Here is a 55685-nt window from a genome sequence, read left to right on the forward strand (position 1 = left end):
GCGACGGAGGCAAGTTACCACGATCAGGCATGTCCGCGTCAGCGACGAGCACGGGTATGATTGGTATGTTGCGCTGCAGCGCCAGCTCAATCTCCGGCCGCACAACATTGTCTGGACCGCTCACGCTCTCACGATCCGCCGAAAGCCAAGTGGGGCCTATGATCACCATTAGGGCGTCTGCGTTAATGATCCTTCGTTCGGTTTCGCGAGAAAAGTCCTCACCGGGCCGCGGTGGACCATCAACAAATAACTCTAGGGAACTGGGAAGAGATGCACGAAGTCTCTCCAAGAGTAGCTTCGTCTCGGACTCCGAGTCCTTCCCCCGGTAACTGACAAAAATTCTCGTCATAATTTTTATTGCCGCTGAAATCACATCCGGCCAATTTCAGACTCACATAGCCGCAACGTATCCACAAGCAGTATTATCGGCCATGGTGCGCTTGCCCTGCCCCTTCGCAAACACGAAGTTGAGACAACACGCATGTCATAGCGCGCTACTTTTTACCCTAGTAGCCCCCTGCTAACGGCGCGCTTTCTTTGCAGCGCCAATGCTGCCTCTATGGCAGACTACTACTTCGACGGTGCGATCAAGCTCCGTTGTTGCTGACAGAGGAGGAGCCAAAGGACGGCCCTGACTCATAGGCCATCGCGAGCCGCTACCGTTTAGCTCAATGGGCTTCGAGCCGTTCAAGCGTCAAAAAGCTCTTTGTAGATTGCTCCAATCGCCCCTTTGAGCCTCCCTAAGCTTAAGACAGCCGCACTGTTCAGCTCACATTATGGATTTAACAAAAGCCTCAGGCACGAACCTGCATACGGTTGTACCCGGCATTATCATTATCCGATCATTGTAGATGTCGAAAGTGAGTACTGCCTCCGCCGTATTTTGCGTTACGTTCAGAGTGATTTCGCCCGTTAACATCGCGAGCGGCTGTCCGCCAATTTCCACTTCCGGAGCAGAAAATAGCATTCTAGCTATTTCGACGGCCTGGGCTCCTTTTATCGCGGCCGAAAACGTCCCGCTTGGACGTCTCGCTTTCAGCTCAATCGACACTACATCATTCACATCAAATTCAAAATTGGTTGGCGTGATTGCGATTCGAGACACCGATTTATACTCCTCTGCGAGAAGCCCCGGCGATTTTGGGATAGGTGGCGGCGGTTTCGGGCCTGGGAACGCAACTTGCCAAACACCCCCGGTAAATCCGATGCCATCATTTCCGCAGGTGGTTAGGCCAGTTCGAGCGCGGGCAGGTCTGTTCGTAAGATTGGCCATCCGATGGAGCAAATCCGCACCGTCGGCGTCAGCACCCGTATCACAGGAGTAGATAGTCCAAATAGCGAATCCCTTGTCTTTGAGCTTCATAAACAACGGCGCCCAATCAAATGCATTCCAAGAGTACACGTCAGTTGCCGGATTGTAAGTGGTGGCTTGGCCAGATCCGGCCTCGAACATCCCGCTATTTCCGTGAGCGCCGGTGTTGAGATTTCCGGTTTGAGTAGCTAACCGTCCAAGGTAATTGTTGATCATTTGCTCGGTTGTACTATGTCGCAAGCAGTTCCAAAAATGGGCAGCATCGCAATTCAAGGCGCCGTTATCCGGACCACTTGAAACCGAGTTATGCTCTCCGACGCCCTGACTGTGAACATCACCGCTGTTTACGATCTCGGGATAGAACAACTTCATCACACGTGCCCCCTATCCACACGGATGCCATGTTGCAGGGCCAAGTGAGAAAACTGCTATTGCCACCCTGTCGAAATAAACCGAATTTACGATCCGCTGCTTTGATTGCGTAGTGTTCACTCCACACGACGCGCCAAGGCCGCCTAGGTTGGCATTGTCGAGCCGCGCGCCATTTTGATCCAGCAGATCGATAATCGCGGCCGGATCATCCGAATAGGGGGAATAGTAATGATAATTCGGATTCCAGGAGATGACATAGAAGGAGTCCGTCGTGTTGTTTGGATTGAAAACCTTCGACAAGCTAAGTCTGAGCGTGCTTAGCTCGCATAGAACCGCTGCAGAAGTGGAGGTGATCTGCCAAGGGTCCACCGCGAATTGAAATTCGTGAGTAACAGTCCCAACATTTGGATTCGCTGATGTAAACCCGGTACGCGTTTCTACGTACCCAGGGCTCGTTCGGTTGATCTGTAACACGCTGAACGGTTGGATCGGCTTGCTCTTTTTCTCGACCATGCTTCCTCCTGCTAAGTTTGTTTCAGCTATATGCAATACGTAATAAATCACACCCTCTGTTCAACGACACCTTAGAAGCCTCTGCTTCTCATCGCTGACGCAAAGCCAGCATGCAGATTAATTGCGTCAGCTAACAGCTTCGGGCAAACCGGCGACCGCGTCGGCTGGCATGCGGTAGTACTTACGCGGATTCATTCAGATGAGCGATTTGGAGTATCTTCTACCGACGAACCAATGCTGTCTTGAAGGACCTGTGCAATCACAGTAGCGATCTCCCTTGGCGGCACCGCGCGTGTTCACCGCGGCCGCATATTTCTAGGATGAACTAGCAAGCAATCGGACGCTACCCTGTCCGGCACCCTCACATGCCGACCGGAAACTCGCTCGTAAAAGCACGACGACGGGCTAACCACGACAAGGGGCTACATAACAGCTAGAACAATTGTCGTTTCCGTCGCAATAGCAAACGGTGCGCGTGTTATCCGGCCGACAATTGGCGATCAGACACCAGTCTCCCGGTTGCACCGTGTTGCAAGGTCGTCGTTGAGCAAACCGCATCTCAGCCTCGTTTTGTACAAACGCGTCTATCCGCTTGTACCCGCGACGAATAGCTTCTGACTCAGTTTGAGCGACATCCTTATCGGCCATAAGTACCTCCCTAGCTGAGAACAAGAACTGTCGATCTTCCTACCGTCGCCCCTGGATCTGTATTGCAGTAGTGATTGAAGTTATTTGCGCCGCAAGATGGGCATCCTCAATTGCTCGCGAAGGTCGGATAGCTCTCCCCGACGCCAGCACGTCCAATGGCCCCATTGTAATAAGGAGATCGTCTGTTCTTATGCGTGTTGCTCCTAGGAATGAACCTGCAGGATTGACAGTAACTGAGACCAGCCTCCAAACCGGCGTTACATCGCCGCTTAGAGTCACAATGAACTGCACCTCATGAGAGGTCGTATCTAAAGGCCCGCCAGAGACAAAGGGATTGGAGACGGTTTGAGGTGTCGCCGCGATCAGTCCGACAGCCTCGACCCATTCTTTAAGCTTGAGATCACTTTCAATCAGGACATCACTGTGGTGAATGCAAATCTGCGGTTCTTTAGCAGGAAGCTTGTGCGTCTTGGGATCAAATAAATCGGCGAATACGAAGAAGAATCCAATTGTCACGGTACGAGTGGCGTCTGACGACAATGATGCGTCGCCAGCCAGGGAAAACGCCCCCGGCGGCGTTACTAGAACGCCAGGACTGACATTGGACTTTTCATCTACGATAATTTTGAGAGTTGCTTTAGCTCCCCAAGTGGCGAGCCAGCCAACTGGGTTAGCATTCTTTTCCTGGTACTCGACGATGACATCGTAGATCGCCTTGCCCAATTCACACTTAACCTGGTTGGCAATTCTATTGACAAAGATTCCCGTGTCGTAAGGCGTCTCAGACCGCGGATCAATTTTCGGAACAACCCAGCCACATCCGTTCAAGCTCGCAGCAACGAATGCCACGCATATTGCTCGGCATTGCAAGCCTATGATCATCTCTGCCCCCACGAAGCGCCGAGGACGCTCTGACTAGAGATCTTGTTACCTTCTCATCATGCTTTAGTTGAGACTTCTTCCAATTCAGAGTCCGAGTAAGGCTCGCAGTCAGGATTCATTGACTTATGGCCGCCATGGTTCGAGCAATTCTGACCAATATCAATAAATTGCGCGGGACATAGGCAATGCCGTTTGACTTCGGAAATAACTCGGCGCACCAGCGAACCTTCTGCCGACTAAGGTGAAGAGCGCATCTACAACTTCAAGAAGAGAATGAGTAACAACGTAGGTTTAGCTTCGCCTCGCTGTCAAGTTGCAATTATGAGTAACAGACCTTTGGTTAGGCCAAAACTATGTTTGCACCGCAGCGAGAGCGGGTTGCACCGAACTCCAGATGCGTGCGTGCGCCTTCAAATCGGGAAGATGGGCCAACTCGGCGAGCGTAATTCCCGAGATACAGGCCGCGCACTCATTCGCCCAATGAACTCAGCACTCTCGGCTTTCCCCGAGCCGGTCGGCTAGGCCGGGGGCGGAAAAGGTTGCTATTTCTCTGACAGCCGCGGGATGAGCCCACGACCATCTATGCAAAAGGAAAGGGAGAGCAGCCTTAAAGGGCTAAGTGAAGCGCAACACATCGCGCGCCCTTCTGAGGCTTGATGCATGGAAATTCGTCGCTCTGAACCGCCCCGGGTTTGCCGGAGGCTATTTGGTTTAAGTTATGCCGCCATGGCCGGTTGTTCCAGCATGGCGTAGTAGCGTTGCTCGGCTTCGGCTGGCGGGATGTTGCCGATGGGCTCCAGGAGCCGTCGGTTGTTGAACCAGTCCACCCATTCCAGGGTCGCGAACTCGACGGCCTCGAAGCTGCGCCACGGCCCGCGCCGATGGATCACCTCGGCCTTGTAGAGGCCGTTGATGGTTTCGGCGAGAGCGTTGTCATAGGAATCTCCGACACTACCAACGGAAGGCTCGACGCCAGCTTCAGCCAAGCGCTCGGTGTACTTGATAGAGACGTATTGGCTACCCCTATCGCTATGATGCACGAGCCCGCCGCGGTGGACCGGTCGGCGATCGTGCAGGGCCTGCTCCAGCGCATCGAGCACGAAGCTGGCGTGCGCCGTGCGCGAGGCCCGCCAGCCCACGATCCTGCGGGCATAGGCGTCGATGACGAAGGCGACGTAGACGAATCCGCTCCAGGTCGCGACATAGGTGAAGTCGGAGAGCCAAAGGACGTTCGGCCTTGGCGCCCTGAACTGGCGGTTGACGTGATCCAGCGGGCATGGGGCGGCCTTGTCGCTGATCGTGGTCTTAACCGGTTTGCCGCGGATAACCCCCTGCAAACCCATGTCCTGCATCAATCGCGACACCGTGCAACGAGCAACATCGAAGCCTTCTCGCTTGAGCTGCCGCCACACCTTGCGCGCGCCGTAGACGGAGAAGTTCTCATCGAAGACGCGCCGAACCTCGATCTTCAGCGCGGCGCCCTGCCTGGCTCGCGCCGACAGCTTGGCAGGATCGCGCCGCTTGGCCACATGGGCATGGTAGGTCGAGGGGGCGATCGGCAACACCTTGCAGATCGGCTCGACCCCATGCGCCCCACGATGATCGTCGATGAAGGCGATCATGGCTTGGACCGGCGGTCGAGCTCCGCCATCGCAAAATAAGCGCTTGCCTTGCGTAGGATCTCGTTGGCCTGCCGCAGCTCACGGTTCTCCCGTTCCAGGGCCTTCAGCTTCTCGGCCATCTCAGTCGGGACACCGGCCCGCTGCCCGCTGTCGATCTCGGCCTTCTTGACCCAGTCATGCAGCGTCTGCGCTGTGCAGCCGATCTTGGCCGCAATCGAGGTCACTGCCGCCCAGCGCGACGGGTGCTCGCCGGCGTGATCCAGAACCATCCGAACCGCACGGTCGCGGACTTCAGGCGAAAACTTGTTCGTGGTCTTGCTTGTCATGGCTCCATCCTCTCAGGAGTTGGAGCCTCCGGCAAACCCGGGGCGGTTCACTCCTTACACTCGATAACCTTTCGCTATTATTTTCACAGTCGTCGGGATCTGGGCAGATCAGGGGGGAGAATATAAGCGGTGGAATGCCTGTATCGCGGCGGATATCGTGCTGCAGCGGTAAGCGCAGGGCTCGCATTGATGCCGACGAACTAGCGCAGTGAGGTCGGGCTCAAAACTGATGACCTTCTCGACCGCTGCAGTATCGCGCTGCTCCGAGCCGCACTCAAGGAAGGCGCAAAACAACCGCTACATGACTTCACAGTATTCGGCCCCATTGTGTTTGCGCGCTAGGGTGTTTCTTGCGCTACTTGGCTTACTTCCCAATGTGATTTTCAAATATGAACCCTGTCCAAAAATCGAGTGCTTCCGAGAACACCTGATCGGCAGCGCGAGTATTTCCGTCGTCCACGAAATGGACGCTCCATCCAGCATCTTCTTCGCAGCTAACCACCACTTCGACCTTAGGATCGCGAAAGGTATTCACTTCGGAATGCTTAGAGGCTGTTGCGGCGTATCGACACAAATATAGCGCACGACATTTTTCCCTGCCGTGGGCCTGCAGATCGCCGAGGGAGCGAACACCGAGCGCCTTTCGTTGGTCTGCCGTCATGTCTTTGAAGACCCAGTCGCCGAGATGCCAAGCGGTGACAGCGGCATTGAAGGCGCTGTCCTTCAGTTGATCTACAAGCTCCACCATTGCGGCTAGGTCTTCTTCGTCGCGCCCAGCGACTTCTCGATAACGATCCAGTTCTCGGTGCAACTTGTCGAGCATTTCCCGACAATCCAGAAATGCGAATGTTTGCTCTCGACTTGGAAGAGGCATGCTCAAGTATCCTTTATGGGTCAGTCCAGTCCAGCATCACAGAAAGGCACAAATGCACGGCGGGCCGATTTGTTTGACAAGACTCTGCATTATCGATTGTTGGGGCAACTCGATATGTTCAAAGTCGCTGACGCTGCTGCGCCTGAGCGCGTCCGAGATGCTGGAGAGTTGCTTCATGAGAGAGACTCTAAGACGGCGAGCGCCTCGCCAACGCTTGTCACGGCCACACGGTAAAGACTTGCGCTCTCAAGCTGCGGTTCAATTCGCAATGATGAGATGCGACCGTATGTGTTTCTCTCATTGGGAAACGGAACACTCTTCGTGATCGGAGCACCGTTAGCTTCAGCAGCCGCCCTGACTCGCTCATCCTCTGGGAGCCACAGCGTTATCTGAGATATCGTTACTCTCTCGAAAGCGAAAGCCCGGCCAGTGCTAGTCCGGAAAAAACAAAGATACTGCACGGGTTCACGATACTTCTTGAACTTTGGATTTGCTGCCACCGCAGCTTCAATGGCTAGACCAAGTTCACTGGGAGACTTCATTCTATTCCTTTCGCTGTAGAGAGCGGACCAAAGAGCACAACTTTCTGAGGAACGCGAATGGCAACTTTGGAGAAAAGGTTCCATTCAGCGGAGCGCCGCGTAGCTTACGTCATTTGACGCGATGAACAGCGTGGCCGACTTGACTCGCCCTGTTTCTTAGGATTTGGACTCTACCTCTTGCCCTAGCCTCGACGAAGTGTACTAACGTGCGCGCGCTTTTTAGATCGTGCGCTTTTGCCAGACGGAACCGCCCTGTCCCGTCTGTAAGCGTAAGCGCCGATAGTGCCAGCATTACCTCGTCCGCTGAGGAACACTCGCAAGGCACCCATCCGTCGCGATCAATTAGACGCCGCTGGAATTCGGCAGTTGGCTCGCCAGCTTCGCCGCGAGAATTTCCGGCTTGAGGTGGGTGTATCGCATCAACATGCGGAGGTCCTTATGCCCACTGATCGATGCGACCTCCGCTGGATTCAGGCCCATTTCAAAGAAGCGACTTACTGCTTCGTGACGAAGATCATGGAATCGCAGGCTGTAAATACCTCCGCAGCCCGCCCGTTCGGCACGTCGTTTGCATCGCTCCCACGCAAGCCGAAAGCCGTTGGCAGAAGTCAAGAACGCTCTTTCAGAGTTGGCAGCGAGACTCCTGCGCCCCCGAAGTATTTCTCTCGCGCGCTCAGTCAAAGGGATAGTTCGCGGCATCCCTGTCTTTGTTGTCGGTATGTGTAGCACTCCGGTATCTAAGTTTACGTCTTTCCATCGAATGGCGAGTAGTTCGCCGCGTCGCATGCCTGTTTCAATGGCCAAATGGATAGCATCTATAAGCAACCTGTTCGCGACCGTTTTGCAGGCTGTCCGCAGCCCTTCAAGTTCGCCACGCTCCAGCCTACGCTCTCTCCCAGCAGGAGCTTTCGGCTTTCTTACCGAGGCAATTGGATTTTCTAAGGAGCTAAATTCCCATTCGCGTCGCGCGGTTTCAAAAACCGATCTCAGCAATCCCAGCTCTCTAATTACTGTGCCTGGGCCAACCAAGCGCAACCGATCATCCCGGTATTCGATAAAATCGCGAGTATGTATTCTTGAAATGGGAGTGTCGGACCACTTTTGCCGGAGAAAAGAATCAATACGCTTTCTCTCGGATTCGATACCTCGCTTGCCTATGGTTACGTTGTCGCGGTACCGTATCAACAGGTCCGCGACAGTTACTTTGGAGAGCGCGCGAACGTCATTAGGTATTAGAGTTCTGTCCAATTCGATCTCTACGTGCCGCGCCCATCGTTGAGCGTCGCACTTCGTCAGAAATGATTGAGTACGAGATTGGTAGCCCAATCGGCGGACTTGGACCTGCCACTTACCATTTCGTAGACGGAGACTGGCCATCGGAGACTACTCCTTGTTGTGTCGTTCCGGTCAAGATTGAGCGGCTCTTTGCCAAGGATCACCCTGGACAACGAAAGCAATGAGCTGAACCTCGATGTTAGGAGCGATAGTTGCACCTGTACGCGTTTACGTGCACGCCGAGAGCTTCGAGATGTAAGATTCAACCGTCGAACGATAAGCTTTTCGTAGAAAGCTTGCCGAAGTGCAAAGGCGCTAAATTTCCGGTTGCATATCGATCAAAGCGCTCTAGAATCGATTGATATTCATTCTGAGTGACATGGCAGGCAAGCAAGCCAAGACACTTTCGGCCGATCATATCGACGATCTCCTCCTTTTCGCCGAGCGCTCTCGCCATCCGTTACGCAACCGTTTGATCGTTCTGCTTTCGGTTAAGGCCGGTCTTCGCGCTGCAGAGATAGCCAAACTGACCTGGGATATGGTGCTCGACCCGAGCGGCGAAGTCGGCAGCACTATCGAGCTTCAAGACAAGATCGCAAAGAAGCGTAGCGGGAGATCCATTCCGCTGCACGCCGACCTGCGAGAGGCGCTCTCCGCAGTAAGGCAGTTAGGCGTAAATCAAGGGCCGGTCATTCGGTCACAGCAAGGCGGCGCAATGACGCCGCTTAGTATCGTTGTCTGGTTTCACCGCGCGTTCAAGACGCTGGATTTGAAAGGCTGCTCGTCGCATTCGGGTCGCAGAACGTTCATCACCCGCGCCGCTCGCCTAGTGCACAAGGCTGGTGGTTCCTTACGGGATGTTCAATTGCTCGCTGGACATCGCTCGATCCAGACCACGCAAGGCTACATCGATGGCGACACGGATGCACAGAGGGCTTTGATATCTCTGATCTAGAACCGCGTTCGTCCAATATACGACTGTCCCGACAGGTGGCGGCAAAGCCGACTGCCCCCGTTACGAAGCTTCGTGAAGCACGCAATCACGCCGATGCTTTCATTCGCGCGGTCTGCACGTTCGCTGGATCACTCTCGCTACTCGATGAGATCGATGACGAGTTTCGCCGCTCGGGCCTCGATCAAGCTGTCGCGTCGGGTGAAACATCGCCCATTTTTGATTGGCTCCTGACGGCGTTCAACTTTCAGGGCGTCTCGGATCAAGCGGCCCGGAGCTACATGGAAAAGCATGGGAGCGCGTCCTGGGCCAAAATGGAGGCGAGCGTCCAAGCTTGCCCCTCCTGCCCAAAGCTCCAAAGTTACTGGAACTATGAAGGCTGCCGGTACGACAAGGGCAGCTTCACCTGCGCCGAGCCCGACCACATCGATGCCTGTCCAGTACCTCGGGCACGACTGCGCAACGGGAGGCTGAATCAGACAGCGGCCTCATTCTTCCTCTTCGTCAGAGACATCGCTGGTGGTGATCTCGTCGGATGGATTGATACCCAATTGGAGACGGCCAGAGAATCCACGAACGCCGATCTCGAAGCTGCGAGGCAGGAAGCCTTAATTGGTCCCCTCCGAGGCATTTTTGGCGTCGCCGACAAGGTTCTGACCAACGCCCTGTCATGGCTTATGATAGGCGCGCGCGACCAACGACCCATCTGGTTCGAAACGGGAAAGGCCATGGTGGTTGTGGACCGGCTTGTCCATAATCACTTGTTTCGGACGGGCATAATGGAAGCTTGCGGCATTCCCCATCACTACGGCCGCGGGTGCTACGCCGAAGGCGGCTGTGCCGAGATCATCCGAAGTGCCGCAGATCGAATTGATGCACGCAGCTTTAATCCGAATTTTCCGAAAGTCTTCCCGCGTTTCGTCCAGCATGCCGTCTGGTCGTTATGTGCAGCGGACCGCTTAGACGTGTGCAACGCCAATCGGATTGACGACCAAAAGCCTTGCCAACTCAGCTACTGCCAACTGTTTCGACTCTGCGGTCGAAAACCGCTAAAAGCGACGTAAATTCAGATATTTATCGCAATTATCAATGCTTGTTCTTGGCCAATAATTAGCCTATACTGTATAAGCAAGGTCGATTCACGACTTTGCTCATTTTAGACTTGGAGATACTTCCGGGAATACTTTTGCCCACCCTTCGGGTCTGAAATGGCCGTTCCACTCGCGAATTAAGGGAGCCCTTGGCTCCCTTTCGCATTTCTAGGAGCTGCTCAATGGGCAAGAAAACTGGGAAGACCGAACCGGCAAAGGCTGATCCGGTCTACGTCATAGGAATAGACGCAAACGGTAAGCCGCGCGGCGCTCGGTTCGCCGAGCTGAAGGACAGCATCGTATCCGCGGCCATGGATCTCAAGTGCCGCGTGCTGATCAACCCACCGGAAGCAGTGTCAGCACTGGGTATGAAGCTTCCAATGGGACGAGTGTACGGAGGCGGCAAGGTCGTAAAGCTGTTCGTCCCGAATATCAGGCGTGAACTCTACGACAAGATACTGGAAGCGGCGGGGCCGCTTGCAGAGGAGCCCGCCGCCGAAAAAGCATATGCATCGGAGCAGGCATCCGAGAACACTCAGGCAAAAGGCGAGACGGATGCTGCGACGGACGACGTAAGGTGCATCTCTCCGGTAACATCGGGCTTGCCGCGCAGTTGGGAGGAAATCACCGTCGGCCACATGGTGCTGGCCCACGAGTCGCCTGACGATGGCTGGTGGGAGGCGGTGGTTATAAATCGCGAGGACGAGATTCTGACCTTGCGGTATCGCGACGCACCCAAGCTGCCGAAGTTCATCAGGCACATCAACACGGTCGCGTTGGTCAACCCCGGTCCCGGCTGATCTACCCACCTCGTCTGCAAATTGGCTCGGGCTGCGGCCCGGGCCAAGCCCCTATCCATGCGCCGGACAGATTCCGGCATTCCCCCAAACATCAGCGGAGAAAGCAACCATGTCGGTTGAACGGATTCGTGCGCTCAATGATCAACTTCGAACGACCCTCACGGGCGGCAAGGCGTTCATGACGCCCGGCATTGCCGCGCTCGGACCAGAGGCCGTTCAGCGTCTCGTGACAGCTATAGCGACGTTCGACGATTTCTGTATGGCCAACGATCCGCACGGCGAGCATGATTTCGGTATGTTCGAGTTCGAGAGTTCGTCCATAATTTTCAAAATCGAATACTTCGACACGAACTTTGAATTCGGTTCACCTGACCCAGCCGACCCCGCTGTCACTCGGCGGGTGATTACCCTCATGCTGGCCGACGAATATTAAGAGTGATTCAGTCGGGCTTGATTGCGGAGAGCCGCTTGATGGCCTCGCGAGGGTCGAACCCGATTGCTTCAGCAAAGGCTAAAAGCTCGACCACATCGACCTTTCTTTGACCTCCTTCGACCGTGGCAACGAAGGATTGATATCGACGGAGCTTCTTCGCGACCTCGGCCTGAGTCAGCCCAGCCTGCTTCCGCCTTTCGACTAGGAAGTCCTTCAGGGCTTGATGTCTTGAAGACCGGAGTGTCCGGGACATGATCGACCGCTCTAACGAGAGGGTCGATCAAATAATCCGATTTACAGATTATCTAAAAACCAGATATTTTCTGCACTGAGATCGCGACTTTAGCTCGGTTTCGAGCACCAACGCCGCCCGCAGCCCATTGATGACTTACTACTACAGCGCGGCGTTCGGGGCCAAAAATTCTAGGAAAAAACTTCAATCTCCTCCCTCGCTAGGAACAGACATGGCGATAAATGCTAAAATGACGACTGCTGTGGCTTTGGCGTGCTTCTTGGGCACACTCGTCGGGATCAATTCGCAAGCTATAGCCAACGAAAAGGTCCACTACCCTAACGTAGTATTACCGGGCGCAATGATCGATCCAGTGACCGTTCGCGCTGAAATATACCGCCCGCGTGGAAATGGCGCGTTCCCGGCGGTCATCGTGTTGCACGGGTGCGGCGGCCATGACGCTCATCACGAGCGTTGGGCTGAACGGTTGGTATCGTGGGGGTACGTCGCCGTTGTCGTCGATAGTTTTGCCTCACGTGGTTACGGCAGTATTTGCAAAGAGACCACCGCTGTCACTCCCGAGATGCGCGTCTCCGACATCTATGGAACGGCGGAGTATCTGCGGAAACTGCCAAATATTGACAAGGATCGGATGGGCCTGCTTGGCTTTTCGCATGGTGCTTGGACAATAATGAAGGCGATTCAAGAGAAGTATCAACTCAAGCTCTTCGGCATACGGACGGCGGTAGCTTACTATCCGTATTGTAATCCAAAACTTGATGTCAGGATTGACATCCCCCTGCTCGTTCTCATGGGCGAGGACGATGATTGGACTCCTGCTGCGCTATGCCACGAACTGCAGACCGACGAAGCCCTGAAGAAGGGCGCTCCAGTTGAGATGATCTTCTACCCCGGAGCGTACCATGGCTTTGACCGACCTCAGGCTGTCAGCGAAGTCAGCGGCTGGAGTGTTGGAGGCGGCGTGAAGAAACACAAGATGGGAGGCAATCCAAAAGCCGCTGAGGATTCCTTTGAGCGGACAAGAGAATACTTTGCTCGAAGGCTCGATAAAACTGCGCGATAAATCGGTCGGCCGCGAAGCGGCGCGTCGCCGCGGCAAGGATGCCCTACGTTCCGAAGGCGCTTCTCAAGCGAATGATCGCTTAATCGACGTACAAACGGCCCACGACCGCGATGTCGGCGATAGCACGCAGATTGCCAACCTCTGCCCTCGCCGCCATCTTCACAAGCCGTTTACTCGGACGACCAGCTTCGATTTGCTTAATAGCCCTATAAAGCGCTTTGGCAAACGCCCGCGCGCTATCCTCTAGAACGTATTCGCCATAATCTCCCGGTCCCCTTCGTCACCGCCCCTGATTCTTCCGTATTCCAACGTGCAACCGAACTCGCGTGCGACTCTTGAACGGCTTGCCAGAGTGCACGTGGATGTTAGCCATTTCCCCTCGAGGGGACAGATATAGTTCTCTCTCTGAAAGCCTCGTCAGCAATTCCCCCCGAACTTTCAAGCGAACGGTCCTAATAGTCTTCTAGGCCGTCAAGACACGTATGACGGCCTAGAACTATCGATCTTTAGGACGACCCCTCCTTCCAAAATCAAGACGCTGGCGGGACCCTTAAAGCTCCGCAAGCTCGTTTAGATCGTTTTCTAGCTCAAATAGTTCAGCTTCTAAGTCAAACAGCTCGTCGCCATCCCCAATGACATCTAGTAGGTCAGTGAACTGTTTGGCATAACCCGCCATACGTTCAGTGAAATCACAGATAAGAGGTAGGAGCTGAGCTATTTTTTGCATTTGCACCGGCGGCGATTGCCGCCGAAGTAAGGTTTCCTCCAACGCTTTGAGGCGGTCTTGCATCTCACGGGACGCGGAGTCAAAACCTGCTAGAAAATAGGTCATATCGACGGCCCAGCCGCAGCTATCGTCGAGTAATATAGACGCACGCTTGATTTTCTTTCTAAGGTCGCGCGGGTCCAGCGCGGTCTTCACACTCGCCTTTTTCTTTGATTCCTTTCGTTCCCGACGAACTCTTTTTTCTTTCCACATCATCTCAATCTCCAAATTGATGCGCGGCACGTGCCGCATTATTCATTTACAAGTTTGGAAATGGGCTCTGGGGAATGCCATCCGGCCAACCTGCGGTGACTTTATCGCGGATACCACGAACAATCGAAGCGCCCGATAGGCATTGAGCCACGCCCGCCGTCGGCCGTTATCGTTGGAGGCGCTTGGATAAATCGCAAGGATAGTGCGGACGACTAATTCAAAACCAGAATTGAATCTTCATCCATTCGGCCACTTTTGAACGCCTTCAGCGCATAGTCGGCCATGGTCCCGTAGCTGACCGGCGTCACGTGGATCCGCGCCAGTCGATCATTTAGATAGAACCTACTTCGGTCGCGGAAATGCTGATCGAGAGGCACCTTCAACCTCGATTGAAGACCCCACAATCTGTTCTGAATCCCACTCGGTAGGATCGCCGGGCTTGGACGGGGCAGCAAAGCGACGATGTTGAAGTGAAGGCCATCATTCGCGACAGCAAGACGGTTCGGTTCACCTTGATTCCACTTGAACACCGGCAAGTCAGGGCCCCCAACGAAGATCGGCCGGAGGTGAGCCCAGTTACGATGGTTCGGACGATGGATCATGTGCTTGGCGAGAGTCCAATGCACGCGCTCCACTTCTTGCCGCATAGTATCCATATGGTTCTGACGTGAACCCGGCAATGGGTTGAACATGAAGTTCACGAAGTATCCTTCGCGCCCCTCGTCCATCTTTTCAGCTATCATGCTTGAATATGCTTCCACTATGGCTTCTCTATAATGAAAGCCATAGGTAGGTTGATGTTGTGTCATCGTTGGTCCGTTGATGTTGTGATTTGAATGATCTATTCAGACATGACTACCCATATGAAGAGGGTGATTTCTCCATGTTGAAGTACCGCGCATCGGGACAACCACTGAGCGCGTCGGCTATGTCATTCTGAATTAGCTATTTACAAGATTGCCCGTCGGACACCGCGAGCGTACTAGCGGATCATCGAGCGCAGGTGCGGGCTGCCCTGTTCAAGATCCCATACGGCGTAGGCGGGCGTCATTCCCCTAGTAAGGTCGATCAGCCCCGGTCGCGCTTGTCAGCACAACCGCGACCTCGATCTTTCAAGCCACAGCCAGAATAGCCAACGACGGCCTAAGAGGTCCTATCTGCGCACGCCGTGCGCGGCGAGCCATCGGATCGCGACTGAGGGCTTCTCCTACGATTTCACTGGGGTACCAGTCCGCCCCCTTCAAGCTATGGCAACGCAGGCGGAGAGGACATGTCCTCTCCGCCTGCCGAGCGGCGATAGGTTTAGTTTAAAGGTCGGCGAAGTAGTCGGGATCGAACGGCTTCCCGCGTTTTGGCGCTGTATCTCTCGGATTTGGTTGTGCACCGGCAGAAGAAGCCAGTTCTGCGTCGGCAATAACCGGCTGCAGTCGCATCCAATTTTGATCGCGATTTAAAAAGAACCATTTCGGTTTTTCACGCGGCCCCTTGCGTTTCGACTCGTACCCAAGCCCCTTGAGCGTCTTTCGAACAGCACTTTTTGGGAAGCCACGCGTTGCTGCGATGCCGAACAGATGCTCCTTACGTATCTCACCCCGTCCCCGAAACACGTCGTGAACGAACTCGACGATATTCACCCGGGCTAGGAGCGGTGCGCGGCGAATCGTTTCGATGAGCCGTTCTCGGTCTACAGCGGGCAAATGACGCCATGCGTCGCGACACTCCTGTTTCCACAGAGCGAGCATTTCATCGAACGTCGTCGTCCTCTGCCGCTGTTGGGTTTGCCTCACCGCTTCCTTGGCGACCCGGCTGCCAACTGATGACTTCGCTGCGCGGTTCAGTGGAGCGCTTAGTGCTTTTGCAATCGCGGCAAATTCGGCAGCCTTTTTGAGCTGCGCATCGCGCCCGCCAGCCTCCTCGATCTTCAGAAGCGCTCTTTGGTTGTTGTCCAAACGAGCGTCTCTTGCAGCCCGCTTGGCCTCTGGCGTGATTTGGCTGATCTTGATCGCCCGATCAATGATCTTGCGGCGCGCTGCCACAGAGCGGCCAAGTACCGGCAGCTCACGAGCGGCAAGTGCAACGCCGCCCGGGGGCCGTCCAACTTTGCTTTTCTGGCCAACTTGGCCAGAAATGTTCACTTTGGCTGAAGCGAGGTTGAGATAGGCGACGAGCTTTTCCGCTTTTTGAAGAACAGTCAGCGTTTTCCGGAAAAGGTCTTCGCCCAATCGGACTAGTTTAGCCTCCGTGTCGTCGCCGTCCAAAATAGAACACCAAATCCTTTGTCTACCGGCCCTTTTGATGGCCTCAAGACGATGCGCTCCGGCAACAAGAACGAACTTTCCTTTGTTTTTGCCGCCTCGCTGGTTTGGTTCGGCACGACGAATGGCAATGGGGTGCAGCAAATCGTACAGAAGTATGGACTCCCCGATGTCAGCGACGACGTTTTCGTCCAGCTTGTCTAGTTCCTTGGGAATCAAGATGCTGGCAGTGCTGATCAATTGGTATCTACCTTCTCGATGGAGATCGCGCGTTTCATCGGCGCGCGCCGTTCCCGCAATCCGCACTCGGGAAGTAAGCTCGCGGCGGTGGCTCCTTTTTCCAAACCCCGAGAATTTCCCTTTCTCAAAAAGATCGTCTACCCATTTCTGGGTCTTCTTGTTCGGTGCCATTTCAATCTCCTCAATCGCTAACAGGTTTCCATTGGCGCGCGAAAACGAGGCCGTCGTCTTCACGCGCGGCTTGTCGCCAGCAACGACCGCCAACACATGGCCCATCTGATTGAGTTGGAAATCTACGGAGCACATGCGTAGTCGGCCGCGGCTTAGCGGTGGGACTTCCACGTGACTGGCGCTATGGCTCAGTAGAGAAAGGATGAGACTATCGGCGTCTGTCTAATTTACGCACGCTCTCCTGATAGGAAAAATAGCACTGCCCCGCTGCAAATCAATAGGGCGGCCCACGACCTTCCCGATGATCGCCGTTTGCCTCACCGTGTTTGACGATCCCCAGGTCTGAAACCGGGTGAGCGTCGTCCCACTTTCCGCTCCTTAGGACGCGCGGTAATCTGTTGTTTTGCTTGACTTTACTGCCGTTTTTAGACTAACTTAATCGCGCGTCTATACCCGACGCTGAAATCCTACTGAGTCTTAAGACCAGTCACACCCAACTTCGCCGCAACTGACGGCGACGGCTGACTGGTTATGGATTTGACTCTAGGGAATGTCGCGCCTGACGCCCCCCTCCGACTTTCAATCGCAGCAAAGTTAGCCTTTCCCGACGGCTCAATGACCGCATCTGGATTGCGGCGCGAGGCCAATCGCGGACGGCTGCGCATCGAGCGCGTCGCCGGGAAGGACTTCACCACACTCAACGAGATCAAGCGAATGAGGGAGCTATGTCGCGTCCCTGCAAGGGAGGCGGGCATTGAAAGCCCGTCACCTAACCCATGCGCATCATCAGGATCGGAGGTCACGGTTTCACCGCAAGACGCGCTGCGTGCGCGTCTCAAACAAAGCCGTTTGCACGAACAGAGCAAGCCTTAGCGATCCGATAAATTTGTCACTCGTCTACCAAACATCACGAAGCGGAAAAGATGCCAAACATCAGCAAGGGACCTCGTCTCTGGAAGCGCCCCTCCGAGCCGGGACGCCAAGCACTATGGGTCGTCAAGGACAAAGGTAAGCGTATCTCCACGGGATGTGTTGCCAAACCATCTGAGGCCCATCCGCCAGAAGCGGCAGAGCAATTTCTCGCCAACTACATTGCGGCAAAGTACGCTCCTGAACGTAAGATGAAGGACGTGGATCGCATCCTTCTGGCCGATGTTTTGTTGATCTACCACACCGACCGCCGCGACCAATTTGAAGACAAGCTGCAGCAACGTCGTTTCGATGCATCTATCGGCCGCCTCAACGAATACTTTGGCAACTACAAGCTTAGTGAGATGTCTCAGGCTCTGACGGACGGCTATGTGAAGCATCGAGGTGGTCCCGGCGGTGCGCGTCGAGACCTTGAGAATCTCAGGACTGCAATCAATCATCACGCCAAACAAAATCTCCACCGCGCGGTCGTCACGGTGTCGCTTCCGCCGAAAGGTCAGGCGCGAGAAAGATGGTTGGAGCGAAGTGAGGCGGCTCGATTGCTGTGGGCAGCCTGGAGGCACCGCGAGGAGCAGACCATTCATCGTGGCAAGAACAAAGGAATCAAAATCAAGACCGGCAAGCACACGCTTCGCCATCTTGCCCGCTTTGTCCTGATCGGCCTGTATACCGGAACCCGAGCTGCCGCAATTGCGGCTGCTTCACCAAAGCGCGAGGAAGGCCGCGCATACGTCGATCTGAAAGCCGGGATTTACTATCGGCTCGCCCGTGGGAAGCGCGCCACGAACAAGCGGCAGCCCCCCGCCCCACTCCCTGATCGCCTCATGGCTCACATGCGCCGATGGGTGGACAAGAAGATTATCACGACGTGCTTCGTGGAGTGGAACGGGAAGCCCATCAAGTCGGTGAAAAACGCCTTTGCCCGGGCGGTGGAGGTCGCCGGGCTAGACCTCACCGACGGCAACGTGACAGCACATACCTTGCGTCACACAGCAGCAACTTGGCTAATGCAGCGCGGCGTCGATCCGTGGGAGGCCGCAGGATATTTGGGCATGTCGGTCAAGGTGCTGATCGAAACCTATGGCCACCACCATCCTAACCATATGCGTGGCGCTGCCGATGCAATCACCAGAAAAGGCCGAACGCCTTCTGTTCTCACTGCTCGGTCCGCGGACCGCTCGCGGACCGTTTGACCGTGAACAAACGCGAATTTTGCGAATGAACGCTCTCGAAAAGTGACGATAAATCAAGCCCACCAAGCCCGACTAGACCGCTCATAACGGTCTGGTTGCGGGTTCGAGCCCTGCCGGGTCCGCCAGCCTTCGCTCGCTTCGCGAGCTTCGGCTCGGCAAGCCGGAGCCATAAATGACAAGCGAAGCGGGCGAAGGCCGCCGCGCCAAAGCCCAACAATCAATTGCTTGAGCCGTTACCAAATTTTCCGGTGGATCGGCTGATTTTGTTGGTGCCAGACATGCTCAGGATCGCGACACTCTCCGTTGCGACACGCGATCTCCGCGGGCGCATCCGGCGGCGGATGTGTGGCGCCGCTTCGGCCTCTCTCATGTCGGGACTGAGTATGCGAAAGCTTCTGGCGATTTTGGTGATCTCGTGCTGGGCCAGTTTGGCTTACGCACAAAAGGCCGACCTTATTGTCACGAACGCAAAGCTCGTGACGCTGGATCCCGCATCGACGATCGCGCAGGCTCTCGCAGTCCGCGACGGCAAGATCGTCGCGATTGGCGGCAACGATGCCATGGAAGGCCTGATCGGGCCCGCGACGCGCCGTGTCGACGCAGGTGGACGCACCATCATTCCGGGATTGATCGATTCCCATATTCACGCCGTGCGCGCCGGCCTCACCTACGCAACCGAGGTCAACTGGATCGGCGCGAAGACCATTGGCGAGGCCATGGAACGCTTGCGCCAGGCGGCAAAGGCGCGCCCGGCGTCCTGGATCATCGTGGCCGGTGGCTGGAGCGAATTGCAATTTGCGGAGAAGCGGCGGCCAACGCTCGCCGAGGTGATGTCGGCCGTTCCCGACAATCCGGCTTACATCCAGTTGTTCTATTCGGCGGTGCTGATGACGCCAAAAGCGCAGCAAGCGCTCGGGATTTCCGCGGATCAATTGCCGGCCGGTATCACAGCCGCATCGGGCGACAGCACGGGCTGGCTCAACGGTTCCATTGTCAGTAGCTCCGCGCTGTTCGATCGGCTGCCGAGGCCGAATTTCGAAGAGAATGTCGCCGGCACCCGGCAGTTCTTCATGGAGCTCAATCGTCTTGGCGTGACCGGGATCGTGGATCCCGGCGGCTTCAGCATTTATCCCAGCCATTACGCCGCCCTGCAAAAGCTCTGGCGTGACAAATCACTTTCGGTTCGGGTTGCCTTCAGCCTGTTCGCCCAGAATGTCGGCGCGGAATTCGAGGAGTACAAGACCCTCACGCCGTTCCTGCCGATGGGATTCGGCGACGACATGCTGCGGTTCAACGGACTAGGCGAGCGGATCACCGGCGCCATGTACAACAACAATGCGCCCGACGCGGCCGCCAAGGACAAGTTCCGCGAAATCATTCGCTGGGCGGCCAAGCAAGGGCTGACAGTCACCATCCACTGGCAGGAAGACAAATCCGTCCATCACCTCCTGGACCTCTATGACGAGGTCAACAAGGAGACGCCGCTCGCGCCGTTGCGCTGGTCCATCGCCCATCTCGACAACACCTCGCCCGAAACACTGGCGCGCATGAAAGCCCTCGGTGTCGGCTGGACCATGCAGGACGCGATGTATCTCGGAGGCGACCGTATCGTGGCGCAGGTCGGCGAAGCCGCGCGCAGCATGCCACCGATCGTCACGGCGTTGCGCATTGGGGTCCATGTCGGGGCCGGCACGGATGCGCATCGGGTCGCATCCTACAATCCGTTCGTGGCGCTGCAATGGATGCTCGACGGCAAGACCGTCGGCGGACACTCGACGCGCGGCCCGGACGAAACACCCAGCCGCGAAGATGCCTTGCGCCTCTACACCGTGGGAAGCGCGTGGTTCTGCTTCGACGAGACGCGACGCGGCACGTTAGAGCCCGGCAAGCTCGCCGACTTCGCGATTCTCGATCGGGATTTCTTGTCCGTCCCCGTCGAGCAGATCGGCGCCACGGCGTCGCTGCTGACGGTCGTGGGCGGCAAAATCGTCTACGCAGCGGATGCTTTCTCGAGCGCGAAATGAGAGCTGGAGGGCGACCGCGCCGCTCTCACGAGATCTCGGTCTGTTGTCCATTGCGGCGACATTCGCTCTCGGCCCACACATGCAGCTTCGGCGGCCGAGCCGGATGTCATACCAATTTCGCCGCCTGCTATGCCTACGGCATCGATATGGTGATTGTGCACTCAGTGAGCCCGCCCCTTTTTGGGGTACGAAGACTTTGAATTAAGTGCACTGTGACCGTAATCCCTTATTAGAAACGTGAATAAAAATACTCGGCACGATGAGACGTGTTCACCTAGCGCGGCTGCCTTTTCGAAGCTGTGACGGCGAGACCATCGTCGAAAACGCACATAGACCCATGCCGCACACCGGCCCATATTACCCAGGCATCACTTTGTTCGACGAGCAAGGGAGCCACCGCATGTACGCCAACATTCTCTTGAGCACGGACGGATCGGACGTCGCGACGAAGGGCGTTGAGCATGGCATTGCCCTGGCGAAGGCCTTGAACGCCAGGCTGACGATCATCACTGTGACGGAAGCACTGCCGATCGACTATGGGGGCGGACACGACTCGGGATGGATTCCGACGCGGGACGAGATCGATAGCTATGACGCGGCCTGCAAGGTCCGCGCGGGCAAGGTGCTCGATCAAGCGCGCGCGATGTCGGAGCAGATCGGCGCGCCTGCAGAATTCTTGCACGTTCCGAATGCGCACCCCGCGACTGCGATCATTGAAACAGCCAAGCTTGGGGGATACGACCTGATCGTGATGGCCTCTCATGGACGACGCGGCCTCAGGAAGCTGTTTTTGGGCAGCCAGACATCCGAGGTCCTGGTGGACGGCAGCGTGCCGGTGCTGGTGGTGCCGAAGCCGTCATCAGTGTAGGGATTATTGGCACCACTCAGCTGATCCGCTGAACGACCGCACAAGACCGCTCTCCCGCGGCAGGAGCCATCCATGACCAGTGAAAAAGGCCCGAACATCAAGAAGAAGCAGAAATGCAAGAACTGCGAAGGCAAAGGCCTGCTCAAGAAGGGCGACAAGGTGGTGAAGTGCCAGCGCTGCAAGGGCACGGGCGTGCGGTGATGATGAGGTGATGACCTTCCCGCCGCGCTAATTCGCGCGGACGCCACCGGCAAAGTGCTTCTCGAGAGCACCGGACCTGACATCCTCGATTGGCACTTCCTGCCGCAAGGCGCGTTGCGGTCTTTTCGAGGGAGATGCAGATGACCAAGACCGACACGCAGGGCGCAAAGACCGGGACATCGCCGACGGGTTCGGCGGCGCTCAACCCCGGGGATGAAGCCCCTCCGGGAACGACGGGCACGGGCGAAGATGTGTGCCCCGATTGCCATGGCAAGGGGCGGATCGACGGCGCTCCCTGCGCCACGTGCGGCGGCAGCGGGACCGTGATCCGGGCTGTCGGCGGGGCCTGAGCAAAGCGCAGGACGCGGCGATTGAGCCGGGCTGTGACTCTCCACCGCGGCTTCATTGTTCCAGCAACGAACGGCCCGCATCCGTGTTTTCCGGATGCGAGACACAATGAGGCGCGCCATGACCAGGGATCCCGGACTGAAGCCCGACGACTTTCCCATCGAAGCCGACAAGGACAAGCTCAAAACACATAAGGGCGAGCCGGTCGCCTCGGCCGAGTCGGAGAAGATCGCGGATCAGATCGCCGAACGGCTGAACGAGCATGCCCACCAGGAAGAGCAGGATCGTTGGTCGGCTTAGGCACTTTGCCTTGCCGGCAGCAACCCGCAGAGAGCAACGGCTTTTGTAGGAACGACCTTAGGCCGTTGCGTATTGGGCCGCGCCGGGTCCTTGCGATTCCGGCAATGGCGGCCCTGGCTCGAAGCCCCGCCCCCGGGTCACAGGCCGGGACCGCCTGACGGGGATCGGCCCGTCGTCTCAGGCCGGCATCTCAGCCCGGCATTTCAGGGCCGTCTTGGAGGACTGCGCGAGAGACCATGGAGGCGCCCACACCAGGGATGCAAAACCCGCTTCGACAGGCGCGGCTCTACGGCTACCTGATCGAACGCGAGGGCGCGCTGTTTCATCCCGGCGGCAGCCACCCGCTGTGCAGCGCGGGCATGACGCGACGCATGATCGAGGCGGGCTGGCTGGTGAAGGCCGGCGACCGCTACGAGCTGACACCGCAAGCGCAGCAACGGATCGCCCCGGGCGCGATGAGTCCGGGATGACTTAATCGTCGGTGGTGCGGCATTTCCGCTCCCGCGCAGGAACAGGTGCGTCCCCAAATCTTTGCCTCGGCACGGCATGTGACGACGTCAAGCAAAGGAGCGGACATGAAAAAGCTGGTTCTCGCAGGGCTCGTTGCGGCTCTCGCATTCTCCCCTTCCGCATTCGCGCAAGGCGGCGCGGGTGCGTCCAGGACCGGGTCGAGCATCGACTCCTCTGGCACCGGCGGCGCGACGGGAGCGGGCGCCTCCAGCCTCAACACGTCATCGGATAACAATGGCGGCGGCGCGAACGCACCGGCGAAGTCGTCGACGACGCGGCCAGGCGACAACGACACCAGGCAAACGCAAGGAGGCCAACAGGCCATGCCAGGTTCCGGCTCCACCGGAGCGAACCGCAAATAGGCGCGCCGGAACGATTGACCGATTTCGCTCACGCAAAAGGCCCGGATGATGATCCGGGCCTTGTCTCGTCACCACCAGGGATCCCAATAGGGCGGTGGAGCGTAGGCGTAAGGTACATAATAGGCCCGCCGCACGACGCGCGGTCCATAGTAGCCGTAGGGCGGACCATAGTAGCGCGGGCCATAATAGGCGTTGGCCGCCAGACCAGCCGTAAGCGCACCGGCAACAAGGCCGAAGCCGATACCGGGACCTCCCCAATGGCCGTGCCAGCCGCCGCGCCAGCCATGAGCTTCCGCCGGCGAGGCCGCCGCCACAAACAGGGCCGAGATCATCGTGAGGACCAAAGCAAGTTTCTTCATGTGCGACTCCCAGAACTTGGAAACCGACCGCAAAACGCCAAACCGGAATTGAAGTTTCCGGGCGTTTCGGAAAATTTTGCAGCGAGCCGACGGACGCGAATGCCTCCACGAAACGGCAGCGGGCGAGAGCGGTGGCTCCCGCCCGCTTCATGCTTACACTCCATGCTTACTTGCCGTTGATCGCGATCCGCTTCACCTTCTGTTGTGCGGCCGGTGACTTCGGCAGGGTGACGGTGAGAACGCCGTTGTTGAAGGAAGCGGCGACCTTGTCCTGGTCGACGTCATCGACCGGAATGCGCCGCTCGAAACGGCCATAGTAACGCTCGCTGAAGAGACGTTCCTTGTCTTTCGTTTCGCTCTTCTTCTCGCCGCTGATCGTCAGCACGCCATTTGCAAGCTCGACGTTGACGTCCTTCTGCTCGAGACCGGGAAGCTCGGCGACAACCTTGACCTCCTTGTCGCTCTCGTCGAGTTCGACGTTCGGCCAGCCCATTGCGGTCGAGGAGCCGAACGGACTGAGATCGAAGCTGCGGAAGGCGTCGTCGAACAGCCGGTTCATCTCGCGATGAAGCGCAAGCAGCGGATTGCCGGGTTCGCCGCGCTGAACGGCCATGTTGCGTGAGCCGTTGTTCCACGGAATCAGATCGCGTAGTGCCATTGTCGTTTCTCCTTATCTCCTGTCTTGATGGTCGATTGGCGCAGCTCAGCGCGCGGCGATGGCCACGCACGCGCTGCACAGCCCGGACGATCAGCTCGTCAGGCCGCCTGCTTGTGCTCGATTTCGGGTCGGCGTTGCCGGCAGCATCGATCGCGATGCGACGCGGCGGAACGGCGGTCGAAACCAATGATCGAACACCAGAGGGGAGACATATCGTCGTTTCTCATAACCACATCCTCCTGTGAGCAACATGGATTAAGAGCATCACCGGGGCGAGCCCCGATGGCCTCGCCGGACCCTGCTTTGGCGTCCGGCACCGCACTCGCATGCGGTTGCCAAAAGAATTAGGAGGCGGCGATTTGGTTTCAAGAGCCGGTTGCCAAGCGCCCCCCGATGGCGGCCCGAACCTTTTCGAACGCGCGCATTTCGATCTGCCGCACCCGCTCGCGTGAAACGCCGTATCGTGCCGCGAGCTGCTCGAGCCTCAGCGGCGGCTCGGAGAGCCAGCGCGCCTCGAGAATGTCGCGCTCGCGCGGCTTGAGGAGGTCCAGCGCGCCGGCAAGGGCTTCACGCCTCCGTCTGGTTTCTTCCCGCTCGGCGTATTCGGCTTCAGGACTGGACGCGGGGTCGACGAGCCAGTCCTGGACTTCGCCGCCGTCGGCATCGCGCACCAAAGCATTGAGCGACAGGTCGCCGCCGAGGCGCCGGTTCATCTCGATCACGTCGTTCTCCTGCACGCCGAGCCGCCGCGCGATCCGGCTGGCGTGCTCGGGGCGGAGATCACCATCCTCCAGGGCGGAGATTTCCGCCTTGGTCCGGCGAAGCTTGAAGAACAGCTTCTTCTGCGCCCCGCTGTTGGCAATCTTGACCAGCGACCAGGACCGCAGGATGTATTCCTGGATCGACGCCTTGATCCACCACATCGCGTAGGTCGCAAGCCGAAAGCCCCGCTCCGGCTCGAAGCGCTTGACGGCGTGCATCAGGCCGACGTTTCCTTCGGAAATGATGTCCGCAACCGGCAGGCCATAGCCGCGATATCCCATCGCGATCCTGGCAACGAGCCGCAGATGGCTTGTAACCAGATGATAGGCTGCCTCACGGTCGCCGTGCTCGCGCCATCGCTTCGCGTAGGCCATTTCCTGGTCGGGCCGCAGCATCGGAAACTTTCGAATTTCCGCCAGGTAATGTGTCAAGCCGCCCTCAGGCGACAGCATCGGAACAGTTACAGTGCTTCCCATTGCCCACCTCTTCGAATTTGTCTGCTTACGCTCCAAAATCGACATGACAGAAAATGGTTTCGGCCGAGGATGTTACGACCGGTGGGGCTGGCGGCCGAGTTTGCGGCGGCTCCGGCCGCGTCACGAGATAGAGCTCGCCCGCCACCAATAGGAGGGCAGCGACGGCCAGGGCCAACATGCCGAGCACCAGATCGCTGTCGTCATCCATGCGCGTTCGAAAGTATGTCGATGTCGAAGTTCGGCAGCCATCGGCTTTGGCTGTCAGCGCATCGAACGTCGTCACCGGAATTTTGTTCCGGCCTTCCGGCGCTCTCACCCCGCCAGCGAATTCCTCGTCGCGCGAAGAATATCGTCCGACAGCTTGGGATCGTCCACGGCGCGGGCGAGCACGAGGGCGCCGACCATTGAGGCGGCGGCGGCGAGCGCCTTGTCCTCGCGCTGGCGTGGCTTCAGCGTGGAGGCCATCCGGCTGCTCAGCAGGGCGATCGTACCGCGCACGCCGGCGGTGAAGCGCGTCCTCAAGCCGCTGCCTTGACGTGACACCTCACAGGCGAGCGCAGCGAAGGGACAGCCGGCGGCGGCATCGTCGCGATGCCCCGGGGAGAGATACTGCGAAACATAGTCCTCGAGCGCGAAGGCCTCGGGCAATTCCTGGCCTTTGGCCTTGATCGCATGGGCGACCGCTTCCTCGACCAGACGCTCCTTGGAGCCGAACTGGCTGTAGAGGCTGCCGTGCGTCATCCCGGCCGCCTCGGCGAGCGCGTCCACACCGACGCCGGCGATGCCGCGCTCCCGCAGCAGGCGCGAGGCGGTCTCGAGAATATGCTCGCGATTTTTGGCGGCCTGTTCCTTTGAGACGCGCATGGGACCGATCCTTGGACAAGGGATTTGGGCACGGGGCTTGACTTTTATAATTACGATCGTCATCTATATCAATAGTTACGATCGTAATCAAACGATTTCAGACCCGGTAGTGGCGTCGGAGAGGCACTATGAACAGGATTAAACCGAAGATCGCGCTGGTGACCGGCGCCTCCTCAGGCATCGGTCAGGCCACGGCGGAGCGGCTCGCAAATGCCGGCTACAAGGTGTTCGGCACCAGCAGGCGGGGCGCGCAGGCCGGCAAGCAGGCGTTCGAGATGTTGGCCCTCGACGTCACCAGCGACGCATCGGTGGAAGCCGCAGTCGGCGAAGTGATCCGGCGCGAGGGCCGCATCGACCTGCTCGTCAACAACGCCGGCTTCGGCGTTGCCCCCGCCGGCGCGGAAGAGAGCTCGATGGAGCAGGCGCGCGCGATTTTCGAGACGAACTTCTTCGGCCTGATCCGGATGACGCGCGCCGTCGTGCCGCACATGCGGCGCCAAGGCAACGGCCGCATCATCAATATCGGCTCGGTGCTTGGCTTTCTGCCGATGCCCTATGGCGCGCTCTATGCCGCGACCAAGCACGCGGTGGCGGGCTATTCGGAATCGCTCGACCATGAACTGCGCACGCGGGGCATCCGGGTCTCGGTGGTCGAGCCCGCCTACACCAAGACGCCGTTCGACGCGAACTTCATGGAGCCCGACGCCACGCTCGAGGAATATCGCGAGGCGCGCGCCGGTGTGACCAAACGGGTGAACGAGGTGATGACGACGGCCGAACAGCCCGGCGTGGTGGCCGAGACCGTGCTGAAGGCCGCGAGCGCGGCGCGCCCGCAACTCAAATACGCGGCCGGCAGCCTTGCAAAGCGCCTGCGGTTTCTGCGCCGGTTTGCGCCCGCAGCCCTCGTGGATGCCGGAATCCGAAAGGATTTGCGGCTCGATGCGGTGGCGGCGTCGCAGCCCGCCCGCACCGCGCGGGCTTTCTGAGGGGCGCAAGCTTGCCGTCGCGAAGAACCTCCGGACCGAGAAGAAAAATGAAAGCACTCGTCTTCAAGCGCTACGGCAAGCCGGACCAGATCGCGTTGGCCGACATCCCCCGGCCGACGCCGAAGCCGAACGAAATCCTGGTCCAGGTTCACGCCGCGGGCTTGAACCCAATCGACAACATGATTCCGAAAGGGACGTTCAAGCCGATCCTCAAGTTTCAGCTGCCGGCCACGCTGGGGAGCGACCTGGCGGGCGTCGTCGTCGAGGTCGGAAGCCGCGTGACCCGCTTCAAGCCGGGGGACGCCGTCTTTGCCAGCATCTTCGATCTCGGCACCGGCGCTCTCGCAGAATTCGCGATCGTGCCGGAGGATGCCGCCGCACTCAAGCCGCCGAACCTGGACTTCGTGCAGGCGGCCTCGATTCCGATGGTCGGCCTGACATCGTGGCAGGCGCTGAGGGAGCGCATACGGCTCAAGCCGGGCCAGAAAGTGTTCATCCCCGCGGGCGCCGGCGGGATCGGCACGTTTGCGATCCAGCTCGCGAAATATCTCGGGGCAAAAGTGGGGACGACGACCAGCACCGGCAATATCGATCTGGTGCGCAGCCTCGGGGCTGACGAGGTGGTCGACTACAAGATCCAGCAATTCGAGGCGGTGCTGCGGGACTACGACGCGGTGCTGGGTACGCTCAGGGGCGACGCGGTCGAGACATCGCTTCGGATCCTGAAGCGGGGGAGCAGGATTGCTTCACTGGTCGGGCCGCCGGACGCCGCGTTCGCGCGCGCCCGGGGCATGAATGTCTTCATGGTGCTGCTGTTCGGATTGCTGAGCCGCAAGATTATTCGCCAGGCCGGCAAAATCGGCGCGGACTATTCGTTCGTGTTCGTGCACCCGGACGGCAGCCAACTCGCCGAGATCGGCGAGCTTCTCAAGGCGGAGCGTATCCGGCCGGTGATCGACAAGGTCTTTCCGTTCGAACAGGCGAAAGAGGCGCTGGCGTATCTCGAAAGGGGACGAGCTAAGGGGAAAATCGTCGTCCAGATGAGATGAGGGCGTGGATGCGGCCCGCCCAATCGCCTCAGCCCTCTACCCGCCACAGCCGCCATCGTTCCGGCACGCCCTTGAGCTGGTGCATGCCGTGATCCCTGAAACGGATTTCGGACTGCGACGCCAGCAGCTCCTTCACCGCACTCGACACCAGCACCTCGCCGGCGCGCGCCTTTGCGGCGACGCGGGTGCCGATGTGGAAGGCGAGGCCGACCGCCTCGGTGCCGCTCACGGTGTATTCGCCGGCATGCAGTCCGACCCTGATCTCGAGGCCGAGCGTACGCACGGCCTTCTGAAGCGCGGTCGCGCAATTGATTGCGGCAGCCGGCGTCTTGAACGTCGCCAGCACGCCGTCGCCCGTCGTCGTGACCTCCTTGCCGCGCGAGCTCTTCAGCTCCTTGCGGACCGCCGCGTAATAATGGCCCATGATTTTGGTCCAACGGACATCGCCGAGCTTTGCCGCTTTTGCGGTGGAGCCGACGATATCGACGATCAGGATCGTGGCGAGCGCTCGCTTGAGCTCGGTGCTGCCTGCGGCCGGCCGGCGACGGAGCACGATCGCGCCGGCCAGCGGTTCATAGCGATGGTTGCGGCGCCGCGCGATCGCGGCCTTTGCGTAATCCTGGGCACGCTGCGCGCTGCCACAGCGAATTGTCTTCTCCTGCGGCAGACGCGTCCAGTAGACCTTTCGTCCGTCACCGGCGCCCTGGACCTCCACGGCGCCCCACTTCAGGAGGATCGCCGTGCCGACGCGCCGGACACACCACGCCTTCGACGTGTAACCCGATACGTTCGACTGATGGATTCCGATGCGGAGGAATTTTGGCATGAACGTGCGGCCGATCGAAGCAACGTTTGGGCGACCCAGGGTCAAGCGTAGTGACACACTCGCGCATTGGCAATACGATCCCGTCAAGACCTGTTCATTTGAAACCAGTGCATATGCAAAATCATTTTCGCGCTTTTTGTGAAGCCGCCCTGTTGTCAGCCGCGCTCGAAATCGTCGCCTTGCCCGACATGGCGCGTGCGCAGTCGGGGAGCGCCGGCGGCAGCATCGGCAACGACGAAAAATCGCTGTCCGGTTCGCGCGAGACGCCGCGGGCGGCCGAGCCTTCGAAGCCGGCACGACGCAGCAAGCCCGCGGACGACGAGCCGCGCCGCGCGCCGCAAAAGAGCGGCGGAGGCGGCAATCTCGACGGAGCATGGGTCCTGACCAGTGTCGGCGCGTCCTGCGGCACCTCCACCGATACGGTGGTCATCACCGGCGGCCAGCTGGTCGGACAGTACGGCACCGCTCAAGTCAGTCCGAACGGCTCCACATCCGGGGTCGGTGCCGCCGGAAGCCTGACCTGGACCATGTCCGGCCGATTTTCAGGCCGCAGCGGCTCCGGTACGTTCCGGCGATCCGATGGATGTGTCGGAAGCTGGACCGGATCGAAACAGTGATGTTTCCTTGCCTCAGCCCTGATACGCAAACAGCTCGATCGGCTCGCTGAAGCCGCGCACCCCGTGCTCGCCGACACGCTCCAGATCGAACTGGCTGCCAACGAGATCGGCGAATTCGCGTGACAGCAGCACCGTCTTTCCCAATTGCTTGGTCAGGGCTTCAAGGCGCGAGGCCATGTTGACGGCGGGACCGATCACGGTGAAGTCGAGCCGGGTGGACGATCCGATATTGCCGTACATGACGTCGCCGACATGGACGCCGATGCCGTAGTTCAGCGGCGCGCGGCCGGTGCCGTCGTTGCGCGCGTTCAACGCGATCATGGCCTGCCGGGCTTCGGTCACGGCGTGCAGCAGGTTTGCACCGGCATTGGGCTCGCTCAGCGGGAAGATGGCGAGCAGGCCGTCACCGATGAATTTCAGGATCTCGCCGCCATGCCGGGCGATCGGCTCCGACATCGCGTCGAAATAATCGTTGAGCAGATCGATGACGTCGTCCCGCGGCCAGTTGTCCGAAATCTTGGTGAATTCGCGCAGATCGCAGATCATGATCGCGGCGCGCACCGTCGTGCCGGTGCCGCGCCGCGTGGCGCCGGCCAGGATGAGCTCGCCCGCGTGGGAGCCGACATAGGTCTCAAGCAGCGTCCGCGCCAAGCGATTTTTGATTCGGATCTCGCTGACCAGCGACAGCACCGGCAATATGTTCTTGAGGGCGGCGATATGCGCGTCGTCGAAACCGCCGGGCCGGTCGGTCGCGAAGGTGACGAGATGGCGCTTGCCGAGCGTATGATAGAGGGGCCAGGCCACGTAGTCGGTCAGGCCCTGCGCGCGCATCTCGCGATAAAGCGCGTGCTTGCGGCCGAGCGCGGGGTCGCCTTCGAGATTCTCGCGCAACTCGGTTGCGCCGTCGAACATTTCGCTGGCGGGACTACCGATGAACTCGGACCGCTCGCGGACGTCATAGTCGACCCGCGCAATCTCCGCCTCGCGCATGCCGTCGGACCACATGAAGCGGGCGCCCAGCCATTGCGGGTGCTGGATCAGCACGTGAAGCGTCGACCGCGCCAGCGGAATACCGGCCTGCTGAAGCCGGATGCACATCTCGGCAAAGATAACGTCGATGAAGCGCTGGTCCCGCGTGCCGTTGATCAGCCAGTCGACGACGCCGTCGGACAGCGTGGCGGATTTCTTCTCTGGGATCATATCTGCCCGTTCATATCGTGGCCGCCCGCATCGTGCTTTGGGCGGCGGCTGCATCAGGGCAGATATCGTGCTCCGGCGCGACGGCGTCAACCTAGCTAGTTGCACGGATTGTACGCATCGCTCTGATGGGCGGGAACGCCGTTCAGCCGACGATTTGAATAGAGCCCAGCACAGCCCGCCCCGAGACGAGCGCAAGCGTCGATGCCCCCGTCAGTTCGACCTTCAACGTGTTTTCGTGCGAAATCGAAAAATCCGTACCGTCGAGACGGATGCCGCAGTCGCCACGCGCCGCATAGACCAGATGCGTGCCGGCGGACAATCGCCGTTCACCGGGCTCCCTGAGCGCTTCGAGCTCAAGAGCGACCGCACCGCGCCGGCCCATCAAATTCACGACCTCGACTGGCCCTTCCTCGAGCCTGGTCACGATCTCGAGCTCGCCGGTGAAGCGCACCGTGGTGAACGGCTCGCGCTCGTCGAATTCCTGGGTGGGGGACTTCAGCACCAGCCCGCGGCCGCCGACCACCATTTGCAAACGGTCGATGCCGGGCATATGGGAGAACGGCCCGGGTGCCACGATCGGGGTCGCCGCGAAGCGCCACAGCAGGCTGTCCCAATCCTTCACGCTGGAATCAGCGCGATGGGCATCCGCGATATCGGTGAAGATGCCGCCGCCGTTCTTCCAGGGCGAGCGAGCGTAGTCTTCGGATTTCAGCAGTGTGGTTTTCATGTCTTGAGGTGGTCCGGGAGCGCAAGAGGACGGGTGGTGTTAGTTGCGTATCACGCAGACAGGATCGTCGCCAGCTCGCTTCCCGTCAGCGCGCCAATCTTTCGCGACTACTTCGTCGTCAGTGCCGCGACCGGGCGCCACGCAACATCAGGCGCGCTCTCAACCAACTGCCGGCAGCGGTCGCGCATCAGTTCGGCCGGGCGATCCGGGCCACGCATGTTCAGCACGCCTTCGAAATCGGCGAGTGCAGCCGCAAACCGGCGAGCGCGATAGCTGGCGAGCCCCTGCTCGTAGCGCCCGATCCAGCAGGCTGTCTGGTCGCCGCCGCCCTCCCCGGCAAGTCCGATCAATTCATAGACCGCAAAACCCTCCTCGCGTCCATACACGGCGATGCTGTCGATCTCGCGCGTGATGATGGCGCCGCGTGCGAGACGTTCGGTCGCTTCGCCAATGAGGATCTGCGTGCCGTAGGATTTGTTGGCGCCCTCGAGGCGGCTCGCGACGTTCACGGCATCGCCGATCACGGTATAATTCAGGCGCAGCTCGGAGCCGATATTGCCGACCAGCATGCGGCCAGAGTTGATCCCGATCCGGATCTGGAGCGGCTGGCCGAGATCGTCGGCAAGGCCCGACGCCGCGATGGCTCTGCAACAGCCGAGCGCCGCACGGCAGCAGCGCAGCGCGTGGTCGGCCTGCGGCTGCGGCGCGCCCCAGAATGCCATGACGGCGTCGCCGATGAATTTGTCGATGGTCCCGCCATTGGCGACGACGGCCTCTGAGGCGAGGTCGAGGTAGCGCGACAGCAACGGCACCACGCGATCGCCGAGCCGCTCGGACAGCCCGGTGAAGCCGGCGATGTCGACGAACATCACGCTGAGCTCCTGCATGCTGCCACCGGGCCTGGCCTCGACGCCCTGCCGCAACAGCGAGCGGACCAGATCGGCCGGGATGAATTTGCGAAACGCTGAAAGACCGGCCGCCATCTCGGCGATCGCGCCGGACAGGCTCGCGATCTCCTTCAGCCGCGACGGATGGCGGCGGACCTGCTCCAGCGCAAAAGCTTCGACATGACGCAGCTCGCCGACGACGCGCGACAGCGGCGCGGCGATGACGGAACGCGCCAGCATCGCCGAGGCCAATGCTGCGAGCACGGCGCCGATGGCAAGGCCGAGGATCAGGCGGCGCAATGTCGTCTCGACCGGACCGAGGAACTCGGCCTCGGGGATCACGGTCGCCAGCGACCAGCCGGGAAACGGCAGCGGCGTGAGCGCCACTTCGTAAGCCGCGCCAGCCGATGTCAGCCGGCTTCGCCAGGCTTCCTTGCGGCCATCTTCGCCCGCCTTCACGAGTGCCATCCGCGCCAGCGGTAGCAGCGTCGTATCGCCCTTCGCGGCGTGCAGCTCGTCGGCGTCCTTGTCGGGCGCCGCGATCAGCTCACCACTGCCGTCGATGATGAAAGCCGTTCCGGTGCGCCCGACCTCGAGCTGCGACAGGAAGCGCGCGAGCCTGGTGTACTCGATGACGATGGCCAAGACGCCCTGCCGCTCCTGGTAGACGTCGATCGGACCGGCAAAGGCGATCGAAGGCCGCTCTCCGGTCGGATGGTCCATGACCTTGAACCACTCCGGGTCCGCGGCCGCCAGCCCGGTCTTGAACCAAGCGCGATCGGCGACACGAAAATCGGTCGGTTCGAAACGGCGATTGGCGAATTCGATGTCGCCGGGCACCACCTCGTATTCGTCGATGCGGCGCTGGCCAGCATGATCGGTCAGCGAGATCTCCATCATCTCCAGCCGGCGGTCGCCGAGCTTGTGCGCGGCGAAGAAGGAGCCGTCGGGCCAGCCAAAGGCGACCCAGGAGATCGTCGCCTGCGACTGCAATTGCGACAGGAAGACGAATTCGCGCTTGTCGGCCTCGCGGGTGTCGAGCACGTTCTGCAGGAACAGGGTTCGGATCGCGGTATGGGCGGCACGCGCCTCGTCCACGATCGCGGCGACCTCCTTGCGGACAGCGGCCACGATCTGCTCGTTGATGGTCGATGCGAGCTGCCGGCTCGCCGCTTCCGCCGTGCGCCACCACAGCAGGCTGGAGAGGGCCGCGGTCAAAAGAATCGCGGTCAGGACCAGCGCCGAGACGGCGAGGCGGATGCTGACCGTCAGCTTCGCGATCGCGCGCAGGTGCCGTCCGGGATCAACATTCATCGCTGTTTCCGTTCTCCGGCAAAGCGGCGACTGGCCACCTCCTGTTACCGTTCTACGTGGCACGCGTGCATTCGTTACCTGTGACAGGCACCGCGTGCCGCCGCCAATGCTCTCCGGCTAAGGTCTCGATAGAGACTAGGCATTGGATTGACCCGCCCGTCACCCGCTAATTCGGTCCAAGCGCACAGCCCGTGCGCCCATCCAACGGCCTCACAAACTCGTGACCTGCTCGATCGGTAACACGAGCTGGGTGCGAGGCGAACCGAACAAGGCGCTCTTCGCCTGCCAGGCGATGCCATCTCGAACAGGAGAATCTTCAATGTCTGCCAAACTTGCCGTGACCACGCTCATTCTCGCCGGCGCCATGTCGACCGCACTTGCGACCCTGGCCGCTGCTGCTCCGCTGACCAAGGCCGAGGGCGACGCGGCCGTCGCGGCCAAAAAGGAAAAATGCTTCGGCGTCGCGCTGAAGGGCCAGAACGATTGCGCCGCCGGGCCGGGCACGACTTGCCAGGGCACCTCGACCACCGACTTCCAAGGCAATGCATGGAAATTCGTCCAGGGCGGCACCTGCACCAGCATCGAGCTGCCGGGCGGCAAGAAGGGCTCGCTCAAGCCGGTCTGACGCGCTGCGACACGACCACGACAACAGGGAAGAGCGGAGAGAAACCATGACGACGGCAATCGCGCCTGACATGTCTGCGGTGCCCCTCCGCTATTCCGCGCCCATCGGCGGCGTCGCCGGGACCAGCTTCAAGCTCGAACATCTTCAGGCGATCCTGAGCGCAAAACCGCAGCGCGGCTTCTTCGAGGTCCACGCCGAGAACTATATGGGTGCAGGCGGACCGCCGCATCGCGCGCTGGAAGCGATCCGCCGCGACCATCCACTGTCGCTGCATGGCGTGTGCATGTCGATCGGCGGACCACAGCCGCTCGACAAGGCGCATCTGGCCCGCTTTCGCGGGCTGGTGGCGCGCTACCAGCCTGCGCTGGTATCCGAGCATCTCGCCTGGTCGACGCATGAGACCAGCTTCTTCAACGACCTGTTGCCGCTGCCCTACACCGCGGCAACGCTCCGAAACGTCTGCGATCACATCGATCAGGTGCAGGACGCGATCCGCCGCCCGCTGCTGCTGGAAAACCCATCGACCTATATCGCTTTTCGCGAATCGTCGATGAGCGAGACCGATTTCATCCATACTGTCGCCGAGCGGACCGGCTGCGGGCTGCTGCTCGATATCAACAATGTATTCGTATCAGCGACCAATCACGGATTCTCAGCGCTCGACTACCTCGCGGACTTTCCGCTGGCCCGCGTCGGGGAGATCCATCTCGCCGGACATGCCGAGCAGGCCGACGACGAAGGCGATCTGCTGCTGATCGACAGCCATGACGGCCCCGTCGCGGACGCCGTGTGGAAGCTGTACGAGATCGTCGTCCGGCGCCGCGACGGCGTGCCGACGCTGATCGAGTGGGACAGCAAGATTCCGGACTGGCCGGTCCTGCAGGCGGAAGCCGCCGCCGCGCAGGCGATCCTCGATCGTTGCCGCCCGGTCGCGTTGACGGGAGATCGTCATGCCGCCTGAGCCTGACGTTTGCTTTGCCGCAGCCTTTGCACCGGCGCTGCTGGACCCGGTGCGCCCTGCGCCTGAGATCGTGACCGGTCCGAACGGCAAGGCACCCGGCAAGCGCTACGATGTCTACCGCAATAACGTCACGGTCAGCCTGATCGACGCGCTCGCCGCGATCTATCCGGCGGTGCAGCGCATCACCGGGATCGACTTCTTCCGCGCCATGGCGCGCTTCCATGTTCGCCAGACGCCGCCGATCTCACCGCTGCTGTTCGAGTACGGCCGCGACTTCCCGGCCTTCGTCGCGCAATATGAACATGCGCAGATGATGCCATGGCTCGCAGATGTCGCCCGCATCGAGCGGGCCTGGCTCGATACCTATCACGCAGCCGACGCCGCACCGCTGTCGCCGGCGCAGCTTGCAGGGGTTGCGCCGGCGCGGCTGGGCGATCTCGTTCTCATACCGCACCCGGCGGCGGGGATCGTGCGGTCGCAATTCGCGGCGGTGACGATATTCGCGGCCAACCGCGATACGTCGCCGGTCGGGCGCATCGACGCTGCGTCGCCGGAAGACGCGTTGGTCACGCGCGCCGAATTCGATGTCGTGGTCCGGCACCTGCCGCCCGGCGGAGCGGCATTCGCGAGCAGCCTGATGTCGGGTCGGCCGCTCGGCGAGGCTGCTGCACGCGCGCTCGACGCGGCGGCCGACTTCGACATCGCTTCGAACATCACCGGCCTGATCGAGGCGGGCGCCTTCACCTCAATCGCTTTCGGAGACGTCTGATGATCACGGACCAACGCATGCAAGCGGGTGGCGGCCTCCCCTCGCTCGGGCTCCTCGTCGACAAGGCCAATCATCTGGTGCAGACCATCGCCTCGCCATCGGTCGTTCAGCTCGTGCTCCGCGTCGCGCTAGCGGTGCCGTTCTGGCGTTCCGGCATGCTCAAATGGGCAGGCTTCCTCAGGCTCAACGACACCGCGGTGACGTTGTTCAGCGACGAATTCATGCTGCATCTGCCGGGCGGGCCCTATCATTATCCGGCGCCGACCGTGATGGCCTTCCTCTCGGGATGCGGAGAAATCATGTTCCCGATCCTCCTTCTGCTCGGCTTCGGCACGCGGTTTGCGGCGCTCGGACTGCTGTTCATGACCGTCATCGTCGAGCTGACCGTGCCTGACGGCTGGCCGATCCACATCACTTGGGCGGCGATGGCGCTCGGCATCATGGCCTATGGGCCGGGCTGGGTCTCGCTGGACCATTTGATCTGCCGAGCGCGCGGCCCCCGGCCATAGGCGCTAGGCGTCCTGTCACATCCCGCTCAGGCCGCTATCGACCGCGAGCGTCTGCGCAGTGACGTAGACGCTCTCGTCCGAGAGGAAGAACAGCACGGCATAGGCGATTTCCCAGGCGGTGGCCTGGCGGCCGAATGGAACGTGGCCCTTGCCGCGGTTGGGTCGGCCGGCGCCGGCCTCGCGGCCGTTCGGGGTGTCGACGAGGCCGGGATAGACCAGGTTGGTGCGGATGCCGCGGCGCGATCCGAGATGGGCGATGTTGCGCATGAGGCCGCCGAGCGCGGCTTTCGATGAATCATACACCGCCATCTGCGAGCCGGCTTTCAGCGCGGCGATGGAGGAGATGAAGACGATCGATCCGCCGTTGTCGAACTTCGGCAGGCCCGCGCGGCAACACAGCATCGGACCGCGAACGTTGACGTCGTAGATCCCATTCCACTCCTCGGGGCTGACGGCATCGAGCCCGACCTTGCCGAAGGTGCCGATGTTGAGCACCATGCCGTCGAGACCGCCCATGGCGCGATGCGCCTCGTCGATCATGCGCTGGACGTCGGATTCAGAGGTGACATCGGCCGCGATGGCAAAGCCCTCGCCGCCTTCGTCGGTGATGTACTTTACCGTATGCTCGGCCGAGGTGCGGTTGCGATCGGCGACCGCGACCTTCGCGCCCTCGCGCGCGCAAAGAATGCTCATGGCGCGGCCGTTGCCGATCGGATCGGTGGCGGCGTCGAACACACGCTGGCCACCGCCGACGATCAGGATGCGGCGGCCTTCGAGACGTCCCCTGCCCGGCGCTTCGCCCAGCGATTCCGCGCTCGGCGGGCGGACATAGCGGTCTGGCCTGGTCTCGGAATTCTCGGACATGCGCGCCGCCTTATTTCTTGCCGCCGTCATAGACCTTCATGCCAGCTGCCGGATCGAGATCGGTCTCGGTCGCCTCGGTGAGACGCGCCATCATCATGTAGAAGCCGAGCGCGACAATGGATTCGACGATCTCCTGGTCGCTGAAATACTCGCGCATGGCGGCGAAGATCGCCTCGGGAACGCGGACGTTCTCGACCACTTCGCGGCCGAATTTCAGCAGGGCGCGCTCGGCATCGCCTAGGCCGGCGGCATCGTAGTCGGCGCGCTCGACCGCATCGATCTGTGCTTGCGTGCAGCCGATTCCGAGCGCGATCGGCACGTGCTGGCGCCATTCATAGGCGCCGCCTTCGAGCTGGGCTGCCTGCAGGATCAGGAGCTCGCGATTGACCGCACTGAGCTTCTGCTTGTGCAGGATCGAATTGCCGAGCCGCATCGCCGGGATCATGTTGGCCTCGGCATGAGCCATCATGCGGAAAATATTCAGCTTGACCGGCATGCGGTCGAACGACGCGCGGATATCGCCGCTGGTCGTCTCCGGATCAACCAGGGGCAGCCTTGCCACGATTCTCTCCCTTGGCTTTTCGTTTCTTGTTGTCGTTTGTCCCGCCATCCGCCGCGATCAGCGACAGGAAGAACGCGAGGTAGCGGTCGATCGCCTCGATCACCTTCGGCCGCGGCGACGGTGCCGCGCCCATCACGTAATGCTCGAGACGGATGTAGATCAGCCCGGCCGCGAACAGCCGCGCGGTCTCGCGCGGATCCGGCGTCGAGACCAGACCGGCGAGCGCAAAGCCGCGGAAATAATCCGTCATCATGCTCTGCTCGCGCGCGTAGAAATGATCGGCGAATTTGGCGCGGATGCCGGGCACGCGGTTGCGCTCGGCGGTGATGACTTTCTGGAACTGGTGCTCGCGCGGATCGGACCATTGCTCGACCAAATCCAATGCAAACTGCCGGCAGAACGCGGCAGGCTGGCGCGCAAGCTGCTTGTAGCGCGGCTCTTCCAGCCGGCTCGCCGAGCTGGCCGGACCGTGCTCGGCAACGATCGCATCGAGGATCGCGGCCTTGCCGGCGAAGTGATTGTAGAGGCTGCTCTCGCGAATGCCGACGCGACGCGCGAGCTCGCGCATCGAGGCGCCGCCGTAGCCGCTCTGCGCGAACAGATCGAGCGCCTCGGTGAGGATGCGCTCGCGGGTCGTGGGCGCAGCCGCTTCCGCCGCGCTGGTGGTGTGGACAGCCATGCGGCTTGACTAACGAACGATCGTTCGCTAGTCAACCGTACGGACGATCGTTCGTTTCTACTCCGCGCCTCAGAGAAGCGGAGAGCAAACCTTGGGGAGACGACGTCATGGCGCGCTTCGCCCGCCTTCGCGCGGCCTGCATCCTGTTGCCGGTGCTCGCAGCCAGCACCGTTCACGCCCAAAACAAATACGACCCCGGCGCCGACGACAAGACCATCAAGATCGGCACCACCGCGCCGCTGAGCGGCCCGGTGTCGGCCTTCGCGCAGATCGCGAAATCCGCCGAGGCCTATTTCCGCAAGGTGAACGACGACGGCGGCATCAACGGGCGTCGGATCCAGATGATTATCGCGGATGACGCCTACAGCCCGCCGAAGACGGTGGAGCAGACGCGCCGGCTGGTCGAGAGCGAGGACGTGTTGCTGATCTTCGGCGGTGTCGGCACGCCGACCAACAGCGCCGTGCACAAATACCTCAACGACCGCAAGGTGCCGCAGCTCTTCCTGGGATCCGGTGCGGCGAAGTGGGACGATCCGAAGAACTTCCCCTGGACCGTCGGCTGGCAGCCGACCTATCGCGACGAGGCGATCGCCTATGCCAGATACATCAAGGCGAGCCATTCCAATGCGAAAATCGGCGTGCTCTACCAGAACGACGACCTCGGCAGGGACTATCTGAAGGCGCTGGAGGAAGGTCTCGGCAACGGCGAGGCGATCGTCGCGCGCGCGGCTTATGAAACCTCGGCGCCGACCGTGGACACCCAGATCCTCCAGTTGAAGACCGCAGGCGCTGACGTAGTGCTGGTGGCGGCAACGCCGAAGTTTGCGGCGCAGGCGATCCGCAAGATCGGCGAGATCGGCTGGAAGCCCGTCACCATCATCTCCAACGTCTCGGCCTCGATCAGCGGCGTGCTCGAGCCGGCCGGCAAGGACAATTCCACCGGCGTCATCTCCAGCCAGTATCTGAAGGACGCGACCGATCCGGCACTGAAGGACGATGCCGGCCTCAAGGAGTGGGTCGCCTTCATGGACAAGTACCTGCCCGAGGCCAACAAGAGCGACTGGCTCAACGTCTATAGCTACACCATCGCGCAGACGCTGGTGACCGTGCTCAAGGCCGCCGGCAACGACCTCACCCGCGCCAACGTGATGAAGCAGGCAACGACCATGAAGGACGTGCGCCTGCCGATGCTGATCAACGGCACCGCGGTCAGCAATTCGCCCGAACGCTTCACGCCCATGACCAGCCTCCAGCTGATCCGCTTCGACGGCACGCGTTGGATGCCGTTCGGCGATCTTCTGAAGAACTGAGCGATGCGGCAGGTGCGCATCGGCAGCATGCGGATCGATCTCGTCAGCGAGATCGCAGCGCTCGCGTTCGACAAGGCCTGGCTGTTCGCCAACGTCACCGACGAGGTGATCGAGGCGAACCGAAGCTGGCTCGATCACCGCTATATCGAGCCGGAGACCGGCCGCTTCATCCTCAGCCACCATTCATATTTGGTTCGCACGCCGCGCTGGACCGCCATCGTCGACACCTGCTGCGGAAATCACAAGCAGCGGCCGCGCGTCCCGGCGTGGAACAACCTCGACCAGCCTTATCTCGAGAACATGCAGGCGCTCGGCGTCAGGCCCGAACAGGTCGACTTCGTAATGTGCACGCATCTGCATGTCGATCACGTCGGCTGGAACACACGCCTCCTCGACGGCCGCTGGGTACCGACTTTCCCCCAGGCGCGCTATCTGATGGGGCGCGCCGAATATCGCCACTTCGAGGCCGCGCACAATGCCGCGCCAAACAGCCCGGTGAACCACGGCTCGTTCGAGGATTCGGTGCTGCCGGTGGTCGCCGCGGGCCTTGCCGAATTCGTCGAGACCGATCATCGCCTGTTTGACGATCGCGATGCCGCCTTGCGCTTCGCGCCGGCGCCGGGCCACACCGCCGGCAACATGCAGATCCATCTCAATGGCGGCCGCGATCACGCGGTGATGTCGGGCGATGTCATCCATCATCCGATCCAGTGCGCCGCGCCCTGGCTGTCGAATGCGGCCGACGTCGATCCGGCTGCTGCGATCGCGACACGGATGGCGCTGCTCGAAGAGCTCGCGGACACGCCGAGCTATCTGCTCACCGGCCATTTTCCGGTGCCGACCGCGGGGCGCGTGATCCGGCACGGCGAGGCATTCCGGTTTCGGTTCGAGGATTGAGGGGGAAAGACACCATGAAGCTGCGCATTATCACACTGTCGTTGCTCGCATTGCTCTCGGCAGCGCTGCCTGCGCGGGCCGAGGATCCGGCCGCCTATCCCACGCACAAGATCAGGATGCTGCTGCCCTATGCGGCCGGTGGCGGCGGCGACGTGATCGGGCGGCTGCTCGGCGACAAAATGGGCAAGACGCTCGGACAGAGCATCTATATCGAGAACCACACCGGCGCCGCCGGCACGCTCGGCACGCAGATGGTCGCGGCGTCGGCGAATGACGGCTACACCATCACAGTCGGCGGCATGACCACACATGTGCTGGCGCCGGCGATCTATCCGAAACTGCCCTACGATTCGATCAAGGATTTCACCACGATCGGACGCATCGGCACGTCCTCGATCATGCTGGTCGCGACCAAGGATTTTGCCGCCAACGACATCAAGGGCCTGATTGCGCTGGCCAAGAAGGGCGAACCGATCCAGTACGGAAGCTGGGGCGTGGGCTCGACCGGACAATTCTGCGCGGAAATCCTGATGCAGCAGACCGGAATCAAGATGGACCACGTGCCGTTCAACGGCATCGCCAAACTGGCCGGCGATTTGCTGGGCGGCCACATCTCGCTGGCGACACTGGACATGGCGACCGCGACGCCGCTGGTGAAGGACGGCTCGATCAAGGCGCTGGCCGCCTGCGGCGAGCGTTCGCCGAGCCTGCCGGATGTCGCAAGCTACAAGGAACAGGGCGTGCCGTTCGACCGCAGCCTGTCCTGGGCGATGTATGCGCCTGCGGGCCTTGCCGAACCGATTGCGAAAAAGCTGTCGGCAGCATTGAAGGACGCGCTCGCCGATGCCGAAGTGAAGCAGAAGCTGCTGGGGCTCGGCATCACGCCGCAATTCGTGCCGGGCGACGAGCAGCGCGACATCAACGCCCGCGACATCGCGGCCTGGAAGCAGGTTGCCAAGGAGGCGGGCATTGAAGTGAAGTGAACGGAGGTCAAGTGAGCCAAGTGACAAGGGGAGCGCCGGCATGAGCCGCATCTTCGGCGCGGTGCGCCAGAACGGATATGTGGTGCGGGACATCCACGCCGCGATGAAGCACTGGATCGAGGTGATGGGCGTCGGCCCCTGGTACTACATGGACCGCGTCAAGACCGACTGGTTTCGCCATCGCGGAGAAAACTCAGCCGTCGAGATGAGCATCGCGCTGGCGAATTCCGGCGATCTCCAGATCGAGCTGATCCAGCAGCGCAACGACGCGCCCTCGCTGTACCGGGAATTCCTCGAGTCCGGCCACGAAGGCCTCCAGCACATGTCCTACTGGAGCCACGACTACCAGGCGCTCTACGACCGGGCGCTCGGGCTCGGCTACAGGATCGGCCATGAGGGCCAGATCGGCGGCGACAAGGGGCGCTTTGCCTATTTCGACACGCAGGCCCATCCAGGCACCGTGATCGAGATCTCCGACATCAGCGGCACCAAGGGGCCGTTCTTCGAGAAGGTCCGACAGGCCGCGGCCAACTGGGACGGCACGCGGCCGATCCGTGAGGTCGGTGCGAGCCGATGACGCCGGAGGCCCGCAAGGCGATGCAGGAACCGGCCGGGTTCACCGCGCTGCTGGCGCGGTAGACCGCAATCCATGGTAATATGAGCCTCGTGTCCGAACCTTCAGCGAGGCAAGCATGTCCAACACTGACAAGGTTTTCGCCGGCTCGATCCCAAAGCTCTACGACCAATATCTGGTACCGATGATCTTCGCCGTCTACGCCGACGACATCGCAAGGCGTGTCGCGGCCCGCTCTCCCTCCGTGCTGCTCGAGATCGCGGCAGGCACCGGCGCAGTGACGCGCGCGGTGGCGGCGGCACTGCCGCGCGGCGTCCGTTATGTCGCGACCGACCTCAACGAGCCGATGCTCGCCGTCGCGGCGCAGCGTCAGTCAGATGACGATCGCATCTCGTGGCGCCAGGCCGACGCAGCGGCCCTGCCCTTCGAGGATGCCGCCTTCGACGTGGTCTGCTGCCAGTTCGGCGCCATGTTCTTTCCGGACCGCGTCAAGGCTTACGGAGAGGTGAAGCGCGTCCTGAAGGACGACGGCACGTTCGTGTTCAACGTCTGGGATCGCATCGAGGACAATGTGCTGACGCATGAAGCAACGGTCGCGCTCGAAAAATTGTTCCCCGACGACCCGCCCCGTTTCATGGCCCGGACGCCGCACGGCTATCACGACAAGGCCGTCATCAGAACCGACCTCGAACACGCAGGTTTTCGTGACATATCGATCGAAACGCGAACTGAAATAAGCCGGGCGCCGTCGCCGGAGCACGTCGCGATCGCGCTCTGCCAGGGCACGCCGCTGCGCAGCGAGATCGAGGCACGCGATGCCAGCAAGCTTCAGGCTGCGACCGACATCGTTGCCGAGGCGATCCGAACGCGCCATGGGTCCGGACCGATCGAAGGCAAGATCCAGGCTATCGTGATCGAAGCGCGGCGGTCGTGACGGGCTTCGATCTGCCCGCCTCCTACCAGAAGCCCCGCTGCATCGGCTGTGCCGGCTGATAATATTGATACTGGCCGCGCCGGCGCGGATTGACGGGCTGCGGGTTCGGATCGCGTTGGAAGAAGAAGCCGAAACCATTGCCGCCATTGTCCCAGCCGTCGTCGCTCGCCATGGCCATCGGAGGCGCGGTTGGCTTGCGCGTGATGAAACCACCCTGGGGTTGGTTGCTCAGCACCGCGACGAACTCGGTGCGGTAGTTGGTTTCAGCACTCAGCGGCTCGTCCGAGATGATGATCGAGGACCGCGGCAACGCGGTCGGCGCGATGCGATCGAGCACCTCCTGCGGGATGGTAATGCGGTCGAGCGCGTTCCTGGCGGTGTCGCCGTCTTCGATCGTGACCACGCTCCAGCGCAGGCCCGTATCGTTCTTCGCCATCGCCGTGAAGATGTGCGTGCCGAGCGGCTGATCCGGATTGCGGATCGTGACGGGAACCTCGATGCTGGTGTCGAATACCTCGCCGCCGCCGTCCGGTGCCGGCTTGTGCGTGTTCCGCCGCACGTAGAGCCTCTGCGTCGCGCGGCTGATGTAGACCGAGACCGGTTCGAGCGCGAGCTTTGCGTCGGTCGCAGCCTTCACGGCATCGGCCTTCCTGGCCGCTGCCGCCTTGGCCGCCTCCTTCGTGGCCGCGACCGCATCGCGCTTCGGCTGTGCGGCGGCCTTGGCGGCATCGAGCTGCGTCGCCGCGTCGGCGGCCCTGGTGGCGGCCTTCTGCTTCAGCTCCTCGGCCTTGGCGCGGGCCTGATCGGTCTTGGCGGCCGCGAGCTGCTTGTCGGCGAAGGCGAACTCGGCGTCAGCGCGGGTCTTCTGCTGTTCCAGTTTGCGCAGCGACGCCGGCAGCGCTGCCGCCTCCTTCGCGGCCAAAGTCGCGGCCTTCTTGGCCTCGTCGGCCGCCCTTGTGGCCTCCTCGGCCTCGCCGGAGAGCTTGCCGATCTGGCCCGGCGCCGCCGCAATGGCGTCCCGCTTCGGCATGAACAATGCGGGATGAACGATGTCGATCGGAGCCGCGTCGTTCGGCGAGATGATCACCCGCATGCCGATGTTGGTCTTGTCGAACAGGCCTTCCGCGAAGCCGAACGGCATCCGCACGCAGCCATGCGAAGCGGCATAGCCGGGCAGCGGCCCGCCATGCAGCGCGATGCCGTTCCAGGTGATGCGCTGCATGTTCGGCATCCAGGCGTCGTCATACATGGTCGAGCGGTGGTCCTTGTCCTTCTCGACGATGGCGAAGACGCCGGCCGGCGTCTCGCGTCCCGTCGTGCCGGTGGACACCGGCGCGCGAAAAATCCAGCCCTCGGCGTCGTAGAAGGTGACCTGCTGGCTCTTGATCGACACGATCGCCATGATCGGCTCGCCGGCCTCGCGCGGCGCCACCGCCTCGGCCGGCTGGCGCGCCTGCTTGGCCGCATTGGCCGGGCCCACAGCCGCAAAGGCGAGCATTGCCGCCAAGATCACAATCCCTGGAGGCCCCCAACGCCGCATCGCCACGGTGGATTGCGCCGTCGTCATCAGGTTTCTCATGCCATCCTCGGTCGAAATGCCAGTCCGCCGGTCATTGATCAGATTGCGATCTTTGAATTAAGAAATCGCAGCCGCCTTACGTTCCGTCTGTGGCGAGATTCGGCACGTTTGGGCGATAAATCTCATATACGACGGTTGGCGCAGGCGGAAGGGCGGCGTGCGGCCGAAGCTGGCGGTCTATCGCTGCGGCAGAATGACCGGGGGGCGGACGCTCACGACATTCGTCAGCCGCGCGGGGGCTGCGTGAGCGAAGCCGCTGGGGCCAAGGCGGCCCCTCCAAACACGGCTGTCTTGCCAAACAAGGCCGCCTCTCCGAAGGAGACGAGCCGCTGCCGCTCCTCGTCCCACAAGGTCAGCCGCACGGTCCGCAAACTCTGGAGCAGCGTAATCCGCCCGACACCAGCGAACTGCGGATGGTCGCGCAACACGTCGTGCAAGCGATAGGAGGGAATTCGACTGGACAAATGATGGATGTGGTGGACGCCGATATTTGCCGTGAACCATCGCAAGACACCCGGCAATTGGTAGTGAGAGCTGCCGTGCAGCGCGGCGTCGTGAAAATTCCAGGTTTCGTCGTGGGCCCAGTGCGTGTGCTCGAACTGGTGCTGGACGTAGAACAGCCAGACACCGATCGATGCCGCCAGAACAACGATCGGCAGATGCACGAGCAGGAACGGCCCATAGCCGACCAGCTGGATCATCGTTACGACGAGAACCGCGAGGGCGATGTTCGTGCCCATCGTGCTCAGCCAGGGTTTCCAGCCGCGACGCATCATCCCCACCGGCAATCGGTGCTTCAAGATGAACAAATACGAGGGACCGACGCCAAACATCACCAGGGGATGTCGATACAAGCGATACAGCGTCCGACGCCATCGCGACCGCCCGAGAAATTCACGCGTGGTCAGCGTATCGATGTCGCCCAACCCTCTTTGATCGAGATTGCCGGAGTTCGCATGGTGGCCCGCATGGTTACGCCGCCAGTAGCCGTATGGCGTCAGTGTCATCACGCCGATGGCACGGCCGACCCAATCGTTGGCAACGCGGCCGCGGAAGAACGAGCCGTGTCCGCAATCGTGTTGGATCATGAAGAGGCGGACCAGCAAACCCGCCGCGGGCACCTCCAGCAGGAGGGCAAACCAATAGCCCTGGTCAAGAGCGGCCCAGATCAGAGCCCAGATGACGACGAACGGTATCGCCGTAATCGCCAGTTCGAGGACACCCCGCGCATTGTCGGGCTCGCGATAGGGGGCAAGCAACTGCGCCGATGCGCGGATTTCCGGCGTTTCTTGGGTCATACCTGCTCTGCTCCCGACATGGCGCCCAAGAAGCACGGTTATGGCCATCGACGCAACAGAATCGCCCTGCCCTGGAGCCGGCGGCTGTACGCTTCCGGTCGGAACAGGGCCCTTGCCAAGCCAGGCGGCGCTTTCAGAGCTTCAGACAGCGAGGCCGAGTCTCGTCAGAGACCGCGGCTAAACGCCCAGCGCCTTGCGGTTGAAGGTTCGCAGGAAACGCAGCGACAGTGTCCGGACATTGGCGACGTTCAGCAACCACGCGGCGGCGGCATAAGCGAGCCCGCCGGCAAGGCTCACGACAATGAGCGGGACGAGGCCGGAGCCATTGACCTGAGATCGTGCCACGAGAATCGCAGCCGCCATCGCCGCGGCGGACACGGCAACGCCGGCGAGGCGGTGGATGTCGAACGGGACCGGGTAGGCGCGATGCATCAGGACGACGGCAACGAGGAAGCCGATTGCTTCGGTCGCAAGCGTCGCCAGCGCCGCGCCGTAGAGGCCATGGCCGGCCACCAGCACGAACATCAACGCCACGCTGACGACCAGCGTCAGGAACGACTGCGCCGCCAGCATGAACGGCCGCTCGGCAAGCTGGAAGCTGATCTGCACGTAGAATTGATTGGCGATGCCGAACAAGCGGGCGAGCACCAGGGTCGGCAGCAGCGCCGATACGCCGGCGCGGAAGTCGACGCCGACGAGCGTGCCGGCGACCTGGTCGGCTGCGAGCGCGAGCCAGACGGCGACGGGCGCGACCACGACGAGGAGAAGTTCGAGGCTCTCGGTCAGCCGCTCCCGCGTCGTCTCGGTATTTTTGTCCGACAATGACCGGAATACCAGCGGGACTGTCGCCGCAGCAACGCTGGAGGCGATCATGACCATGAACTGTCGCGGCAGATCGGCGGCGACGCCAAAGATGCCCGCGGCGTCCTTGCCGAGCAAATAAGCCACGATGAGGCGGTCGCAGGCCGAGTAGACCGCAACGGACAATCCGGCCAGCGTCAGCGGCAGGCCGTAGCGCGCCAGCTGCACGAACTGGCTGCGCTGAAAGCGCGCGATCCTGGTGCGGTCCCCGACGAGGTTCAGGATGATCCCGGCGAGCGAACCCAGGCCGAATGCGGCGAGCAGTCCCAATCCACCCCAGCCGAGCCAGATGCCGAGCAGGCCGAAACCGACGCTCGACACACTGCGCACGATCGAGATCGCCGCGAACCTGTAAGGGCGCAGTTTTGCGCGCTCGAACTCCTGCCCGACATCGACGGCATTCGCCATGATTGCGACGAACATGCTGGCAAGCAGCAGCCCAACGCTGAGATCACTGCGGAACAGGAAGACCAGCGGCGTGGTGGCGCAGAGGACGGCAACGGTGAGCGCGAAGGCGACCATTGCAGTGCCGCGAAAATCCACCTCGGCCGACATCGCCTGATAGCGCGACACAGACAGCTTGATCCAGGCGAAGAAGATCGCGCCCAGGATGCCGGCGAGGCTGATGCCGACGACATAGACGCCGTACTCCGCCGGCGTCAGCAGCCGCGTGTAGGCCGTGACGGCGAAGAAGCCCACAGCCGCGGGCAGGATGTAGGCGACGAGATAAATCGAGAAATGGCGGTTCAGCATGCGAGCACGGGACCGGCAACATTGTTGCGAGTGTGACGGCCGTTCATCAATTGGACCATGGCGGGGCGAACGAATTGCGCCGCAGCATCCTTCAACAGTGTCACATAAGTCTGGAGATCGGGCGGCGAATGCGGCTTTGAGGCCGCTTTCGCGGGTTAGCGTTAAATTTGCCCTTCCCTGACTGGGGCGTGGCTACCGAAAGGAACCGTGTTTTGGAAATGGCAAAGTTAACCCAACGAGGGGAAACCCCGGCGTTGCAAGGCGTCGCTTGGTACGATGGCGCGTTGGCTCGATAAGGAATGCCGTGACCAGGCTCGACAGACGCGAATTTCTTGTCGGCAGCGCCGCCGCACTCGCGGCGGGCGCATCGGCGTCCGCAGCGCCGATGTCGAAACTCGCCCAGCGCCATCAGGGATTTGGTGCCGCGGCCACGCTCTGGGATCTGCAAGCCGATCCCAGGCTCGGCGAAGCCATCAGCACCTATTGCACGCAGGTGGTTCCGGTGCTCGAGCTGAAATGGCCGATGCTGCGTCCCGACGCGCACACCTTTGCCTTCGAACGTGCCGACGCGATCCTGGATTTCGCGCGGCAGAACGACCTGACGATGCGCGGCCACGCGCTCGCCTGGTATCACGACATTCCGGACTGGACCAAGCAGATCAAGGATAGCAAGGGCGTCGAGCGCGCCTATGTCGACCACATCGGCACCGTCGTCTCCTATTACAAGGACAAGCTGACGTCGTGGGACGTCGTCAACGAGCCGATCCCGGACAATCCGCGCAGTTCAAAAGACCGGCGCGACTCGTTCTGGACGCAGCACCTCGGCAATCGCTGGATTCCGCTGGCGTTCCGTACGGCGGCCGCGGCCGACCCCTTCGTCAAGCTCGCGATCAACGAATACGACATCGAGTCGGCAAAGGACACGTTCATTGCGAAGCGCGCGGCCTACCGCAATCTCATCATGGACCTGCTCGACCAGGGCGTGCCGTTGCACGCCGTGGGACTGCAGTCGCATCTGCATGCCGAACTCGAGATCGACACCCATGGGCTCGCGGAATTCGTGACCGAGCTGCGCGCCTGGGGCCTCGAGGTGCTCGTCACCGAGCTCGACGTCGACGACCAGAAGCTGACGGGGACGCCGGCGGAGCGCGATGCCATCGTTGCCAAGCGCGTTAATGACCTCCTGACCGCGATCTCGACCAGCGGACCGGTGCGCTCGATCCTGACCTGGGGCCTGTCGGACCGCTACAGCTGGATCAACGGCACCTTTGCCCGCGCCGACAAGCAGCCGAACCGTCCTTTGCCGCTAGACGGCGAGTTCAAGCCGAAGCCGTTCATGAACGTGATCAGCAAGTTCACGAGGGACGTGTAAGGTCTAGCGAGCTTTCGGCACTTCGAACTGAGCCTCCTCGCCCATGTGTTCGGGCGACAGGCTCGGAGCGCGACGGTCGCGCGAACTGAGGCGGAACACGTCGCGGATATCGTCGATCGAGGTCGACGAATAGGACTGGATGCACAGCGCCACCTGGTCGGGCGAAGCGGCGCGCATCATCGTTTCGATGGCCGGGCGGTCGAGGCGCGTGTCGTCCCAATGCGAGACCGCGATGCTGTCTTCCGTGATCCGATGGGTGGCCAGATGCGCGGGCGAGTTCGCGACGAAATGGCCGTACATGAGATATTCCGAGAACTTCTTCTTCCGGCACAGTGCCAGAACCCAGTTCAATCCCGTCGCCGACTTGATCCCGTCGGTCATCGCGCGCGCGGTGTCCTTGTCCCAGACCAGTGCGTTGCCGACATAGTCGTCCGCGGGGAAGGACCGGTTCTTGATACCAAGGAGTTGATCGACGGTGCGGAGCCACAGGACATGCAAGGGGTGGGCGGCGTCGATCCCGTTGCGCGTGACGAACAGCGGCGTCTTCTCGGCGCCGGCGTATTGGCTGACGTCGAATTCGCGGAAGAACAGATTGTCCGAATCCAGGATGCAGACGCGCTGCTCGGGCGCGTTGAGGACGCCGGCGATCTTGAGGATCTGCTGGATGTGCCAGCCATGGACGGGTGACGACAGCAACGACAGCCAGACGCGCCGTTTGCTGATGAACTGAAGAGCCGGCGGCAGCGCCCACAGCCATTTCGGCAAATAGAGCGAGGCCGGAACGATGACACGCTTGTCGGAAGCGAACCGCGCGAACAGCGGCAGATCCTCATCGTTAACGAGAACATAATGCCGCGTGTAGCCCGTCAACCAGGTGTCGATGCTCTCGCTGAGCAGCGAAAAGCGTTCGATATCCTTGGCGTAGCTGGCGGTCAGCAGGGCAACGGAATGCATGGCACGCGCTCGTATGGCGATCAGGCCGCAGTCATAGCGGCGTCGAGACGCGTTGGATACTTACATTCGCAATCAAGGTAAAATGAAACGAAGCATTAGCCATCCGATGGCAGCCCCTGCTCGATGCCGCGAAAACGCAGCGGGGCCAGCGCGGAGGCGCGCTGCCACCAGTCGGCGACGCGGTCGTCGAGTGCGGTCACACCTCGGCCCTGGCCGGGGAAGATCCGGACCTGCTGCACCGCCTCGGCTTCGAACCCCTTGCCCTTGCGGGTGATCTTGAGGGCGGCGCCTTCGCGGTCCCGCTGGGTCAGCGGCACCAGAAGCCGGCCGCGCGGACGAAGCGAACGAAGCCAGAGCGGATGCGGCTGCGAGAAGCCGGCATGAACGATGATCACGTCGGCGGGTTCGCCGATGTCCTCGCATCCATCGCCATGGACGACCGCGACGTTGCGATAGGCGCTGAGATAATTCGCGGCGCGCGACGCAAGCCGTTCGTCGCATTCGATTGCCCGCACCCTGCCCTTCGGGCCCACGATCTTCGACAGCACGGCCGAGAAATAACCGAGCCCGCAGCCGATCTGGACGACACGGTCTTTTTCCCCGACGTCGAGCAAATCGATGAAGTGCGCCCACAGGCTCGGCAGTCCGGTGTCGAGCTTGCGGCGCGCATCGATCGCGACCAGCACATTGTCCTGGAGATGAACGGGATCGGCATCCGGCGTCAGCCGATAGTTGCGGGCCGCCTCGCTCTTGATGCGCCACGGCCCCTTCGCCAGAAAGTTTTCACGCGGAACAATGGCGAGGGCTTCGAGCAGGCGCGTCGAGGAGATGCGCTCGCGCCTTGCGATCAGCTCCACGTAACGCGCACGCGCGGCGGCAAGGTCGCTCATCTCACGGGATGGCCTGTTCGCGAACAGGCGCGTCCGCTCCGAGCTCGCTGATCAGTTGCATCGCCTGTTTCAGGTCCGGCGTGGAAAAGCCCTCGCTGAACCTGCCGACGATCGGTACGAGCAGGAGACTAGCGTGCTCGCGCTTGCCGGCCTCGTGCGACAGGCGCGCGAGGCTGACGGCGGTGCGAAGCTCCCACGACAGTGCGCCCTGCTTGCGCGCGATCTCCAGCGACAGGTTGAACAGGTCCTCGGCCTCCTGCACCGAGGCTGGATTCCCGTCCGACAGAGTGATCTCGCCTTGCAGGCGGTAGACTTCGGCGAGGTAGGAGTGGTCGCCGGTCCGTCTTGCGGTCGCGAGCGCACCGTCCAGCGCGCGCAGGGCGGCGTCGCGCATCCCCACCTTGGCGTAGGCCTCCGCGAGCAGGCAGCGGAACCAGCAGCCGGCGAGCCAGGAATCCATCGCTTCGTATTCGTCGAGGCCGAACCGCATCTGGCTGAGGCCTTCGTCGGCCTCGCCGAGCTGCGCCAGCGCCCAGCCGCGCAGGATCGCCGCCTGCTGCTTCCAGTGCAGGAAATTGTGCTCGGTGGCGATGATCATGGCGCGGTTGGCGTGGTCGCGCGTGCCCTCGACATCGCGTAAATGCTGGCAGAGATAGGCGCCGAACACGAGCGCGAAGGCGAGCGTGAAGGGGTGGCGGATCTTCTCGGCGTTCGCGATCGCCTGCTCGCTGTGCTGGCGCGCCGCGTCGGGCCGGCCGAGGAACCACAGCAGGTAGCCGAGATAGGACAGCGAGACGACGCCGGGATCGGTGCCGTGCCGCTCCATCAGATCGGAGTGCAGGTCGGGGCTGTAGAGGTTGATGCAGCGGTGCAGGTGGTGCTGGGACGCGGCAAAGCGCCCGCGATAGAGCATGGTCATCGCGATCGAGCGATGCGCCTCGATCAGATAGCCGGTCTGCTGCGCCGGTTGCGTCCCTTCGTTCAGCCGCTCGCGCTTGGCGAACTTCAACAGCTCGACGCTGAGATCGTGCGCGCGGGTCAGATCGGCGCGGATGAAATGACAGACCCAGAGCCCGCGCGTGGCGGCGAAGGCCTTTTCGTCGTCGTCGAGCTGCTGGCCGAGTTCGAGGGCGCGAACGTAGTTCTCCTCGACCTCCTGCACGGCATAGCCCTTGGCGGCGATCAGTGCGTTGCCGAGCGCGATGCGCAGCTCGAGCTCCATCTCGTCGGCGCCCTGCATGCGCGCATTGGCCTGCACGACGCCGAGGCCGCGGCCCAGATGCCCGATCGCCTCCAGATTGGCGCCACTCTTGGCCGCCTGCTTGCCGGCCTTGAGCCAGAAGCTGGCGGCGCTCTCGCTCTGGCCGGATTCAGTCATATGATGGGCGAGCAGTTCCGGTTCGCGCTCGGTCTTCTCGGGATACATCTCGGCGAGCACCTGCGCGATCCGGGAATGCAGCTTGCGCCGCTCGCTGTGCAGCAAGCTCGCATGCGCGGCGTTCTGAATCATCACGTGCTTGAAGGAGTAGAGCGCGTCGGGCGGATGGCCGCGGCGCATGATCAGCCCGGCCTCCTCCAAATGATTGAGCGCGGCCTCGATCTGTTCGGCGGGCGTGTTGGCGACCGCGTGCAGCGTCTCGTAGGAGAATTCGCGGCCGATAGTGGCGCCGATCTGCGCGATCCGCTTGAACGGCCCCATCCGGTCCAGCCGCGCCATCAGCGAGTCCGTCAGCGTCGCCGGGATCGCGAGCTGCCGCCACGGGCCCGACAGCACGTAGCGCCCGTGCCGTTCGGTCAGGAGGTTGGATTCGAGAACCGTCTTGGTCAGCTCCTCCAGGAACAGCGGCACGCCGTCGGTCTTGACGATGATCTCCTCGATGACCTCCTTGGGAAGTTCGCGTCCCGCCACGCGCTCGACCAGCGTCGCGCGCAACAGCCGGCTCAATCGGCTCAGCACCAGGGTCGTGATATGCGAATGGGCGTTCCAGCTCGGCTGGAATTCGGTGCGCGCGGTGATGATGACCAGGATTGGCCGGTTCTGTGCCCGGTCGACCAGGAGATCGATCACCTCACGGGACGTCGGGTCGATCCAGTGCAGATCCTCGAATGCGATCACCAGCGGCTGCTCGCGCGCAAGGCCGAGGAAATGATTGACCAGCGCCGCGACGGTTGCATCCTTTTGCTGCTGCGGCGACAGCTCCAGCGGCGGATAGCGGTCGCCGGTCGGAATGGACAACAGCGCGGCAAGCAGCGGCGCAACCTGCTCGATGTCGCCATGAGCGGCGGCGATCGCGGTCTCCAGGCTCGCCAGCGACTGCACGGACGCATCCTCGCGATCGAGACCGAGAGAGAATTTGAGCTGCTCGGCGAACGGATAGAACGCCGTGGAGGTGTAATAGGGCGAGCACTGGAACGAGACCTGTCCATGGCGGTCGCCCGCGATCCGCTCGAAGATTTCCTGGATGATGCGCGACTTGCCGATGCCGGGCTCGCCGAACTTGACCACGACCTGGCCCTCGCCCTCCTTGGCCTGCTGCCAGCGCCCCATCAGCAGCGCAATCTCCTCCTCGCGGTTGACGAGCGGGGTCAGCCGCGTGCCCATCGCGGCGGCGAAGCGGGTCTCCACCCGCGAGGCGCGCATCACGTGCCAGGCCTGGGCTTTCTCCGAGATGCCCTTGAGCGCGTGGACGCCGAGATCGCGGTAGTCGAACTTCCCCTTCAGCAGCGACTGGGTCGACGTGGAAATCACCACACCGTTGGGCGGCGCCAGACCTTGCAGGCGCGCGGCGAGATTGACGGTTTCTCCGACCGCGGAGTCGCGCTCTTCCGTGCCCTGTCCGACGAGGTCGCCAACCACGACGATACCGGTCGCGATGCCGATGCGGACGGCGGGTGAGTGGCTGAGCGCGCCACGTGGCTCGATCGCGCGGGCGGTGGACAGCACCCGGACGATTTCCAGCCCCGCACGCACGGCGCGCTCGGCGTCGTCCTCATGTGCGGTCGGATAGCCGAAATAGACCAAAATACCGTCCCCGACGAAACGGGCGGCAAAACCTTCGTAATGCTTCACCACGCGGACACAGGTTTCGCGGAAGCTCGCGATCATGTCGCGCACGTCTTCCGGATCGAACTGCACCGAGAGCGAGGTGGAATCCACCATGTCGCAGAACATGGTGGTGAGCTGACGTCGCTCGGCGCCGACCTCCGTCCGGACTTGCGGGCGCACCGTCGCGTCGGCCTTCTCCGCGGTTTCGGCCCGGAACAGCGCGGTCATGGCCCGCTGGAGCCGCTTCCGATCGCCGAGCGGCAAGCCGAGCTCGACCAGATCGGATTCGGTCAGGTCCCCCATGACGTCGAGATCGAGACGGTGTTGCGCGAAGAGATCGGTATAGTGGCTAAGACCGATGCCCTCGAGCCAGCGCTTCAGCCCGCCTTCCGCTCCCGTGCCCGGCTCATTCTCCAGCATGGCGATTCTGCCCGACCCAATCACTCCGTCGAAGGGCTCAGGGCCCCGCAACCACAGATTTTGGGGCCAAAACTTCACCTCAGACTGGACGCGTTCCTTAACTTCTTGGAAGAATAGCCCAATCGGATCAAAAGGGAACGGAATTGTCGGACGCCACACGCCCAGCGCCGCAGGAATCAGCCGGCACGACGGCCGAAACGAAGATATTCGCGCATATCGGCGGCCTTCTCGATTTCCATGCCCGCAAGACGCCGGCGGCCCCCGCCCTCCTCGCCCCCGGCCGGCCGGTCCTCAACTACGGCGAGATTGCCGAGCGAACGCATGAGCTCGTCAGCACGCTGCGCGGGTTTGGCATTGCACCTGCCGACCGCATTGCGGTTGCGCTGCCGCGCGGTGCCGACAGCGCACTGGCTCTGATTACGGTCGCCTCGAGCTGCGCTTGCGTCCCCGTCAATCCCGATCTGACGGCGGACGAGCTGCAACGCTATTTCAGCGAATTGAAGCTGACGGCGCTCGTCACCAGGGCCGACACGAACTCGGCCGCCCGCGATGTCGCCAAGGCGCTCGATATTGCCGTGATCGATTTCATGCCGGGGCCGCAAGATGATCTCGGCGGCTGCGCGTTCGTCGGGCCTGCGGTTGGACCGGCGAGCAGCATCGGCGCCTCGCGCGGCGACGATGACGCGTTCATCCTGCTGACATCGGGCACGGCGGCGCGGCCGAAGATGGTGCCGCTGACGCATCGCAATGTGTGTCTCTCCGCCTACAACGCCGGCCGCGT

57 protein-coding genes and 1 other annotated feature (2 of these 58 cut by a window edge) are annotated in these 55685 nt (G+C 61.3%); of the genes, 28 read left to right on the top strand and 29 right to left on the bottom strand.

Translation table 11 applies throughout. The annotated features are described in order from the left end of the window. From ABIB66_RS30145 to ABIB66_RS30175, 7 genes are all read right to left on the bottom strand, one after another. Positions 1-349, bottom strand: the start of a protein-coding gene (locus ABIB66_RS30145; protein ID WP_354256724.1) for a toll/interleukin-1 receptor domain-containing protein. It extends 1403 nt beyond the left edge of the window; 349 of the gene's 1752 nt are visible here — the first part of the coding sequence; it begins with the start codon at positions 347-349; its stop codon lies beyond the left edge, outside the window. Between the two features lie 420 nt (positions 350-769). After that, positions 770-1684 (bottom strand): hypothetical protein, encoded by a 915-nt coding sequence (locus tag ABIB66_RS30150; RefSeq protein ID WP_354256727.1) that lies wholly within the window; start codon positions 1682-1684, stop codon positions 770-772. Between the two features lie 12 nt (positions 1685-1696). Then, positions 1697-2197: a hypothetical protein gene (locus tag ABIB66_RS30155; protein WP_354256730.1), complete on the bottom strand. Its 501-nt coding sequence runs from the start codon at positions 2195-2197 to the stop codon at positions 1697-1699. A 687-nt stretch (positions 2198-2884) separates the two neighbouring features. Next, positions 2885-3694, bottom strand: coding sequence for a hypothetical protein (locus tag ABIB66_RS30160; RefSeq protein WP_354256733.1), 810 nt, complete (start codon positions 3692-3694; stop codon positions 2885-2887). 749 nt (positions 3695-4443) lie between these two features. Beyond that, positions 4444-5675 (bottom strand): IS3 family transposase gene (locus tag ABIB66_RS30165; protein WP_354256736.1). Its coding sequence is split into 2 segments (ribosomal slippage): positions 4444-5384 and positions 5384-5675, totalling 1233 coding nucleotides; the frame shifts between segments, so codons are not numbered across the junction. Then, positions 5275-5391, bottom strand: a sequence feature (AL1L pseudoknot). (Overlaps the previous gene by 117 nt.) Positions 5676-6039: 364 nt before the next feature. Beyond that, positions 6040-6498 (bottom strand): hypothetical protein, encoded by a 459-nt coding sequence (locus ABIB66_RS30170; protein ID WP_354256739.1) that lies wholly within the window; start codon positions 6496-6498, stop codon positions 6040-6042. A 935-nt stretch (positions 6499-7433) separates the two neighbouring features. Beyond that, on the bottom strand, positions 7434-8468 hold the full coding sequence (locus ABIB66_RS30175; RefSeq protein WP_354256741.1) for a tyrosine-type recombinase/integrase: 1035 nt from the start codon (positions 8466-8468) through the stop codon (positions 7434-7436). Positions 8469-8745: 277 nt separating this feature from the next. On the opposite strand from ABIB66_RS30175, the gene ABIB66_RS30180 reads away from it, so the two are divergent. The 4 genes from ABIB66_RS30180 (at position 8746) to ABIB66_RS30195 (ending at position 11642) form a co-directional block, all read left to right on the top strand. Continuing rightward, complete coding sequence (locus ABIB66_RS30180; protein ID WP_041751266.1) at positions 8746-9321, top strand: tyrosine-type recombinase/integrase; 576 nt, start codon at positions 8746-8748, stop codon at positions 9319-9321. Positions 9322-9356: 35 nt separating this feature from the next. Beyond that, positions 9357-10382, top strand: coding sequence for a hypothetical protein (locus ABIB66_RS30185; RefSeq protein WP_354256745.1), 1026 nt, complete (start codon positions 9357-9359; stop codon positions 10380-10382). 209 nt (positions 10383-10591) lie between these two features. Further along, complete coding sequence (locus tag ABIB66_RS30190) at positions 10592-11209, top strand: hypothetical protein (RefSeq protein ID WP_354256748.1); 618 nt, start codon at positions 10592-10594, stop codon at positions 11207-11209. Between the two features lie 109 nt (positions 11210-11318). Continuing rightward, the gene (locus ABIB66_RS30195) at positions 11319-11642 is read left to right on the top strand and encodes a DUF3768 domain-containing protein (RefSeq protein WP_354256751.1); all 324 of its coding nucleotides are present in this window, start codon (positions 11319-11321) and stop codon (positions 11640-11642) included. Between the two features lie 7 nt (positions 11643-11649). Here the strand turns inward: ABIB66_RS30195 and ABIB66_RS30200 are convergent, their stop codons facing one another. Then, positions 11650-11895 (bottom strand): helix-turn-helix domain-containing protein, encoded by a 246-nt coding sequence (locus ABIB66_RS30200; protein ID WP_354256754.1) that lies wholly within the window; start codon positions 11893-11895, stop codon positions 11650-11652. Positions 11896-12025: 130 nt separating this feature from the next. Between ABIB66_RS30200 and ABIB66_RS30205 the strand changes: the two genes are divergently transcribed. Together ABIB66_RS30205 and ABIB66_RS30210 are read left to right on the top strand one after the other, a co-directional pair. Then, positions 12026-12958 carry a dienelactone hydrolase family protein gene (locus tag ABIB66_RS30205; protein ID WP_354256757.1) on the top strand — a complete coding sequence of 311 codons (933 nt, stop codon included), beginning with the start codon at positions 12026-12028 and terminating at the stop codon, positions 12956-12958. Further along, positions 12927-13205, top strand: coding sequence for a hypothetical protein (locus ABIB66_RS30210; protein ID WP_354256760.1), 279 nt, complete (start codon positions 12927-12929; stop codon positions 13203-13205). The genes ABIB66_RS30205 and ABIB66_RS30210 overlap by 32 nt, the downstream gene beginning before the upstream one ends. 303 nt (positions 13206-13508) lie before the next feature. Here ABIB66_RS30210 and ABIB66_RS30215 read toward each other — a convergent pair whose 3' ends face one another. The 3 genes from ABIB66_RS30215 to ABIB66_RS30225 all read right to left on the bottom strand — a co-directional run bounded on the left by ABIB66_RS30215 (position 13509) and on the right by ABIB66_RS30225 (position 16738). Further along, on the bottom strand, positions 13509-13940 hold the full coding sequence (locus tag ABIB66_RS30215; RefSeq protein ID WP_354256763.1) for a hypothetical protein: 432 nt from the start codon (positions 13938-13940) through the stop codon (positions 13509-13511). A 209-nt stretch (positions 13941-14149) separates the two neighbouring features. Further along, a complete protein-coding gene (locus ABIB66_RS30220; protein ID WP_354256766.1) occupies positions 14150-14746 on the bottom strand; it encodes a hypothetical protein in 597 nt (198 codons plus the stop codon). A gap of 498 nt (positions 14747-15244) precedes the next feature. Continuing rightward, positions 15245-16738 (bottom strand): ParB/RepB/Spo0J family partition protein, encoded by a 1494-nt coding sequence (locus tag ABIB66_RS30225; protein WP_354256769.1) that lies wholly within the window; start codon positions 16736-16738, stop codon positions 15245-15247. A 788-nt stretch (positions 16739-17526) separates the two neighbouring features. On the opposite strand from ABIB66_RS30225, the gene ABIB66_RS30230 reads away from it, so the two are divergent. The 8 genes from ABIB66_RS30230 (at position 17527) to ABIB66_RS30265 (ending at position 23339) form a co-directional block, all read left to right on the top strand. Continuing rightward, on the top strand, positions 17527-18726 hold the full coding sequence (locus tag ABIB66_RS30230; RefSeq protein ID WP_354256773.1) for a site-specific integrase: 1200 nt from the start codon (positions 17527-17529) through the stop codon (positions 18724-18726). A 383-nt stretch (positions 18727-19109) separates the two neighbouring features. Beyond that, a complete protein-coding gene (locus ABIB66_RS30235; RefSeq protein ID WP_354256776.1) occupies positions 19110-20750 on the top strand; it encodes an amidohydrolase in 1641 nt (546 codons plus the stop codon). Between the two features lie 400 nt (positions 20751-21150). Then, on the top strand, positions 21151-21618 hold the full coding sequence (locus ABIB66_RS30240) for a universal stress protein (RefSeq protein ID WP_354256826.1): 468 nt from the start codon (positions 21151-21153) through the stop codon (positions 21616-21618). Between the two features lie 72 nt (positions 21619-21690). Further along, positions 21691-21819: a hypothetical protein gene (locus ABIB66_RS30245; RefSeq protein WP_007600646.1), complete on the top strand. Its 129-nt coding sequence runs from the start codon at positions 21691-21693 to the stop codon at positions 21817-21819. A gap of 140 nt (positions 21820-21959) precedes the next feature. Then, positions 21960-22169, top strand: coding sequence for a hypothetical protein (locus tag ABIB66_RS30250; protein ID WP_354210414.1), 210 nt, complete (start codon positions 21960-21962; stop codon positions 22167-22169). 118 nt (positions 22170-22287) lie between these two features. After that, positions 22288-22467: a hypothetical protein gene (locus tag ABIB66_RS30255; protein WP_275172131.1), complete on the top strand. Its 180-nt coding sequence runs from the start codon at positions 22288-22290 to the stop codon at positions 22465-22467. Between the two features lie 257 nt (positions 22468-22724). After that, on the top strand, positions 22725-22937 hold the full coding sequence (locus ABIB66_RS30260) for a hypothetical protein (RefSeq protein WP_354210415.1): 213 nt from the start codon (positions 22725-22727) through the stop codon (positions 22935-22937). Positions 22938-23042: 105 nt separating this feature from the next. Then, positions 23043-23339, top strand: a complete 297-nt coding sequence (locus ABIB66_RS30265) for a hypothetical protein (protein ID WP_354210416.1) — start codon at positions 23043-23045, stop codon at positions 23337-23339. 68 nt (positions 23340-23407) lie between these two features. On the opposite strand, the gene ABIB66_RS30270 is transcribed toward ABIB66_RS30265, so the two are convergent. The 5 genes from ABIB66_RS30270 to ABIB66_RS30290 all read right to left on the bottom strand — a co-directional run bounded on the left by ABIB66_RS30270 (position 23408) and on the right by ABIB66_RS30290 (position 26458). After that, a complete protein-coding gene (locus tag ABIB66_RS30270) occupies positions 23408-23698 on the bottom strand; it encodes a hypothetical protein (RefSeq protein WP_354256780.1) in 291 nt (96 codons plus the stop codon). Between the two features lie 166 nt (positions 23699-23864). Continuing rightward, positions 23865-24356 carry an Hsp20/alpha crystallin family protein gene (locus ABIB66_RS30275; RefSeq protein ID WP_354065234.1) on the bottom strand — a complete coding sequence of 164 codons (492 nt, stop codon included), beginning with the start codon at positions 24354-24356 and terminating at the stop codon, positions 23865-23867. 365 nt (positions 24357-24721) lie between these two features. Next, a complete protein-coding gene (gene rpoH, locus ABIB66_RS30280) occupies positions 24722-25594 on the bottom strand; it encodes an RNA polymerase sigma factor RpoH (RefSeq protein ID WP_354065236.1) in 873 nt (290 codons plus the stop codon). 25 nt (positions 25595-25619) lie between these two features. Then, the gene (locus ABIB66_RS30285) at positions 25620-25877 is read right to left on the bottom strand and encodes a hypothetical protein (protein WP_354256783.1); all 258 of its coding nucleotides are present in this window, start codon (positions 25875-25877) and stop codon (positions 25620-25622) included. Positions 25878-25906: 29 nt separating this feature from the next. Further along, complete coding sequence (locus tag ABIB66_RS30290; RefSeq protein ID WP_354256786.1) at positions 25907-26458, bottom strand: TetR/AcrR family transcriptional regulator; 552 nt, start codon at positions 26456-26458, stop codon at positions 25907-25909. Positions 26459-26586: 128 nt separating this feature from the next. Between ABIB66_RS30290 and ABIB66_RS30295 the strand changes: the two genes are divergently transcribed. Further along, positions 26587-27444 (top strand): oxidoreductase, encoded by an 858-nt coding sequence (locus ABIB66_RS30295; protein WP_354210420.1) that lies wholly within the window; start codon positions 26587-26589, stop codon positions 27442-27444. Positions 27445-27491: 47 nt separating this feature from the next. Next, on the top strand, positions 27492-28493 hold the full coding sequence (locus ABIB66_RS30300; RefSeq protein WP_354256791.1) for an NADP-dependent oxidoreductase: 1002 nt from the start codon (positions 27492-27494) through the stop codon (positions 28491-28493). A 28-nt stretch (positions 28494-28521) separates the two neighbouring features. Here ABIB66_RS30300 and ABIB66_RS30305 read toward each other — a convergent pair whose 3' ends face one another. Next, positions 28522-29319: an adenylate/guanylate cyclase domain-containing protein gene (locus ABIB66_RS30305; RefSeq protein ID WP_354256794.1), complete on the bottom strand. Its 798-nt coding sequence runs from the start codon at positions 29317-29319 to the stop codon at positions 28522-28524. Between the two features lie 113 nt (positions 29320-29432). On the opposite strand from ABIB66_RS30305, the gene ABIB66_RS30310 reads away from it, so the two are divergent. Beyond that, entirely contained in the window at positions 29433-29936 is a 504-nt protein-coding gene (locus tag ABIB66_RS30310) for a hypothetical protein (RefSeq protein WP_473320781.1), read from the top strand. A 12-nt stretch (positions 29937-29948) separates the two neighbouring features. Here the strand turns inward: ABIB66_RS30310 and ABIB66_RS30315 are convergent, their stop codons facing one another. From ABIB66_RS30315 to ABIB66_RS30325, 3 genes are all read right to left on the bottom strand, one after another. Next, a complete protein-coding gene (locus ABIB66_RS30315) occupies positions 29949-31136 on the bottom strand; it encodes an adenylate/guanylate cyclase domain-containing protein (protein ID WP_354210423.1) in 1188 nt (395 codons plus the stop codon). A gap of 142 nt (positions 31137-31278) precedes the next feature. Further along, entirely contained in the window at positions 31279-31863 is a 585-nt protein-coding gene (locus ABIB66_RS30320) for a HutD/Ves family protein (RefSeq protein WP_354210424.1), read from the bottom strand. Between the two features lie 107 nt (positions 31864-31970). Then, on the bottom strand, positions 31971-34064 hold the full coding sequence (locus ABIB66_RS30325; RefSeq protein ID WP_354210425.1) for an adenylate/guanylate cyclase domain-containing protein: 2094 nt from the start codon (positions 34062-34064) through the stop codon (positions 31971-31973). A gap of 319 nt (positions 34065-34383) precedes the next feature. Between ABIB66_RS30325 and ABIB66_RS30330 the strand changes: the two genes are divergently transcribed. The 4 genes from ABIB66_RS30330 to ABIB66_RS30345 are packed head-to-tail and all read left to right on the top strand — an operon-like array spanning position 34384 to position 36928. Further along, complete coding sequence (locus tag ABIB66_RS30330; protein ID WP_354210426.1) at positions 34384-34689, top strand: BufA1 family periplasmic bufferin-type metallophore; 306 nt, start codon at positions 34384-34386, stop codon at positions 34687-34689. Positions 34690-34735: 46 nt separating this feature from the next. Then, entirely contained in the window at positions 34736-35650 is a 915-nt protein-coding gene (gene bufB / locus ABIB66_RS30335) for an MNIO family bufferin maturase (protein ID WP_354210427.1), read from the top strand. Further along, positions 35640-36419 carry an HvfC/BufC N-terminal domain-containing protein gene (locus ABIB66_RS30340; RefSeq protein WP_354210428.1) on the top strand — a complete coding sequence of 260 codons (780 nt, stop codon included), beginning with the start codon at positions 35640-35642 and terminating at the stop codon, positions 36417-36419. The genes bufB and ABIB66_RS30340 overlap by 11 nt, the downstream gene beginning before the upstream one ends. Continuing rightward, the gene (locus ABIB66_RS30345; protein WP_354210429.1) at positions 36419-36928 is read left to right on the top strand and encodes a DoxX family protein; all 510 of its coding nucleotides are present in this window, start codon (positions 36419-36421) and stop codon (positions 36926-36928) included. Before ABIB66_RS30340 ends, ABIB66_RS30345 begins: the two co-directional genes overlap by 1 nt. Before the next feature lie 15 nt (positions 36929-36943). Here ABIB66_RS30345 and ABIB66_RS30350 read toward each other — a convergent pair whose 3' ends face one another. The 3 genes from ABIB66_RS30350 to ABIB66_RS30360 are packed head-to-tail and all read right to left on the bottom strand — an operon-like array spanning position 36944 to position 39033. Next, positions 36944-37792: an SDR family NAD(P)-dependent oxidoreductase gene (locus ABIB66_RS30350; protein WP_354210430.1), complete on the bottom strand. Its 849-nt coding sequence runs from the start codon at positions 37790-37792 to the stop codon at positions 36944-36946. Positions 37793-37802: 10 nt separating this feature from the next. Further along, on the bottom strand, positions 37803-38354 hold the full coding sequence (locus tag ABIB66_RS30355; RefSeq protein WP_354210431.1) for a carboxymuconolactone decarboxylase family protein: 552 nt from the start codon (positions 38352-38354) through the stop codon (positions 37803-37805). Then, a complete protein-coding gene (locus ABIB66_RS30360) occupies positions 38332-39033 on the bottom strand; it encodes a TetR/AcrR family transcriptional regulator (protein ID WP_354210432.1) in 702 nt (233 codons plus the stop codon). The genes ABIB66_RS30355 and ABIB66_RS30360 overlap by 23 nt, the downstream gene beginning before the upstream one ends. A 107-nt stretch (positions 39034-39140) precedes the next feature. Between ABIB66_RS30360 and ABIB66_RS30365 the strand changes: the two genes are divergently transcribed. The 5 genes from ABIB66_RS30365 to ABIB66_RS30385 all read left to right on the top strand — a co-directional run bounded on the left by ABIB66_RS30365 (position 39141) and on the right by ABIB66_RS30385 (position 43731). Continuing rightward, complete coding sequence (locus ABIB66_RS30365; RefSeq protein WP_354256797.1) at positions 39141-40343, top strand: ABC transporter substrate-binding protein; 1203 nt, start codon at positions 39141-39143, stop codon at positions 40341-40343. Between the two features lie 3 nt (positions 40344-40346). Beyond that, on the top strand, positions 40347-41240 hold the full coding sequence (locus ABIB66_RS30370) for an MBL fold metallo-hydrolase (RefSeq protein ID WP_354256800.1): 894 nt from the start codon (positions 40347-40349) through the stop codon (positions 41238-41240). Between the two features lie 14 nt (positions 41241-41254). Next, positions 41255-42223 (top strand): Bug family tripartite tricarboxylate transporter substrate binding protein, encoded by a 969-nt coding sequence (locus ABIB66_RS30375; RefSeq protein WP_354210434.1) that lies wholly within the window; start codon positions 41255-41257, stop codon positions 42221-42223. A gap of 40 nt (positions 42224-42263) precedes the next feature. Continuing rightward, positions 42264-42800, top strand: coding sequence for a VOC family protein (locus tag ABIB66_RS30380; RefSeq protein WP_354210435.1), 537 nt, complete (start codon positions 42264-42266; stop codon positions 42798-42800). Positions 42801-42915: 115 nt separating this feature from the next. Continuing rightward, positions 42916-43731: a class I SAM-dependent methyltransferase gene (locus ABIB66_RS30385; protein WP_354256804.1), complete on the top strand. Its 816-nt coding sequence runs from the start codon at positions 42916-42918 to the stop codon at positions 43729-43731. A 22-nt stretch (positions 43732-43753) separates the two neighbouring features. On the opposite strand, the gene ABIB66_RS30390 is transcribed toward ABIB66_RS30385, so the two are convergent. The 3 genes from ABIB66_RS30390 to ABIB66_RS30400 all read right to left on the bottom strand — a co-directional run bounded on the left by ABIB66_RS30390 (position 43754) and on the right by ABIB66_RS30400 (position 48222). Continuing rightward, complete coding sequence (locus ABIB66_RS30390; RefSeq protein WP_354210436.1) at positions 43754-45310, bottom strand: L,D-transpeptidase; 1557 nt, start codon at positions 45308-45310, stop codon at positions 43754-43756. Positions 45311-45534: 224 nt separating this feature from the next. Beyond that, entirely contained in the window at positions 45535-46608 is a 1074-nt protein-coding gene (locus tag ABIB66_RS30395; RefSeq protein ID WP_354210437.1) for a fatty acid desaturase, read from the bottom strand. A gap of 177 nt (positions 46609-46785) precedes the next feature. Beyond that, on the bottom strand, positions 46786-48222 hold the full coding sequence (locus ABIB66_RS30400; RefSeq protein WP_354210438.1) for a lipopolysaccharide biosynthesis protein: 1437 nt from the start codon (positions 48220-48222) through the stop codon (positions 46786-46788). Positions 48223-48526: 304 nt separating this feature from the next. On the opposite strand from ABIB66_RS30400, the gene ABIB66_RS30405 reads away from it, so the two are divergent. After that, the gene (locus ABIB66_RS30405; protein ID WP_354210439.1) at positions 48527-49594 is read left to right on the top strand and encodes an endo-1,4-beta-xylanase; all 1068 of its coding nucleotides are present in this window, start codon (positions 48527-48529) and stop codon (positions 49592-49594) included. Between the two features lie 3 nt (positions 49595-49597). On the opposite strand, the gene ABIB66_RS30410 is transcribed toward ABIB66_RS30405, so the two are convergent. The 3 genes from ABIB66_RS30410 to ABIB66_RS30420 form a co-directional block, all read right to left on the bottom strand. Beyond that, positions 49598-50548, bottom strand: a complete 951-nt coding sequence (locus ABIB66_RS30410) for a DUF6492 family protein (RefSeq protein WP_354065281.1) — start codon at positions 50546-50548, stop codon at positions 49598-49600. Positions 50549-50643: 95 nt separating this feature from the next. After that, the gene (locus ABIB66_RS30415) at positions 50644-51438 is read right to left on the bottom strand and encodes a protein-L-isoaspartate O-methyltransferase family protein (RefSeq protein ID WP_354065284.1); all 795 of its coding nucleotides are present in this window, start codon (positions 51436-51438) and stop codon (positions 50644-50646) included. A 1-nt stretch (position 51439) separates the two neighbouring features. Further along, complete coding sequence (locus ABIB66_RS30420; RefSeq protein ID WP_354210440.1) at positions 51440-54904, bottom strand: ATP-binding protein; 3465 nt, start codon at positions 54902-54904, stop codon at positions 51440-51442. A 143-nt stretch (positions 54905-55047) separates the two neighbouring features. Here ABIB66_RS30420 and ABIB66_RS30425 point away from each other — a divergent pair, with 143 nt between their 5' ends. Further along, positions 55048-55685, top strand: the 5' portion of a protein-coding gene (locus ABIB66_RS30425) for a non-ribosomal peptide synthetase (protein WP_354256807.1). It continues 5818 nt past the right edge of the window; only the first 638 of its 6456 coding nucleotides appear in the window; it begins with the start codon at positions 55048-55050; the stop codon falls past the right edge of the window.

The organism is Bradyrhizobium sp. F1.13.3, assembly GCF_040548265.1.
Classification (GTDB): domain Bacteria; phylum Pseudomonadota; class Alphaproteobacteria; order Rhizobiales; family Xanthobacteraceae; genus Bradyrhizobium.

Excerpts from the sequence above, each read along its gene's own strand:
- ABIB66_RS30310 (WP_473320781.1), top strand. The coding sequence starts at position 29,433 with ATGCAAAATCATTTTCGCGCTTTTTGTGAAGCCGCCCTGTTGTCAGCC.
- ABIB66_RS30255 (WP_275172131.1), top strand. The coding sequence starts at position 22,288 with ATGACCAGGGATCCCGGACTGAAGCCCGACGACTTTCCCATCGAAGCC.
- ABIB66_RS30315 (WP_354210423.1), bottom strand. The coding sequence starts at position 31,136 with ATGATCCCAGAGAAGAAATCCGCCACGCTGTCCGACGGCGTCGTCGAC.
- ABIB66_RS30150 (WP_354256727.1), bottom strand. The coding sequence starts at position 1,684 with ATGAAGTTGTTCTATCCCGAGATCGTAAACAGCGGTGATGTTCACAGT.
- ABIB66_RS30380 (WP_354210435.1), top strand. The coding sequence starts at position 42,264 with ATGAGCCGCATCTTCGGCGCGGTGCGCCAGAACGGATATGTGGTGCGG.
- ABIB66_RS30270 (WP_354256780.1), bottom strand. The coding sequence starts at position 23,698 with ATGAAGAAACTTGCTTTGGTCCTCACGATGATCTCGGCCCTGTTTGTG.
- ABIB66_RS30400 (WP_354210438.1), bottom strand. The coding sequence starts at position 48,222 with ATGCTGAACCGCCATTTCTCGATTTATCTCGTCGCCTACATCCTGCCC.
- ABIB66_RS30215 (WP_354256763.1), bottom strand. The coding sequence starts at position 13,940 with ATGATGTGGAAAGAAAAAAGAGTTCGTCGGGAACGAAAGGAATCAAAG.
- ABIB66_RS30235 (WP_354256776.1), top strand. The coding sequence starts at position 19,110 with ATGCGAAAGCTTCTGGCGATTTTGGTGATCTCGTGCTGGGCCAGTTTG.
- bufB (WP_354210427.1), top strand. The coding sequence starts at position 34,736 with ATGACGACGGCAATCGCGCCTGACATGTCTGCGGTGCCCCTCCGCTAT.
- ABIB66_RS30330 (WP_354210426.1), top strand. The coding sequence starts at position 34,384 with ATGTCTGCCAAACTTGCCGTGACCACGCTCATTCTCGCCGGCGCCATG.
- ABIB66_RS30415 (WP_354065284.1), bottom strand. The coding sequence starts at position 51,438 with ATGAGCGACCTTGCCGCCGCGCGTGCGCGTTACGTGGAGCTGATCGCA.
- ABIB66_RS30295 (WP_354210420.1), top strand. The coding sequence starts at position 26,587 with ATGAACAGGATTAAACCGAAGATCGCGCTGGTGACCGGCGCCTCCTCA.
- ABIB66_RS30365 (WP_354256797.1), top strand. The coding sequence starts at position 39,141 with ATGGCGCGCTTCGCCCGCCTTCGCGCGGCCTGCATCCTGTTGCCGGTG.
- ABIB66_RS30300 (WP_354256791.1), top strand. The coding sequence starts at position 27,492 with ATGAAAGCACTCGTCTTCAAGCGCTACGGCAAGCCGGACCAGATCGCG.
- ABIB66_RS30195 (WP_354256751.1), top strand. The coding sequence starts at position 11,319 with ATGTCGGTTGAACGGATTCGTGCGCTCAATGATCAACTTCGAACGACC.
- ABIB66_RS30190 (WP_354256748.1), top strand. The coding sequence starts at position 10,592 with ATGGGCAAGAAAACTGGGAAGACCGAACCGGCAAAGGCTGATCCGGTC.
- ABIB66_RS30325 (WP_354210425.1), bottom strand. The coding sequence starts at position 34,064 with ATGAATGTTGATCCCGGACGGCACCTGCGCGCGATCGCGAAGCTGACG.
- ABIB66_RS30370 (WP_354256800.1), top strand. The coding sequence starts at position 40,347 with ATGCGGCAGGTGCGCATCGGCAGCATGCGGATCGATCTCGTCAGCGAG.
- ABIB66_RS30395 (WP_354210437.1), bottom strand. The coding sequence starts at position 46,608 with ATGACCCAAGAAACGCCGGAAATCCGCGCATCGGCGCAGTTGCTTGCC.
- ABIB66_RS30155 (WP_354256730.1), bottom strand. The coding sequence starts at position 2,197 with ATGGTCGAGAAAAAGAGCAAGCCGATCCAACCGTTCAGCGTGTTACAG.
- ABIB66_RS30390 (WP_354210436.1), bottom strand. The coding sequence starts at position 45,310 with ATGAGAAACCTGATGACGACGGCGCAATCCACCGTGGCGATGCGGCGT.
- ABIB66_RS30375 (WP_354210434.1), top strand. The coding sequence starts at position 41,255 with ATGAAGCTGCGCATTATCACACTGTCGTTGCTCGCATTGCTCTCGGCA.
- ABIB66_RS30175 (WP_354256741.1), bottom strand. The coding sequence starts at position 8,468 with ATGGCCAGTCTCCGTCTACGAAATGGTAAGTGGCAGGTCCAAGTCCGC.
- ABIB66_RS30220 (WP_354256766.1), bottom strand. The coding sequence starts at position 14,746 with ATGACACAACATCAACCTACCTATGGCTTTCATTATAGAGAAGCCATA.
- ABIB66_RS30250 (WP_354210414.1), top strand. The coding sequence starts at position 21,960 with ATGACCAAGACCGACACGCAGGGCGCAAAGACCGGGACATCGCCGACG.
- ABIB66_RS30305 (WP_354256794.1), bottom strand. The coding sequence starts at position 29,319 with ATGCCAAAATTCCTCCGCATCGGAATCCATCAGTCGAACGTATCGGGT.
- ABIB66_RS30205 (WP_354256757.1), top strand. The coding sequence starts at position 12,026 with ATGACTTACTACTACAGCGCGGCGTTCGGGGCCAAAAATTCTAGGAAA.
- ABIB66_RS30360 (WP_354210432.1), bottom strand. The coding sequence starts at position 39,033 with ATGGCTGTCCACACCACCAGCGCGGCGGAAGCGGCTGCGCCCACGACC.
- ABIB66_RS30410 (WP_354065281.1), bottom strand. The coding sequence starts at position 50,548 with ATGCATTCCGTTGCCCTGCTGACCGCCAGCTACGCCAAGGATATCGAA.
- rpoH (WP_354065236.1), bottom strand. The coding sequence starts at position 25,594 with ATGGGAAGCACTGTAACTGTTCCGATGCTGTCGCCTGAGGGCGGCTTG.
- ABIB66_RS30265 (WP_354210416.1), top strand. The coding sequence starts at position 23,043 with ATGAAAAAGCTGGTTCTCGCAGGGCTCGTTGCGGCTCTCGCATTCTCC.
- ABIB66_RS30290 (WP_354256786.1), bottom strand. The coding sequence starts at position 26,458 with ATGCGCGTCTCAAAGGAACAGGCCGCCAAAAATCGCGAGCATATTCTC.
- ABIB66_RS30170 (WP_354256739.1), bottom strand. The coding sequence starts at position 6,498 with ATGCTCGACAAGTTGCACCGAGAACTGGATCGTTATCGAGAAGTCGCT.
- ABIB66_RS30320 (WP_354210424.1), bottom strand. The coding sequence starts at position 31,863 with ATGAAAACCACACTGCTGAAATCCGAAGACTACGCTCGCTCGCCCTGG.
- ABIB66_RS30340 (WP_354210428.1), top strand. The coding sequence starts at position 35,640 with ATGCCGCCTGAGCCTGACGTTTGCTTTGCCGCAGCCTTTGCACCGGCG.
- ABIB66_RS30245 (WP_007600646.1), top strand. The coding sequence starts at position 21,691 with ATGACCAGTGAAAAAGGCCCGAACATCAAGAAGAAGCAGAAATGCAAG.
- ABIB66_RS30180 (WP_041751266.1), top strand. The coding sequence starts at position 8,746 with ATGGCAGGCAAGCAAGCCAAGACACTTTCGGCCGATCATATCGACGAT.
- ABIB66_RS30420 (WP_354210440.1), bottom strand. The coding sequence starts at position 54,904 with ATGCTGGAGAATGAGCCGGGCACGGGAGCGGAAGGCGGGCTGAAGCGC.
- ABIB66_RS30275 (WP_354065234.1), bottom strand. The coding sequence starts at position 24,356 with ATGGCACTACGCGATCTGATTCCGTGGAACAACGGCTCACGCAACATG.
- ABIB66_RS30385 (WP_354256804.1), top strand. The coding sequence starts at position 42,916 with ATGTCCAACACTGACAAGGTTTTCGCCGGCTCGATCCCAAAGCTCTAC.
- ABIB66_RS30225 (WP_354256769.1), bottom strand. The coding sequence starts at position 16,738 with ATGTGCTCCGTAGATTTCCAACTCAATCAGATGGGCCATGTGTTGGCG.
- ABIB66_RS30240 (WP_354256826.1), top strand. The coding sequence starts at position 21,151 with ATGTACGCCAACATTCTCTTGAGCACGGACGGATCGGACGTCGCGACG.
- ABIB66_RS30350 (WP_354210430.1), bottom strand. The coding sequence starts at position 37,792 with ATGTCCGAGAATTCCGAGACCAGGCCAGACCGCTATGTCCGCCCGCCG.
- ABIB66_RS30345 (WP_354210429.1), top strand. The coding sequence starts at position 36,419 with ATGATCACGGACCAACGCATGCAAGCGGGTGGCGGCCTCCCCTCGCTC.
- ABIB66_RS30230 (WP_354256773.1), top strand. The coding sequence starts at position 17,527 with ATGCCAAACATCAGCAAGGGACCTCGTCTCTGGAAGCGCCCCTCCGAG.
- ABIB66_RS30200 (WP_354256754.1), bottom strand. The coding sequence starts at position 11,895 with ATGTCCCGGACACTCCGGTCTTCAAGACATCAAGCCCTGAAGGACTTC.
- ABIB66_RS30260 (WP_354210415.1), top strand. The coding sequence starts at position 22,725 with ATGCAAAACCCGCTTCGACAGGCGCGGCTCTACGGCTACCTGATCGAA.